Consider the following 54914-nt stretch of genomic DNA (forward strand, 5'->3'; position numbering starts at 1 on the left):
CTCGGAGCAAGTCTCGCTCAAGGGCGGACAAGTCTTCGACACGCTGGAGCTGGGCATGATCGCCGCCGCGCGAGGCTATGGTGTCTCCATGGGCGACTTGCTGATGGTCGCCGAAGACGTGGCCCAGGGACGGCTGAGCCTGCCCTGGCCGACAGCGGTGGCCAGCGGCCTGGACTACTATCTGGTCTGGCCCAGAACGCGCCCCGGTGGTGAGCGCCTGCGGCGCTTGAGTGTTTTTCTGCAGGGCGAAGTCCAGGCCATGCAACTGCCGCAGGTTGAAACCTTGCGCTGAGCCGGCAGCCCGGCTAGCTCAGTGCCGGCAGCGCCAGTGCCGTTGCACAGGCTTGCAGCGAACGGCGTTCGGTCTCGGCATACAGCGCAAGCTCATCCAATACCGGTCGCTCGAGCGCCTGTTCGAAGGCCTGTTGGTTGGCATTGCTGCCATAGTGGCTCTGCGCGCCATCGCCCAGGTTTGACTGGAAGATCCCGGCCGCGCTGACGGGCAGAAAATCTTCGTAGACCAGCGCTTCGAAGTGCACATGGCCGGCCTCGATCAGGGCGTGCAGCGATGCAGGTCGTGCGTTGTCGTTGCGCGCGGCCAAGCCTTTCTCGGTGGCGAAGTAGCGGAAAAAGGCCAGCCCCTGTTCGCGCATTTGTGCGAGGTCGTCGGGAAATGCCTTGAACGTGTTGGCGAGGAGCGCCATGTAGTGTTCGGCATTGTCCTCGGCAGGCAGGCCGCCCAGCGCATGGCGCGCTTCGTTGAGGAGTTGGTCGTACCGTGCACGCCCCTTGGGCGTCAGGGCTGCGCCGCGTTGTTCGATCTCGCCGAATCGTGCGGTGTGGCTGCCACTGGCTTGGTGATGTTGATCGGTAAAGGCAACTCTTTCCTGCAGCGCCTTGAAGCTGGTCTGGCGCAGCAGGATCGGGTATTTGCGCGGTGGCGGCCCTTCGATCACGGCCTTGGGTGGTATGCCTTTTTTCGGCATGCCGGCCTGGATGGCGTCAATGTCGAGGGTGCGCGGGGTCAGGTGATTGATGTGCGGGCCTTTGAAAGCCACCACATCGGCGATCAGCCGATGCTGGTCATGCAGTTGCCGATATTCCGCGGCGGTGACCGTCGCCTCACGATGCCAGCGGAAGGTTTCCAGGGCCTGCTCTACAAAGTCGGCAGCGTCCCCGGCATTCAGGCCACCTTGTTGCTCGCACTGTTCGATCAGCAGCAGCGCGCGTGGGGTGAAGATCTGGCGCTTGGCCAGAATCGACTGGGCCAGTTCGCGCAGTGGCAGGTTGTCGATCAGCTCCAGGCGCAGTAACGAGGTAAACACGCGAAATGGGCTGACCTGCAGAAATTGCTCATGAATGGCGCGAAACGCCGTCGAATGCACCGGCACACCGGCGGGGGTCAGGTCGTAGTAACCCACCGGCTGCATGCCCATGACCGCGAACAGGCGGGCGATGGTCGCCAGTTCCTGGGCCGTGCCAACACGGATGGCGCCATGGCGCTCCTGGTCCAGGCGCTGGATTTCGCCGGTCCAGCGCAAGGTCTCGGCAATGTTCGGGTTGTTTTCCATCACGGCCTGATTGATCTCGCCGACCAGCTCCAGCAGGGTTCCGTACAACGGCACTTCCAGCTTGTACATCGCCGACATGGCCGCCGAGAACTGCGCGCGAATGCTGTCGGGGCTGACGAAATCTTGGGTGGGCATCGAGAAAACTCCAGGCGAATGAGCGCCACTATGAAAGCGAGGAATCCTGGGGCCGTGCAAGCGAAAAAAAGTCGACCTGTTATTCCATATTTTCTGAATGTACCGCGTTTGTCTGGGAGGCCAGCGTGACTTCCTTGCGTATCCAGTCGACCAGGCTGCGAACCTTGGGGACTTCCGCCGAGTGTTCGGAAAAGGCCAGAAAATGCGAGCCGGCGCTGCGCATGGCGTGATCCCAGGGAATGATCAGCTTGCCCTCGGCCAGTTCGTTCTCGACCAGGTAGCGCGGCACCAGGGCCACGCCGCAGCCGGCCTGGGCTGCACTCAGGCACATGTAAAAGGTATCGAAGCGCGGGCCGTGGTAGCTGTGTTGCGAGTGCAACCCCTGCTCGAGAAACCATTCATGCCAGGCCTCTGGCCGTGAGGTGCTTTGCAGCAATACCTGGTCGGCCAGGTCCTGCGCGCTTTTCAGGGGCTGGCCTTGCAGCAGTTCCGGTGCGCAGACAGGAATCACATCTTCGCCAAACAGTTCTATGCAGGTCGCCCCCGGCCACGTGCCCTGGCCGAAGAAAAACACCACATCCGCCTTGGCTTGCAGCAGGGCGAACGGCTCCAGTTCATTGCGGATATCCAGGTGGATGTTCGGGTGTTTCTTGCCGAAGCCCTTGAGGTGAGGGATCAGCCAGCGCACGCCAAAGCTCGGCTGGGTCGCGACCTTGAGCACTTCGGTTTCTTCGCCGTAGGACATGATGTAGCGACTGGACATGTCTACCTGGGTGAGGATTTTGTTCACCTCGGTGAGGTAGAGCGAACCGGCCGGCGTCAGCTGCAAGCGCCGACGAATGCGCAGGAACAGGTGATGGCGCAGCATCTCCTCCAGTTGCGCGACCTGTTTGCTCACTGCGCTTTGGGTCAGGTGCAGCTCTTCGGCGGCACGGGTGAAGCTCAAATGCCGGGCGGCGGCTTCGAAGCACTGCAAGGCGGCCATCGACGGCACCAGGCGTTTGGACATGTCGGTCTCGGTATGCAGACGCACATCATTACCTGACGGAATGATGTGCTGAATAAAGGTCGTTTGTTGCGCCAGAGTAATCGGATTAATACTGATCCTTATCACTGATTTCAACCACTCATCAGATGCAGGAGAAGAAAATGGTTGATGGACTGCTTAAAAGCCTGGGCGTACCGGCAAGTGCCTATACCCAAGGCAACCATCCCGTTCACACCCCCATCGATGGCAGCGCGATTGCCGCGGTCACCCTCGAGGGCAAGGCCGAAGTACTGGGCAAGATCGATGTTGCCGAGCATGCCTTCCAGGCCTGGCGCAATGTGCCGGCGCCGCGTCGCGGTGAGCTGATTCGTTTGTTCGGTGAAGTCCTGCGTCAGCACAAGGCTCAACTGGGCGAGCTGGTTTCCATCGAAGCCGGCAAGATCACCCAGGAAGGCTTGGGTGAAGTGCAGGAAATGATCGATATCTGCGACTTCGCCGTCGGCCTGTCACGCCAGCTCTACGGCTTGACCATCGCTTCGGAACGCCCGGGCCACCACATGCGTGAAACCTGGCACCCACTGGGTATCGTCGGGGTGATCAGTGCGTTCAACTTCCCGGTCGCGGTCTGGGCCTGGAACACCACCCTGGCGCTGGTCTGCGGTAACGCCGTGCTGTGGAAGCCTTCGGAGAAAACCCCGCTGACTGCATTGGCTTGCCAGGCGTTGTTCGAGAAAGCCCTGCAAGCCTTCGGCGATGCGCCGCAAGGCTTGAGCCAACTGATCATCGGCGACCGTGACGCCGGCCAGGCACTGGTCGATGACCCGCGCGTGCCTCTGGTCAGTGCCACCGGCAGCACCCGCATGGGCCGCGAAGTCGGCCCACGGGTTGCCGCGCGTTTCGGTCGCAGCATCCTGGAGCTGGGCGGCAACAACGCCATGATCCTGGCCCCTAGCGCCGACCTGGACCTGGCCGTGCGCGGCATTTTGTTCAGCGCCGTCGGGACTGCCGGCCAGCGGTGCACCACACTGCGTCGGTTGATCGTGCATCGCTCGGTCAAGGATGAAGTGCTGGCACGAATCAAGGCGGCCTATGCCAAGGTCCGTATCGGTGACCCGCGTCAGGACAACCTGGTCGGTCCGTTGATCGACAGGCAGGCCTTCCAGGCGATGCAGGACGCACTGACCCGCGCCCGCGATGAAGGCGGCAGCGTGTTCGGTGGCGAGCGTCAGCTGCAAGAGCAGTATCCGAACGCTTATTACGTGGCGCCGGCCATCGTTGAAATGCCTGGCCAGACCGATGTGGTCCGCCATGAAACCTTTGCACCGATTCTGTACGTACTGACCTACGATTCGTTCGAGGACGCCTTGCGCCTGAACAACGAAGTCCCGCAGGGCTTGTCCTCGTGCATCTTCACTACCGACCTGCGCGAGGCCGAACGCTTCCAGAGCGCGGCGGGCAGCGACTGTGGCATTGCCAACGTCAACATCGGCACCAGCGGTGCGGAAATCGGCGGCGCCTTCGGTGGCGAGAAAGAAACCGGTGGGGGCCGTGAATCGGGCTCCGACTCCTGGAAAGCGTACATGCGTCGGCAGACCAACACCGTCAACTATTCCCGTGAGTTGCCGTTGGCGCAGGGGATTGTGTTCGACTGAAATCATGTAAGAACGAGCGCTTTGCGCTCGATCGCTGGCAAGCCACACATGGTGCAGAGTGCTCTCTGTGGCTTGCCAGCGATAAAGGCCGAAGGCCTTTCAACCCGCAGTTTGCACAGCCTGCGGCGACATCCCCACCATCAGAAAATCCAACAGCTGCTCCAGCGGCAATGGCCTGCTGATCAGGTAACCCTGAACCTGATCGCAGCCAAAGCTACGCAACAACGCCAATTGCTCCTGCGTTTCCACACCTTCGGCAACCACTTCCAGGTTGAGGTTATGCGCCAGGTTGATCATGGCGTGGACCAGCTTGCGATTCTCTTCGCGCTGTTCCATCCCGCCGACAAAGCTCCTGTCGACCTTGAGCAAGGTAATCGGCAGGCTGTTGAGGTGCACGAATGACGAGAACCCGGTACCGAAATCGTCCAGCGAGAAGCGCACGCCCAAGCGCCCGAGGGCGTCCATGGTCTGCTTGACCAGATCGTTGCGCCGCATCACCGCGGTTTCGGTCAGTTCGAATTCCAGCCACTGGGAATCGACGCCATGTTCGACGATCAATCGGCTCAAGGTCGCCAGCAACTGGCTGTCCTGGAACTGCCGGAATGAAAGGTTCACCGCCATGTGCAAGGCCGGCAGCCCCTGCTCACGCAGCACCTGCATATCGCGCAGGGCTCGCGAGATCACCCAATAACCCAGCGGCACGATCAGCCCGCTCTGTTCAGCCAGTGGCACGAACTCACTCGGAGGCAGCAAACCGCGTTCGTCGTGGCGCCAGCGCACCAGCGCCTCAAGCCCGACGATCTGGCCGTCCTCAAGGTTCATTCGCGGCTGGTAATGCAACTCCAGCTCATCACGGCGCAAGGCCCGGCGCAGTTCGCTTTCAAGGTCCGCGAGGCTACGCGCATTGCGATTGATGCTTTCGTTGAAGATATGGAAGGTACAGCCCTGCGTGCTCTTGGCCTGCTGCATGGCGATATGCGCGTGCCACATCAAGGGGTCGGCGCCACCCTCGGCCCGGGCATGGGCCACACCCAGGCTGCAGCCGATCAACAGGCTGTCGCCGTCGATCCAGTAGGGCTCGGCCATGGTTTCGGTAATCCGCTCGGCCAGCCACTCTGCACGGCGCGGCTCGCGCCGGGTGTCGATCAGCAGGGCGAACTCGTCGCTGCCCAGGCGTGCCAGTTGGTCGCCTGCTTCGAGCTGGCTCTTCAACCGCCCCACCACTTGCAGGATCAGACGATCGCCCGCCTGATGCCCCAATGCGTCGTTGGCATGCCGGAAGTTGTCCAGGTCCAGATGACCGAGGGCCACGCCACGGCCCTCATGCTCGGCCAGGCGTGCCGCGAGCAGCGTCTGGAAACCCTGGCGATTGGCAATGCCCGTCAACGGGTCCTGCTCGGCAAGGCGTTGCAGGGTCATTTCCAGTACCCCACGCTCGCGGACATGCCGCAGGCAACGGCGCAAGGTATCCGGGCTCAAGGCTTTGCGCACCAACCAGTCACTGACACCGAGCGGCGCCTGGGCCGGTTCCTGTTCGAGCAACATCACCATCGGCAAATCGCAGCGCCCCGATGCCGGCTGCAGCTCAGGGGTGCACAGCAGCACAGCCATACGGTCCTCGGCGAACAGGCTGCTGACAGACTCCCAGGTCGGAGCACTGATCAGCACTGCCGTACCCGCCAACGGAACCAGACACTCGCGCAACACCGTCGACCACTCGGGCTCATCGGCCAAAAGCAGCAAACGCAATGGTTCGACAGGCGTAGACAAGCTTGCTCCTTAGGACAGTTTTACAGTCAGTGGCAGTTTGGCATCGGTCGGATCATGATAAATCATCAATGTGAATGATTTTCAATAATTCCCCATGCCACTCTAATCTCGATCAGCCATTGCGATTTTGCCAAGCATCCTGCGTGAAAGTATCAAAACCGGCAAATTTAGATAGAGGGATGCGTCACAGTGTCAGACGGTCGCGGCAGAATCTCTCGACCCTGTTAAAATGCCCGGCCATTTTTCAAGTGACCCTTTTCCCGCCATGTCCCGACTCAATCCCCGGCAACAAGAAGCCGTGAACTACGTCGGCGGCCCTCTTTTGGTGCTCGCCGGTGCTGGCTCCGGCAAGACCAGCGTGATCACCCGTAAAATCGCGCACCTGATCCAGAATTGCGGCATTCGTGCGCAGTACATCGTCGCCATGACCTTTACCAACAAGGCCGCGAGGGAGATGAAGGAACGGGTCGGCACCCTGCTGCGCGGTGGCGAAGGGCGTGGCCTGACGGTGTCGACCTTTCACAACCTGGGCCTGAACATCATTCGCAAGGAACACGTGCGACTGGGCTACAAGCCGGGCTTTTCGATCTTCGACGAAACCGATGTCAAAGCCCTGATGACCGACATCATGCAGAAGGAATACTCGGGCGACGACGGCGTCGACGAGATCAAGAACATGATCGGTGCCTGGAAAAACGACCTGGTCCTGCCGCCCGAAGCCCTGGAAAACGCCCGCAATCCCAAGGAACAGACCGCCGCGATCGTCTACACGCACTACCAACGCACGCTCAAGGCGTTCAATGCGGTGGATTTCGACGACTTGATCCTGCTGCCGGTGAAGCTGTTCCAGGAACACGCCGACATCCTGGAAAAGTGGCAGAACAAGGTCCGCTACCTGCTGGTGGACGAATACCAGGACACCAACGCCAGTCAGTATCTGCTGGTGAAATTGCTGATCGGCACGCGCAACCAGTTCACCGTGGTCGGCGACGATGACCAGTCGATCTACGCCTGGCGTGGCGCCCGTCCGGAAAACCTGATGCTGCTCAAGGACGATTACCCCGCCTTGAAGGTGGTGATGCTCGAACAGAACTATCGCTCCACCAGCCGCATCCTGCGCTGCGCCAACGTACTGATTTCGAACAACCCGCACGCTTTCGAAAAGCAGCTGTGGAGTGAAATGGGCCACGGTGACGAGATCCGCGTGATCCGCTGCCGCAACGAAGATGCCGAAGCCGAGCGCGTGGCCGTGGAAATCCTCAGCCTGCACCTGCGCACCGACCGCCCGTACAGCGATTTTGCGATTCTCTACCGCGGCAACTACCAGGCCAAGCTGATCGAGCTGAAGCTGCAGCATCACCAGGTGCCTTATCGCCTCTCCGGCGGCAACAGCTTTTTCGGGCGCCAGGAGGTCAAGGACCTGATGGCCTACTTCCGCCTGCTGGTGAACCCGGATGACGACAACGCCTTTCTGCGGGTCATCAACGTGCCGCGCCGGGAAATCGGCTCGACCACCCTGGAGAAGCTCGGCAATTATGCCACCGAACGCAAGGTGTCGATGTATGCCGCCACCGATGAGCTGGGCCTGGGCGAGCACCTGGACAGCCGCTTCACTGACCGCCTGCAGCGTTTCAAGCGCTGGATGGACGGGGTACGCCAACAAGTCGCCCAGGAAGATCCGATCGGCGCCCTGCGCAGCATGGTCATGGACATCGACTACGAGAACTGGATTCGTACCAACAGTTCCAGCGACAAGGCCGCCGACTACCGCATGGGCAACGTCTGGTTCTTGATCGAGGCGCTGAAGAACACCCTGGAAAAAGACGAAGATGGCAATATGACCATCGAAGAAGCCATCGGCAAGCTGGTCTTGCGCGACATGCTCGAACGTCAACAGGAAGAGGAAGATGGCGCCGAAGGCGTGCAGATGATGACCCTGCACGCCTCCAAGGGCCTGGAATTCCCTTACGTGTTCATCATGGGCATGGAGGAGGAGATCCTTCCGCACCGCTCCAGCATCGAGGCCGACACCATCGAAGAGGAGCGCCGGCTGGCCTATGTCGGGATCACTCGGGCCCGCCAGACCCTGGCATTCACCTTCGCCGGCAAGCGCAAGCAATACGGCGAGATCATCGATTGTGCGCCGAGCCGCTTCCTCGATGAGCTGCCACCGGACGACCTGGCCTGGGAAGGCAACGACGATACACCGACGGAAGTCAAAGCCGTGCGCGGCAACAACGCACTGGCAGACATCCGCGCCATGCTCAAGCGTTAATAAATCAACCCGGCCTCGACCCTTGCGTCGGGGCCCTTTGGCTACATTGAGGAACCGCCGTGGAAGCACTGCACAAAAAGATTCGCGAAGAAGGCATCGTGCTTTCCAGTCAAGTCCTGAAGGTTGACGCCTTTCTCAACCACCAGATCGACCCCGCGCTGATGCAACTGATCGGTGACGAATTCGCCCGCCTGTTCGCCGACGCCGGTGTCACCAAGATCGTCACCATCGAAGCCTCAGGCATCGCTCCGGCGATCATGACCGGCCTGAAACTGGGTGTACCGGTGATTTTCGCGCGCAAGCATCAGTCCCTGACCCTGACTGAAAACCTGCTGACCGCGTCGGTCTACTCCTTCACCAAGCAGACCGAGAGCACCGTGGCGATCTCCCCACGGCATCTGAACAGCAGCGACCGCGTGCTGGTCATCGATGACTTCCTGGCCAATGGCAAGGCTTCGCAAGCGCTCATCTCGATCATCAAGCAAGCCGGCGCCAGTGTCGCGGGCCTGGGCATCGTCATCGAGAAGTCGTTCCAGGGCGGTCGTGCCGAGCTGGATTCGCAGGGCTACCGGGTTGAATCGCTGGCGCGAGTCAAATCGCTGGCCGGTGGTGTGGTTACCTTCATCGAGTGAGGCTTTCGGGCCTCATCGCTGGCAAGCCAGCTCCCACAGAGATTTGCAGGGTATCCACTATCCTATGTGGGAGCTGGCTTGCCAGCGATAGGGCGTCACGCGGTAGCTTGCAGGCCTGCCAATAGCAGTCTCTGATACAGCTCCTCACGCAACCCCTGCGGTTGCTCCAGCTGCATGCGCGCAAGCTGCGCCGGGAACGCCGAAGGCCCCGGTGCATCGAGCGTCGCCTTGCCCAATTCGAGAATCTCGCTGAGCTTGAACTTGCTCTTGAGCCAGTTCAACGCACGCAACAGGTCCTGCTCTTCACTGCTGAAATCACACCCCAACGGGTACTGCGCAAAAAGCTGTGGGTGTCGCGCCTCAATCGCCTGCAAACGCTGCGGCGTATTATCGGTAAAGCGCGGATCAAGGCTAAAGCCCTCGGGTAACTTGCCGGCCTTTTGCGCCTGTTCGATCAGCCCCGGCTGGAAGCGTGAATCGCTGATATTGAGCAGCGCTTCGATCACTTTGGCATCGGTTTTCCCGCGTAGATCGGCAATGCCGTACTCGGTAACCACCACGTCACGCAGGTGTCGTGGGATGGTGCAGTGCCCGTACTCCCAGACCACATTGGAACTGATCACGCCACCGGACTCGCGCCAGCTGCGCAGCAGCAGAACCGACCGCGCGCCCTCCAGCGCATGCCCCTGTACGACGAAGTTGTACTGCCCACCAACGCCACTGAGCACCCTGCCGTCTTCCAGTTGGTCGGCCACCCCGGCACCAAGCAGGGTCACGGTAAACGCGCTGTTGATAAAGCGCGCATCGCGCCGTTGCAGACGCTTCAGGGTTTCCTGCCCATAGAGTTCGTTGATGTAGCTGATGGCTGTCATATTGACCGCATCGAGCGTACTGGCCGGCAGCTCGCGCAGGCGCTGGTAGAAGCTTTGCGGGCCAAGGAAGAATCCGCCGTGAATCAACACCCCGTCCGGCTGCGCGGCTTCGTCGAGCAGGCCGGCATTGGCCTGGCGTTGCCGCGCCTCATCAGGGTAGACCTTGCGTCGCACCACACCGGCTTCGGCGAGCGCCAGCAGACCGTTGACGAACATTTCGCTGCAACCATAGAGCCCCTGGGCAAAAGGCGCGCTCCCACCTTCACGGTCGATCAGCGGCTGCCAGGGTGTCAGGTCGAAATCACCCAGCAGTGCCTGGTAGGCCGGGTTGTCCGCTTGCCGGGCGAGCAGCGCTGCGGTCAAGGCATCGCCCATCGAACCAATACCGATCTGCAAGGTACCGCCATCGCGCACCAGGGTACTGGCATGCAGGCCAATGCAATGATCCTGCAAGCCCACCGGCATGTTCGGCGTGGAAAACAGCCGCTTGTGCTCCACCTCATCGATGAGCAGGTCGAACATTGAGTTGTCGACCTCGGCATCACCGGGCATCGCCGGCAGTTCGGCATGAACTTGCCCAAGTATCAGGATGGTTTCACCCGCCGCGCGCCGCTTGGCGATCATCGGCAACAGATCGAGGGTGATGTCCGGGTTACAGCTCAAACTGAGGCGATCGGCCTGTTGTGGAACCTGGGCGACCAGTTGCGCCACCAGGTTCAAACCATTGGCGTTGATGTCCCGGGCGGCGTGGCTGTAGTTGCTGCTGACATAATCCTGCTGGGCGCAGCGGCTATTGAGCAGGCTGCCTGGCTGCAGGTAAAACTGCTCGATGCGGATATTCTCCGGCAGGCTGTCGCCTTGCACATCCGCCAGGTAGTCAAGCTCTTCGTAGTCACCGAAGACCCGCTCGACAAAAGGTTCGAGAAAGCGCCGCTGCAACCCATCGCCCAATGGCGGACGCCCCAGGCTCAAGGCGGTGTAGATCGTCAATTGGCGTTCAGGCAGTTGCCTGATCCGGGCATACAACGCGTTGACGAAGCGATTCGGCTTGCCCAGACCCAGCGGCAGGCCCATATGGATATGTGCAGGCAGACGTGTCAGCACCTGGTCGACCGCGCGTTCAACGGAACAGATTTGCAACATATCCATCTCCCCTTCAGCCCCCTGAGCCTCTCCGGCCCGGATGGAATGATTTTAGCTGCACTTCAATAATATAACTGACATCAGTTTTGCGAAGAGGCATTTAAGACTAAAAAAGTTTCTTTAAATTCACATAGTTAAACACCGAGAAACTTTCGATACCACGCTCCGAGGAAATCTCTGACGGACAGTCCTCTCAGCATTCCAAGCCGTTTCTGATTGACCTCAATTTCCGCCTCAACAACACTTCGATCAAGCAACATAAATCCAATCCATGCACTCTCAAAAACAAACACAATGAGGAAGAGCCAGATGAACAACACCTAAATCAATTCGCAATACAAATAACAACTTCATCTCAGGGAGAAAACGATGAATATCGACTATACCGCCTTACAAAGTCAACGCGCTAAAATTTAAGATCATCCACGCCAATAGCAGAACTAGTTCTGCAGGCTTACAGCAACCTAACATCCGCCAGCAGTGGAACAAGGCCATGTACCACTTGCTGCACACAGTGCTGGAATAGATGCTACCTTGCTACCTATGCGCACTATTTTCAACGGCATGTTGCCAATCAATAGAGTCAACTCTGACATTGATAGGCATTAACCAATCAGTAAAGCGTATATTCGATGGAGCCTGTTAATGAACAGCCTTTACATTCGGGAAATTCGTCTAAAACCCAGCAACATACCACATCCTTGGAGAGACATTTTTCCAATAAAACTCTCAAATGCCATCACTATAATCATGGGCGAAAATGGGTGTGGTAAGTCAACACTACTCGAAAGCATTGCTATAAAGCTCGGATGCAATCCTGAAGGCGGCAGCAAGAATTTTATGTTTCAAACTCAAAATACCCATTCCGACCTGCACAATCACCTCCAGATTTCTAAAGGCCACCTCAAAGAAAAGGACTTATATTTCTACAGAGCGGAGACCTTTTACAACCTAAATACTGAAATCAGAAGACTCGACGAGGAGAAAGGATATGGTCCTGAAATAAAGTCTTATTATGGAGGGCGCGATCTTCATACTGTGTCGCATGGAGAAGCAATGGAGGCGCTATTCAAGCATCGCTTCAGAAGCCAAGGTCTTTACATTCTGGACGAGCCAGAAGCCTCTTTATCACCGCTTCGCCAATTAAGTTTTATTCAGCGAATAACAGATCTGGCGCAATCAGGCTCTCAATTTTTAATCGCCACTCACTCGCCGATCTTGATGTTTACGCCAGGCTCTGAGCTGCTTCAAATTTTAGACGGCGAGCTGGTTCCTGTTGTTGCTCAAGAAACAGAAGCATTCAGCATCTATAAAGCTGTGCTAAATACGCATGGGGCGTATCTGAAAAAAATGCTAGGTTCTCCCTGAAATGTGTCCGTCATTCACCACACCGAATAAAAACCCCGAAAAGTCGGGGTTTTTATTCGGTTACCGCCAGATTAGCTGCTCAGCCCGCGAGATGCGTCTGTAGAGCCTGTCCAAGCTTATTTCAGACCGGACATCTCCTGAATCGCACCTTTGAGCTCGTCATCCGAGCAATCGGCACAGGTGCCTTTTGGCGGCATCGAGTTGATACCGGTGATGGCCTTGGCCAGGATGCCATTCAGACCACCTTCCTTATCGGCACGTGCTTTCCACGCAGCCGCGTCACCGATTTTCGGCGCGCCCAGCAGACCAGTGCCGTGGCAAGCGTTGCAATGTTTTGCAATAACATCCTTCGGGGCCTTGGCAGCGCCACCGCCAGCAGAGGCAGCAACTTCCATCCCTTTGCATTCCTGACCCTGCACGCACACCTGGCCTACCGGCTCCAGGCGCTTGGCAATGTCATCGTTGGTCGCAGCCTGAGCGCTGACTGCCCAAAGGGCCAATACGACAGCTGGTGCGGCCAGCATTTTCTTAATTAGATTCACGCGTACACCCTCATCGTGGCTAGTCACGCCCGCGGCCACGGTTTCGCGGGCGGGCGCAAGTATAACGAGAACCCTGCCACTCTGAAACAACCCTAAAGTCGCAGGGGTATTAGTAGTGGTAAAAGAGTCCCATGGACGCCTGCATGCACGGCATGCCTGGGCGCCCCTGAATCAGAAGTTTGCTGGCGTCGCCGCACTGATCAGGCGTGCCGGTACATCATAGGGATTGCGAAACCGGTGCGGCTTGGTGCTTTCGAAATAGTAGCTGTCACCCACTTCAAGCACAAAGGTTTCCAGGCCGACGACCAGTTCCAGGCGGCCTTCGACCAGAATGCCGGTCTCTTCGCCTTCGTGCGTGAGCATTTCTTCGCCGGTATCGGCACCTGGCGGGTAAATCTCGTTGAGAAAGGCAATCGCCCGGCTCGGGTGCGCCTTGCCCACCAGTTTCATGGTGACGGCACCGTCGGAAATGTCGATCAGCTCATTGGCCTTGTAGACGATCTGAGTCGGGTTTTCGGGTTGCAGCTCTTCAGAAAAGAACTCGACCATGGACATCGGAATACCGCCCAGCACCTTCCTCAATGAGCTGATCGAAGGGCTGACGCTATTCTTCTCGATCATCGAAATGGTGCTATTGGTGACGCCCGCACGCTTGGCGAGCTCACGCTGGGAAAGACCTTTGAGTTTGCGAATGGCTTGCAGTCGTTCACCGACGTCCAATGCGGGAGTCCTCCTAATGTACAGGTGAGGTCGAAATTGAACGTTATCATCGCAACAGCGTTCAGTATTTACAACACTTCGACCACAACCTGATCGATCAGGCGACTTGCGGCAACCCCAGGCCCGGCGCTAGCTCCCGCTGTAGAGCAGTGGCACCCGGCGCAGGTTGCAAAAGATCTGGTAGGGAATGGTACCGGCCTGGATCGCGACGTCGCTGGCCAGGATGTTTTTACCCCAAAGTTCGACCGGGCTGCCCAGGCCTGCCTGCGGTACGTCGGTCAGGTCGATGCACAGCATGTCCATCGAAACCCGCCCAAGCAGTTGGCTGCGCTGCCCTGCCACCAGCACCGGCGTTCCGGTCGGGGCCAGGCGCGGGTAACCATCGGCATAACCCATGGCAACCACGCCGATCCGACTCGGGCGCTGGGTAACGAATTTCGCGCCATACCCCACCGCCTCGCCCACCGGCAGTTCGCGCACGCTGATGACCTTCGACTCGAGGGTCATCACCGGTTGCAGCCGGGCTGCCTGGCTTTGCGCCACTTCAAAAGGCGTTGCACCGTAAAGCATGATGCCGGGGCGAACCCAATCGCTGGGGATGTCTGGCCAACCCAGTACCGCCGGCGAGTTGCGCAGGCTCACCTGTGCCGAAAGGCCCTTGCGGGCGGCTTCGAACACCGCGACCTGATCGGCGCTGCTCGGGCAGTCCAGTTCGTCGGCGCGCGCGAAGTGGCTCATCAGGACGATCTTGGCGACTTTGCCGCTGGCCAGCAGGCGCTGATAGGCAGCCTGGTAATCTTTCGGATGCAGGCCAACCCGGTGCATGCCCGAGTCCAGCTTGAGCCAGACCGTCAACGGCTTGCTCAGCCTGGCCTGTTCGATGGCCTCCAGCTGCCAGAGCGAATGCACCACGCACCAGAAGTCGTGCTGCACGATCAAATCAAGCTCATCGGCCTCGAAAAAACCTTCCAGCAACAGCACCGGGGCGCTGATGCCGGCCGCTCGCAGTTCCAGCGCTTCCTCGATGCAGGCCACTGCAAAACCATCGGCCTCGGCCTCCAGGGCCTGGGCACAGCGCACGGCGCCATGGCCATAGGCATCGGCCTTGATCACGGCAAGGGCCTTGGCCCCTGAGAGTTCGCGGGCAAGTTGATAGTTATGGCGTAACGCTTGGAGGTCGATCAGGGCACGGGCAGGACGCATGACGGCAGCCTTCTGGGCAGTCTTGTGGAGGAATAAAAACCCGGCACCGACACGTGGCTGTTGGGCCGCGAGCGGCGCCGGGTGAGGGATCTTGCTTAAGGCAGAGCGGCGACAACCGACAGCTCGACGAGAATTTCCGGCTCGCAAAGCTTGGCTTCCACCGTAGCGCGGGCACAGGCAGTGCCTTTTGGCAGCCAAGTGTCCCAGACGCTGTTCATGCCCTGGAAATCGGCATCGATGTCCTTGAGGTAAATGGTCACGGACAGCAAACGCGACTTGTCGGTACCCGCCAGATCCAGCAGACGCTCGATGTTGGCCAACGTCTCGCGGGTCTGCTGTTCAATCCCGGCGTTCATGTCGTCGCCCACTTGGCCGGCAAGGTATACAGTGCCGTTGTGAACAACGATCTGACTCATCCGCTCGTTAGTGCGCTGGCGCTGGATTGACATGTTTTTCAGCCTCCGGGAGTTTACCGTAGCGATAGATATCGAGGCCTTCGGCGCTGATCTGCGGTTTTTTACGCGCGATCAGATCGGCCAGGAAGCGACCGGAGCCACAGGCCATGGTCCAACCGAGGGTGCCGTGGCCAGTATTGAGGAACAGGTTACGGAATGGCGTGGCACCCACGATAGGTGTGCCATCTGGAGTGGTCGGGCGCAGGCCGGTCCAGAAACTGGCCTGGCTCAGATCACCACCCTGAGGATAGAGATCGCCGACGATCATCTCCAGCGTTTCGCGCCGACGCGGGTTGAGCGACAGGTCAAAACCGGCGATTTCAGCCATGCCACCGACGCGGATCCGATTGTCGAAACGGGTGATCGCAACCTTGTAGGTCTCGTCGAGAATGGTCGAAGTCGGGGCCATGGCCGGGTTGGTGATCGGCACGGTCAGCGAGTAACCCTTGAGCGGATACACCGGAGCCCTGATGCCCAGCGGCTTGAGCAATTGCGGTGAGTAGCTGCCCAGTGCCAGCACGTAGCGGTCGGCGGTTTCCAGCTTGCCGTCGATCCACACGCCATTGATGCGGTCACCGGCAAAGTCCAGACGCTCGATGGCCTGGCCGAAGCGGAATTCCACGCCCAGTTTGATGGCCATTTCGGCCAGGCGGGTGGTGAACATCTGGCAGTCGCCGGTCTGGTCGTTCGGCAGCCGCAGGGCGCCGGCGAGAATATCGGTGACGCTGCCCAGGGCCGGTTCGACCCGGGCGATACCTTCGCGGTCGAGTACTTCGTAAGGCACGCCAGACTGCTCCAGGACTGCAATGTCCTTGGCCGCGTTGTCCAATTGTGCCTGGGTACGGAACAGCTGGGTGGTGCCCAGGGTGCGGCCTTCATAGGCGATACCGGTCTCGGCACGCAGTTCGTCGAGGCAGTCGCGGCTGTACTCGGACAAGCGGACCATGCGCTCCTTGTTCACCGCATAACGGCTGGCGGTGCAGTTGCGCAGCATTTGCGCCATCCACAGGTACTGGTCGATGTCGGCAGTCGCCTTGATCGCCAGAGGGGCGTGACGCTGCAGCAGCCACTTGATGGCCTTGAGCGGAACACCTGGCGCGGCCCAGGGCGAAGCGTAGCCCGGCGAGACTTGCCCGGCGTTGGCAAAGCTGGTTTCCATGGCAACGGCTGGTTGACGGTCGACCACCACGACTTCGTAACCTTCCCGCGCCAGATAATAGGCACTGGCCGTACCAATGACACCGCTACCAAGCACCAGAACTCGCATGATCTATCCCTCAACGCGGCTGACCGCGGACATTTGTTGTTGATTGCCAAGATGTGCGCAGTATAAAAATCTTAAGCCAGTGCTTCTCACTATATAAACAGCTATATTTGGCGACAATTCTCGGCAAAACTGGCTTTTACGGAGGGGCATCCCCTATGCGCACCCAACATCAGAGCAAGCGTGAACTGGACAAGATCGATCGCAATATCCTCCGGATTCTCCAGGCGGATGGGCGTATCTCGTTCACTGAGCTGGGCGAGAAGGTCGGCCTGTCGACCACGCCCTGTACCGAACGGGTCCGCCGGCTGGAGCGCGAAGGGATCATCATGGGCTACAACGCCCGGCTCAACCCGCAGCACCTCAAGGGCAGCCTGCTGGTGTTCGTCGAGATCAGCCTCGATTACAAATCCGGCGATACGTTCGAGGAGTTCCGCCGTGCCGTGCTGAAACTGCCGCACGTGCTGGAATGCCACCTGGTTTCAGGCGATTTCGACTACCTGGTCAAGGCGCGGATTTCGGAGATGGCGTCCTACCGCAAGCTGCTTGGCGATATCCTGCTCAAGCTGCCGCATGTACGCGAGTCCAAAAGCTATATCGTGATGGAAGAGGTGAAGGAGAGCCTGAGCCTGCCGATTCCCGATTGAGGCTCAGACCAGCACCTGGCGGGTAGTGGCGATGTAGTGATGGATCTGTTTTTCCGCCAGCGGGTCGATCATTTCTGCCGGCCCTCGCCCGTTCGGGCATGGCAGGCGCGGCGTGGTACCGAACAGCCGGCAGATCAGCGGACGCTCCTCATACACCGTGCAGCCATTGGGCCCCAGGTGCACGCAGTTCAACTCGGCCAGGGCTGCTTCCTGTTCGGCAGCGGTCTTGCGCGGCAGGCGCGCCATCTCTTGCGACGAAGTGGTGACCGGCCCGCAGCAATCATGGCAACCGGGAGCACACTCGAAAGACGGGATCTGCTCGCGCAGGAAGCGGATCTTGTGGCTATTGCAGCTCATGACGGCCTGTATCGAAAATATCCGGGGGTGGATTTTGCCTCAATTGCGTACCGGCAGACAGGACCTTCGGGCCAACGGTTGCCTGGCTGCGGAACGGCGGCCTATGCTGCGTAAAATTTTCCAAACACTCCCTATAGGATCCCGCCCATGAACGTTCGCGTTCAGAAGTCCGCCTCCAACATCTTGCATACCTCCTCCTATTACGCCGCCAACAGCGCCCTACAGCCTGACTACCCGGTGTTGCAAGGCGAGCTGAATGCTGACGTATGCGTGGTGGGCGGTGGCTTCTCGGGGCTCAATACCGCCATAGAGCTGGCCGAGCGCGGTCTGAGCGTGGTTCTGCTGGAAGCCCGCAAGATCGCTTGGGGCGCCAGCGGACGCAATGGCGGTCAATTGATTCGCGGGGTAGGCCATGGCGTCGAACAGTTTGCCCCGGTAATCGGCCAGGAAGGTGTGCGCGCGCTCAAGCTGATGGGCCTGGAAGCCGTGGAAATCGTCCGACAACGTATCGAACAACACGCCATCGACTGCGATTTGACCTGGGGTTACTGCGACCTGGCGAACAAACCTGCCGACCTTCAAGGTTTTGCCGAAGATGCCGAAGAGCTTCGCAGCCTGGGTTACCGCTATGAGGTGCGCCTGGTCCAACCCAACGACATGCACACTGTGGTCGGTTCTGATCGCTACGTGGGCGGCTTGATCGACATGGGCTCGGGGCACCTGCATCCGCTTAACCTTGCCCTCGGCGAAGCGGCGCTGGCCCAGCAGATGGGCGTGCAACTGTTCGAACAATCGGCCGTCACCCGTATCGACTATGGCCCGCAAGTGCGAGTGCATACCGCGCAAGGCTCGGTCAGGGCCAAAACGCTGGTGCTGGGGTGCAATGCTTACCTCAATGGTCTCAACCCCGAGCTCAGCGGAAAAGTCTTGCCCGCCGGCAGCTACATCATCGCAACCGAGCCCCTCGGCCAAGCCCGGGCGCACCAGCTGCTGCCGCAAAACATGGCGGTCTGCGACCAGCGTGTGGCGCTGGACTATTACCGGCTTTCGGCCGACCGGCGCCTGCTGTTCGGCGGTGCCTGCCACTATTCCGGGCGCGATCCGCAGGACATCGCCGCCTATATGCGGCCGAAGATGCTCAAGGTGTTCCCGCAATTGGCCGACGTGCGAATCGATTACCAGTGGGGCGGCATGATCGGCATCGGCGCCAACCGCCTGCCGCAGATCGGGCGCCTCAAGGATCAGCCCAATGTGTATTACGCCCAGGCCTACTCCGGCCATGGCGTGAATGCCACCCACCTGGCCGGCAGGTTGCTGGCCGAAGCCATCAGCGGCCAGCACAGCAGCGGTTTCGATCTGTTTGCCAGTGTCGGGCATATCACCTTCCCTGGCGGCAAGTACCTGCGTTCACCCCTGCTGGCGCTGGGCATGCTCTGGCATCGACTCAAGGAACTGGCCTAGCGAGAGCGCCAGAAAGGTATATTCCCCTCTTTGCGCGCCTGCTCGGGGCTCAGGCCGATATCGCGCAATTGATCGCTGTCGAGTTCCAGCAACGCCCTGCGGGTAGTCAACCGATGCCACATCAGGCCCAATCGGGAAAGGCCGGGTATCGGGCTGATAACCTTGGCCCTCTGCCCTTCCAGCAATTCCTCGCTGTGTAATTCCAGACGTACATCGCTCAAGCCATTCATTTTTTCTGCTCCTGCGGGTGAGAAGACCACGAAAAAATGATGCGCGCCCTGCCTGAACCATTACAGATCCAAAGCATCGGAATTATTTCCATACAGAACACCCGCCAGGGGCCCTGAATCCTGTATTTTTAGCTGATCTGTACTGGTCCATGCTCAAAGCCAAACCTGGAGTACGCCATGACCCTTTACGTCAACCTCGCCGAGTTGCTCGGCTCGCGCATCGAGCAGGGCTTTTATCGACCCGGCGACCGCCTGCCTTCGGTGCGCGCCCTGAGTGCCGAGCACGGGGTCAGCCTGAGCACCGTACAACAGGCGTATCGCCTGCTCGAGGACAATGGCCTGGCGGCACCCAGACCCAAATCCGGGTACTTCGTATCCAGTGGCCGGACACTCCCGGCGCTTCCAGCCGTCGGCCGCCCCACCCAGCGACCGGTAGAAATCTCGCAGTGGGATCACGTGGTCGAACTGTTGCGCAGTGTCCCGCGCAAGGACGTAGTGCAACTGGGCCGTGGCATGCCCGATATCGACAGCCCGACGCTCAAGCCCTTGCTGCGCAGCCTGGCCCGCCTGAGCCGCCGCCAGGACATGCCGGGGCTGTATTACGACACCATCTACGGCACCGAAGCCCTGCGCGAACAAGTGGCGCGCCTGCTGCTGGACTCCGGCTGCCAGTTGACGGCGAGCGACCTGGTGATCACTACCGGCTGTCATGAAGCGTTGTCGGCCAGCATTCGCGCGGTCTGCGAGCCGGGAGACATCGTCGCGGTGGACTCCCCGAGCTTTCACGGGGCCATGCAGACGCTCAAGGGTCTGGGCATGAAAGCCCTGGAAATCCCCACCGACCCGATTACCGGCATCAGCCTGGAAGCCCTTGAGCTGGCGCTGGAGCAGTGGCCGATCAAGGCCATCCAGCTGACCCCCAACTGCAACAACCCGCTGGGCTACATCATGCCCGAAGCACGCAAGCGCGCCCTGCTGACCCTGGCCCAACGCTTCGACGTGGCAATCATCGAAGACGATGTGTATGGCGACCTGGCCTACACCTACCCGCGACCGCGCACCATCAAGTCCTTCGATGAAGACGGGCGCGTCCTGCTCTGCAGTTCCTTCTCGAAGACGATCGCCCCCGGCCTGCGTATCGGCTGGGTAGCCCCCGGGCGCTACCTGGAGCGCGTGCTGCACATGAAATACATCAGCACCGGCTGCACTGCGACCCAGCCGCAGTTGGCAATCGCCGACTTTATCAAGGGCGGCCACTATGAGCCCCACCTGCGCCGCATGCGCAGCCAATACCAGCGCAACCGCGACCTAATGATCGACTGGGTAACCCGCTACTTTCCGGCCGGAACCCGCGCCAGCCGCCCCCAGGGCGGCTTCATGCTCTGGGTCGAACTACCGGAAAGTTTCGACACGCTGCGCTTGAACCGGGCTTTACTGGGTCAGGGCGTGCAGATTGCCGTGGGCTGCATTTTCTCGGCATCGGGCAAGTACCGTAACTGCCTGCGCATGAACTTTGCCTCCAGAACGACAGATGAAATCGAGCGAGCGGTGCGCAAGGTTGGCGCCACCGCCATTCGCTTGCTGGCCGAACTGGAGAACTGAGCCGTAACTTTTAACCGGCCCTCGGGGTCAAAAAACTACACCCGTAGCGACATCGACAACACCGAACCCGGCGACCTGTGGCGCCGCTTCAATGCCTGGATCACCAAAGCCGTGGGCCCGGAGAAAATGCACTAGACCGCGGCCGGTGCTTCAAACGCGTTGTGTCGCCGAGCCAGCAACACCAGTCCGAGCGCGCCGGCCGCCATGAACAACGGCAAGGCATGGCCGCTGACCCACTGGCTACCCGCGCCGGCCGCCAACGGCCCGATAAGGCAACCAATACCCCAGAGTTGCGCGACATGGGCATTGGCGCGCACCAACGCGTCATCGCGATAGCGTTCGCCGATCAGCACCAGAGACAAGGTAAACAGACCACCGGCACTGGCCCCGAACAGCACCCACAATGGCCAGATCAACGGGTTATGCAGCAGCAATGGAATCGCCAGGCTGGACAGCAACAATGCCAGCGCACAGCCAGAGAACAGCGTGCGCCGGGACATGCGGTCGGCCAGTGCGCCAATCGGCAGCTGCAGCAAGGCATCGCCGATCACCACGGTACTGACCATGTAAAGCGCCACTTCGGTGCTGAAACCCTGGCGCAGGCAATAAATCGGCAACAAAGTCAGGATCATCGCTTCGAACGCTGCGAACAGTGCGATGGCCCATGCAATCACCGGGAGCTTGCGGCAAAAACCAGCCAGGTCGCCCAATGTGACGCTGCAGGCTTCGGCGCTCGGTGCCCCGTCGCGCCCCAGCAGCAGGAAGGGCGAGAGCACCAGCAAACCGGCGCCGACCCAGAAGCCGAAGTCATCCTCGGCGCCCAAGGCCCCCAGCAACAAGGGCCCCGCCAACTGGCTCAAGGCGTAAGAGCTGCCATAAAGTGCCACCAGTCGCCCACGCCAGTGTTCGACCACGAGTTGGTTGATCCAGCTCTCACCGAGGATGAATACGATGGTGAGGATCACGCCAATCAGCAATCGCAGCACCAGCCACAAGGGGTAACTGGGCAGCAGCGCCAGCAGACCAATGGAGAGCGCCCCGGCCCAGAGACACAGGCGCATCAGCCCTGGCGTGCCAAAATGCGCGGCCAGCCGACTGGAAACATGGGCGCCGATCAGGACACCAAAGGCCGGCATGGCCGCCATCACACCGATGGCAAAGGACCCATGGCCCCAGCTTTCCAGCCGCAACGAGACCAGCGGCATGCTCACGCCCAGCGCCAGGCCGACGCTCAGGACAGCAGTGAGCACGGCGAAATAGGTACCCCAACGCATGTCCACGCTCCTGTGGAAAACCCTGCCCAAAACAACACAGCCGGACTTGCGCTAAGGCAAGCCCGGCCGTGCGTCAGGATCAATAGCCGGACGCTGCCCTGGCGGCAACGCCCGAAAGGCTTACAGCTTGATCCAGGTAGCTTTGAGCTCGGTGTACTTGTCGAACGCATGCAGCGACTTGTCGCGACCGTTGCCCGATTGCTTGAAGCCGCCGAACGGTGCGGTCATGTCGCCGCCGTCGTACTGGTTGATCCAGACGCTGCCGGCCCGCAGGGCCTTGGCGGTCAGGTGGCCCTTGGAGAGGTCGGCGGTCCACACGGCCGCAGCCAGCCCGTAGGGGGTGTCGTTGGCGATGGCGATGGCTTCTTCCACGGTGTCGAAGGTGATCACCGACAGCACCGGGCCAAAAATCTCTTCCTGGGCGATCTTCATGGCATTGCTGACACCGTCGAAAATCGTTGGTTCGACATAGGTGCCACCGGTTTCCTGCAGGGTGCGCTTGCCGCCTACCAGCAGCTTGGCGCCATCGTTTTGACCGGCCTCGATGTACGACAGCACGCTGTTCATCTGCTGGGTATCGACCAGCGCACCGACGTTGGTTGCCGGGTCCAGCGGGTTGCCCGGCTTCCAGCCCTTGAGTGCCTCGAGCACCATCGGCAGGAACTTGTCCTTGATCGAACGTTCCACCAGCAGACGCGAGCCGGCGGTGCAGACTTCGCCCTGGTTGAAGGCAATCGCGCCGGCCGCCGACTCGGCCGCCACCTGCAGATCCGCCGCATCGGCGAAGACGATGTTCGGGCTCTTGCCGCCGGCTTCCAGCCAGACGCGCTTCATGTTCGACTCACCGGCATAGATCATCAGCTGCTTGGCGATTTTGGTCGAGCCGGTGAACACCAGGGTATCGACGTCCATGTGCAGGGCCAGGGCCTTGCCGACGGTGTGGCCATAGCCTGGCAGCACGTTCAGCACGCCCGCCGGAATGCCGGCCTCGACGGCCAGCTGGGCAATGCGGATGGCGGTCAGCGGGGATTTTTCCGAAGGCTTGAGGATCACCGAGTTACCGGTCGACAGCGCCGGGCCCAGCTTCCAGCAGGCCATCATCAGCGGGAAGTTCCACGGCACGATGGCGGCGACCACGCCGACCGGCTCGCGCGTGACCAGGCCGAGCTGGTCATGCGGGGTGGCGGCGACTTCGTCGTAAATCTTGTCGATGGCCTCGCCGCTCCAGCTCAGCGCTTGCGCGGCGCCCGGGACGTCGATGGTCAGCGAGTCGCTGATGGGCTTGCCCATGTCCAGGGTTTCCAGCAGCGCCAGTTCCTCGGCGTTCTGCTTGAGCAGGCCGGCAAAACGGATCATGGTCGCCTTGCGCTTGGCTGGCGCCAGGCGCGACCAGACGCCGGCGTTGAAAGTAGAGCGGGCATTTTCCACGGCGCGCTGGGCGTCGGCAGCATCGCAACTGGCGATATGCGCCAGGAGGCGCCCGTCGACCGGGCTGATGCACTCGAACGTCGCATTCGACACTGCAGCGGTATATTCGCCGTTGATGAAGGCGCGGCCTTCGATCTTCAGGTCCTGGGCACGTTGTTCCCAGTCAGCACGAGTCAGGGTGGCCATACGAATCTCCTCCTCTTGTTGATTTACAAGGCCGCACGAAAGGTTCATGGGTCTTGTCGAAAATTCTGCCGGGCCGAACATGGGCCTACGGTACTCACCACCCTAAACCACCGGCACCCGAATTTTCAATATATTTGACACAACACCAACAAAAGCCTAGTCATGTGTGTTTTATTCAACAAAAACCGGGGACCAGCATATGAGCATCAAACAGATCGTCGACTTCAGCCAGGCCACGACCAAGGCCGAGCACTACCGCCCTGCTCCCGAAAGGCTAATCAAAGGCAACCCCGAACATACGCTGTACAACCACTACGAAAGCCCATGCGGCCAGTTTGGGGCCGGCGTCTGGGAAGGCGCGGTGGGTCATTGGAAGGTGGAATACACCGAGCATGAGTATTGCGAGATCATCCACGGTGTATCGGTGCTACGCGACAGTGAAGGTCAGGCCAAGACACTGCGCGCCGGGGACCGTTTCGTGATCCCTGCAGGCTTCAAGGGCACCTGGGAAGTGCTGGAGCCTTGCCGCAAGATTTACGTGATGTTCGAACAGAAGCGATAAATATATACCGCAAGGGGCGGGCAGACGGACTGCAGGATGAGGCTGTCCTTCAGGACACTTCAATCAATGAAAGGAATCCAAACCATGACAAATGATGACGTCCTCCAGAAAATCCAGCATCTGATCGGCAGCCCCTACGTATTCAGCGTCAAAGCCTACATTACCGAACTGACCGGTCGTACCCGCGTGGTCGGCCCGAATGAGGTTTCGACCAAAGAGCTCGACCTCAATCGAATCCACATCATTGCAAATGATGAGAGCACCATAAAGTCGTTCAATTTCGGATGAACGCGGGGGTCATTGAGACTGTTGACTTCGTTTGAAGCCTTTGCCGAACGATAAATCTCCACGCGAAAAAAAGCCCGTATCCTGAGATACGGGCCTTTTTTTCGTCAGCCGATCAATTACTTGATCTTGGCTTCCTTGTAGATCACGTGCTTGCGAACAACCGGATCGAATTTTTTGATTTCGATTTTGTCCGGAGTGGTGCGCTTGTTCTTATCGGTGGTGTAGAAGTGGCCAGTATTGGCGGTCGACACCAGACGGATCAATTCACGCATGATTCTCTCCCTTAAACCTTAGCGCCATTTTGGCGAATTTCGGCCAGCACGACATCAATGCCGCGCTTGTCGATGATACGCATGCCTTTGGCAGATACGCGCAGACGCACAAAACGCTTCTCGGACTCGACCCAGAAGCGGTGATGCTGCAGGTTCGGCAGGAAACGACGACGGGTTTTGTTGTTTGCGTGGGAAATGTTATTCCCAGTCACCGGACCCTTACCGGTAACTTGACAGACTCTCGACATGCCTCAGCCCTCTAAAACCACATGCCCAACCCGGCATGGGTTGGCCGCTTAATCTCTCAGTCATTTGGCGCCAGGCGCCGCGTTTCTTTAGGGTCTTACCAGCTACACCTGCAAATGCAAGGAACCGGGCCCCTAGAAAAGAGCGCTGCTTTATACCAGAAAGACCACAATGCAACAACAGCAGATGCATTTTCAATTGCCGCCAAGGCCTGAAATCAGACCGTAAGCATAGCTGCTACGGGCTGGCAGGCCGGACAACCGCTCGTCGCAATGGCCAGCAAAAATTGAATGGCCATTTCCGGTTCAGCCCACTAGGGTAGGACTTTTCCAGACTGCACTGGCAGATGGTAATCGATCAGCCAAGGAACATAACTATGCGTCTTGCGATTTTGCCGCTGTTGCTCGCCCCACTTTTCAGCCCTTTGCTGGCCCAGGCCGCGGCATTGAGTATCTGCACCGAGGCAAGCCCGGAAGGCTTCGACGTGGTCCAGTATAACTCGCTGACAACCACTAACGCCTCGGCCGACGTGCTGATGAACCGCCTGCTCGATTTCGATGCACGCCAGGGCAAGCTCACACCCAGCCTGGCGGACAGCTGGGAGGTTTCCGCCGATGGCCTGACCTACCAGTTCAAACTGCACCCGGGGGTCAAGTTCCATACCACCGACTACTTCAAGCCAACCCGTACCCTCAATGCCGAGGACGTCGTGTTCAGCTTCCAGCGCATGCTCTACCCGGCCAACCCCTGGCACAAGATTGCCCAAAGCGGCTTCCCGCATGCCCAGTCGATGCAATTGCCCAGCCTGATCAAACAGATCGACGCGCCGGACCCACTGACTGTGCGCTTTTTACTGGATCACCCGGATTCGACCTTCCTCGCCACCCTGAGCATGGGCTTTGCCTCGATCTATTCGGCCGAATACGCCGACAAGTTATTTCGGGCCGGCACACCGCAGAAGCTCAACAGCCAGCCGATCGGCACCGGCCCCTTCGTTTTCAACCGCTTCCAGAAGGATGCGAGCATTCGTTATCGCGCCAACCCGGACTACTTTGCCGGAAAGCCCGCTGTCGATCCGCTGATCTTTGCCATCACGCCCGATGCCAACGTTCGCCTGCAGAAGCTTCGGCGCAACGAATGCCAGATCGCACTGTCGCCCAAACCGCTGGATATCACCGCAGCAAGCCAGGATCCGGCGCTCAAAATCGAAAAAGCCGATGCGTTCATGACGGCATTTCTCGCCATCAACACCCAGCATCCGCCACTGGACAAACCCGAAGTCCGCCAGGCCATTAACCTGGCCTTCGACAAAAACAATTACCTCAAGGCCGTATTCGAGGGAACCGCCACATCCGCCAATGGCCCCTACCCGCCCAGCACCTGGAGCTATGCCAAGGACCTGCCGGGCTATGCCCATGACCCGCCCAAGGCCCGCGAGCTGCTGGCCAAGGCAGGCCTGAAGGATGGCTTTGCCACGACGATCTGGACCCGCCCTGCGGGCAGCCTGCTCAATCCGAACCCAAGCCTGGGCGCGCAATTGCTCCAGGCCGACCTGGCCCAGGTCGGCATCAAGGCCGAGATCCGCGTGATCGAATGGGGCGAGCTGATTCGCCGCGCCAAGGCCGGCGAACATGATCTGCTGTTCATGGGCTGGGCCGGCGACAACGGCGACCCGGACAACTTCCTGACCCCGCAATTTTCCTGCCCGGCCGTGCAGTCGGGCACCAATTTCGCCCGTTACTGCGATCAGGGCCTGGACAAGCTGATCAGTGCCGGCAAAACCACCAGTGAGCAAGGTGTTCGCAGCAAGCTGTACCAGCAGGCCCAGGCGCAAATCCAGCAGCAGGCGCTCTGGCTGCCATTGGCGCACCCGACGGCTTTCGCGCTGACCCGCAAGGAAGTCCAGGGCTATCAGGCCAGTCCGTTCGGGCGCCAGGACTTTTCCAGGGTCAGCGTATCGCCCTGAACCTAAAGCCAGCCGTACTCGGCCATCGATAGGGGTTCTCCCTCTCCAATGATGAAGTGATCGAGCACCCTGACGTCGATCAGCGCCAGCGCCTCCTTGAGGCGCCGGGTCAGTACACGGTCGGCCTGACTTGGCTCGGCAACGCCGGAAGGATGGTTGTGACAAAGAATCAGCGCGGCCGCGTTGTGGGCCAGGGCGCGCTTGATCACCTGTCGCGGGTAGACACTGGCACTGTCGATCGAGCCGCGAAACAGGGCCTCGAAGCCCAGCACACGGTGCTTGCTGTCCAGGAACAGGCAGCCAAACACTTCGTGCAGCTCATGGCGCAACTGCGCCTTGAGGTAATCGCGCACAGCCTGAGGGCTTTCCAGGGCAGAGTCACGCCGCAAGCGTTCGGCCAGGTGACGCCGGGCCATTTCCAGCACGGCCTGCAGTTGTGCGTACTTGGCTGGCCCCAGGCCAAGCTCCTGACTGAAGCTGACTTGATCGGCCTCGAGCAGTGCCCGCAGGCTTGCGAACTTGTTCAGCAGATGTCGCGCCAGGTCGACGGCACTACGGCCACTGACGCCGGTACGCAGAAAGATTGCCAGCAACTCGGCATCGGACAGGCTGGCAGGACCCTGCTCCAAAAGTTTCTCCCGCGGGCGTTCCGCGGCAGGCCAATCGCGAATACTCATAACACCTCCGTGTGTGCGTGGGCGCCGCTGTTCCAGTGCGGTCGCTGTGCTATCTTAGCCCATCATTTTTTTGCGGTGATCCGGCCTGGGAGGCGGCGTCGTCGTTGTGCAATCACTGAACAAAAGGCAGGCCTATGCAGCGGCTGTATCGGAAACGCATCGTTCTCGGCGTCGGCGGCGGCATTGCCGCCTACAAGAGCGCCGAACTGGTTCGCCGGCTCCTGGAGCACGGTGCCGAAGTGCGCGTGGTCATGACCCGTGGCGGCAGTGAATTCATCACCCCTCTGACCATGCAGGCCTTGTCCGGACACCCCGTCCATATGGACTTGCTCGACCCGGCCGCCGAGGCCGCAATGGGCCATATCGAACTGGCCAAGTGGGCCGACCTGATACTGATCGCCCCTGCCACCGCCGACCTGATCGCGCGCCTGGCCCAAGGCATCGCCAATGATCTGCTGACCACGCTGGTACTGGCCACCGATGCCACGGTCGCCCTGGCGCCGGCCATGAACCAGGCCATGTGGCGCGACCCCGCGACCCAGGCAAACCTGGAACTGTTGCAAAGCCGCGACCTGAAGATCTTCGGTCCCGCATCCGGAAGCCAGGCCTGTGGCGACGTGGGCCTGGGCCGCATGCTCGAAGCGACCGACCTGGCTCTCTGTGCCGCCGAATGCTTCCAGCGTCAATCGCTGACCGGCAAGCACGTGCTGATCACCGCCGGCCCCACCCAGGAAAACATCGACCCGGTGCGTTACATCACCAACCACAGCTCCGGCAAAATGGGCTTTGCCCTGGCCGAGGCCGCTGTCGAGGCCGGTGCCCGCGTGACACTGATCACCGGCCCCGTGCATTTGGCGACACCCGACCGGGTCACGCGCATCGACGTGGTCAGTGCCCGCGACATGCTCGCTGCCTGTGAAGCAGCGATCCCGTGCGACCTTTTCATCGCCTCGGCAGCCGTTGCTGACTACCGCCCAGAAGTCGTTGCACCACAAAAACTAAAGAAAGACCCTACGAGCGGCGACGGCCTGCTACTGCAGATGGTGCGCAACCCGGACATTCTGGCGACCATCGCCACCCGACCGGATCGTCCCTTCAGCGTCGGTTTTGCCGCCGAAACCGAACATTTGCTCGACTACGCTGCACGCAAGTTGAAAGACAAAAACCTCGACCTGATCGTTGCCAACGATGTGGCCAACCCCAGCATCGGCTTCAACAGCGAGGAAAACGCCTGCAGCGTGATTGACCGGGAGTTGCACGAAACTCTCTTCGCCCAGACCAGCAAGAGCAAGATTGCCCGCCAGCTGATCTCTTTCATCGCCGACCGTCTTAACCAGGTTTAAACACGCATGCATGCTCTACAAGCCAAAATCCTCGACCCACGCATCGGCAACGAATTCCCGCTGCCACAGTACGCCACGCCCGGCTCGGCCGGCCTCGACCTGCGTGCGATGCTCAAGGAAGACACCGTCCTGGAGCCTGGCCAGACCTTGCTGATTCCAACCGGCCTGTCGGTCTATATCGGCGACCCCGGCCTGGCCGCAATGATCCTGCCGCGCTCGGGTCTTGGCCATAAGCACGGCATCGTACTGGGCAACCTGGTCGGCCTGATCGACTCCGACTACCAGGGCGAACTGATGGTCTCGTGCTGGAACCGCGGCCAGACTGCCTTCAACATCGCCGTCGGCGAACGCATTGCGCAATTGGTGCTGGTACCGGTGGTACAGGCCCATTTCGATATCGTCGAAACCTTCGACGAAAGCCAGCGCGGTGTTGGTGGTTTCGGGCACTCTGGCAGCCATTGACTACGCTGGAGTATTGCGCGGCACCGGAGTCGATTTCAGCGTTGCCTGAACGGCAGCGCTGACGACTGGGCCGCCTGATTCACGAACTCTCTGGTGCAATTACCGTCAAAGCGTTCAGTTCCAGCGGTCCAGCGCCTGTGTGACGGCGATGCCTGGCACGATTTGCGCTGCAATTTCGCCCGACCTGCAAGGCCCTCGATATCGAAACCATTGGCTAAGACCAGAAATTCCTGAGATTGGAGCACCCCACAGTTATGACCAGCATGGCACACGCGGTACCCCAGCTTCCCGAGAGCATCTTCCGCGCCTATGACATTCGCGGCATCTTCGGCGACACCCTGCATGCCGAAACCGCCTACTGGATCGGCCGCGCCATTGGTGCACAAAGCTTGTCCCAGGGCGAGCCGAACGTCTCCGTGGGTCGCGATGGCCGCCTGTCCGGGCCGGTGTTGGTAGAGCGGTTGATCCAGGGCCTGGCCGATGCCGGCTGCCACGTCAGCGACGTTGGCCTGGTTCCGACCCCCGCGCTGTACTACGCCGCCAACGTTTTGGCCGGCAAATCCGGGGTCATGCTGACCGGCAGCCACAATCCGTCCAACTACAACGGTTTCAAGATCGTCATTGCCGGCGATACCCTGGCCAACGAACAGATCCAGGCCCTGCACACCCGCCTCAAGAACAACGACCTGAGCAGCGGCCAGGGCAGTATCGAGAAGGTCGAGATCCTCGAGCGTTACTTCGCGCAAATTCGCGATGACATCAAGCTTGCGAAGAAGCTCAAGGTCGTAGTCGACTGCGGCAACGGCGCCGCCGGGGTCATCGCCCCGCAACTGATCGAAGCGCTGGGCTGCGAAGTCTTCCCGCTGTTTTGTGATGTCGATGGCAACTTCCCCAACCACCACCCGGATCCGGGCAAGCCGGAAAACCTGGTAGACCTGATCGCCAAGGTCAAGGAAACCGGTGCCGACCTGGGGCTGGCCTTCGATGGCGACGGCGACCGCGTCGGCGTAGTGACCAATACCGGCAGCATTGTCTACCCGGACCGGCTGTTGATGCTGTTCGCCAGGGACGTGGTAGAGCGCAACCCCGATGCGCAGATCATTTTCGACGTAAAATGCACCCGCCGCCTGACCCCATTGATCAAAGAATACGGTGGCCGTCCACTAATGTGGAAGACCGGTCATTCGTTGATCAAAAAGAAAATGAAGGAAACCGGCGCCCTGCTCGCAGGCGAAATGAGCGGTCATATCTTCATCAAGGAGCGCTGGTACGGTTTCGACGACGGCATTTACAGCGCCGCGCGCCTGCTGGAAATCCTCAGCAAGGAAGAAAGCTGCGCCGAAGAGCTGTTCGCCAGCTTCCCGAACGATATTTCTACGCCGGAAATCAATATTGATGTGACCGACGAGAGCAAATTCAGCATCATTGATGCGTTGCAAAAAGATGCTCAGTGGGGCGAAGCCGAACTGACCACCATCGATGGTGTGCGGGTCGACTATCCCCATGGCTGGGGCCTGGTTCGCGCCTCCAATACCACACCGGTACTGGTACTGCGCTTCGAGGCCGATACCGAGGACGAGCTGCAACGCATCAAGGACGTCTTTCACGCCCAGCTCAAAACTGTTGCCCCTGACCTCGAACTACCGTTCTGATTGATCGACTACCTGTTCCTCTGGAGCCCTGCATGACCCTCGAACGTGATGCCGCCACCAATGTCGCCAAGGTTTTGTCCGAAGCGCTGCCCTACATCCGTCGCTTCGTCGGCAAGACGCTGGTGATCAAATACGGCGGCAACGCTATGGAGAGCGAGGAGCTCAAGACCGGCTTCGCCCGCGATGTCGTGCTGATGAAGGCAGTCGGGATCAACCCCGTGGTCGTCCACGGCGGCGGCCCACAAATCGGCGATCTGCTCAAGCGCCTGTCAATCGAGAGCCACTTCATCGACGGCATGCGCGTGACTGACGCGCAGACCATGGACGTGGTGGAGATGGTCCTCGGCGGCCAGGTGAACAAGGACATCGTCAACCTGATCAACCGTCATGGCGGCAGCGCCATCGGCCTGACCGGCAAGGACGCCGAGCTGATTCGCGCGAAAAAGCTCACTGTCACCCGCCAGACCCCGGAAATGACCACCCCGGAAATCATCGATATCGGCCATGTCGGCGAAGTGGTCGGGATCAACACCGACCTGCTGAACATGCTGGTCAAGGGTGATTTCATTCCGGTGATCGCACCGATCGGAGTCGGCGCCAATGGCGAGTCGTACAACATCAACGCCGACCTGGTGGCGGGCAAGGTTGCCGAAGCACTGAAAGCCGAGAAGCTCATGCTGCTGACCAACATTGCCGGCCTGATGGACAAGACCGGCAAGGTCCTGACCGGCCTGACCACCGAGCAGGTCAACGAGCTGATCGCCGACGGCACCATCTACGGCGGCATGCTGCCCAAGATTCGTTGCGCGCTGGAAGCGGTTCAAGGCGGCGTGACCACCTCGCACATTATCGACGGTCGCGTACCCAATGCGGTACTGCTGGAGATCTTCACCGATACCGGTGTTGGTACACTGATCAGCAATCGCAAGCGTCACTAATCACTGGCAATACAAAAAAGGCCCTGCATATGCAGGGCCTTTTTTATGGCGCTTCACACCTAACCAGACCATTCGCAAGAACATTCGGAACCTGCCTACAGAACGTCTGACCCCCTTGTACCAGACTGCTCACTCTGACGACAAGGAGTGGCACTTATGGCTAACCACGGTTACATGACCATCAAGGGCAAGGCTCAAGGGCTTATTTCAGCGGGCTGCTCAACCCAGGATTCTATTGGCAACAAGTGTCAGCCGGGGCATGCCGACGAAATCATGGTGCTGTCTTACAGCCACAACATGGCCAATATTGGAAATGTTCATAGACCCACACACAACCCGATTATCATCACAAAAAATGTTGATAAATCATCTCCTTTGCTAGCTCAAGCGCTCTCAAATAGAGAAGAAATAAACTGTACGATTAGTTTCTATCGGGTTTCTTCATTTGGCGTTCAAGAGAAGTTTTACACAGTAGAGATTAGTGGCGGGATTATTGCGGACCTGACGGTTGATATGCCCCATGTGATTTTTCAAAATGATGCCGAACCTCAAGAACACGTTGCCATTCGCTATCGCGATATCGCCTGGACACACCACCTGGCAGCAACCAGCGGGTACAGTTCATGGAGAGGTGACGAATGGGACAGTTAAAAAATAATAGCAAACCAAGCAGTTGTGATTTTTGGAAAGTAAGCCATGCTGCGAGTTATTTGGCAAATCAAGCCTGCACATTAGGTGCTCGACACATTAAAGATGGCACGCTGCGCTTACAATTCAACCGTGAGGTTTCTTATTACGCGAGAAGCATTGTAAATGACGTTGAGCAGGGCAAAAAAAGTCCTGAGCAGGGTCTGAAGGAAATAAAGAACGAACAGAACCACCTACTGAGCCAGTCCTGGGAAGTTACTCAAAAAGGCGTTGGCGTAATCGCTGGAGTGCTTCAATTCGGACTAGGTGCAGGTATGTGTTATGGCTCAGCCGGCACGCTGTGTATTTTCCCTGGCTCCCTTCTGATGACTCATGGCGCCAACAATATTTATGAAAATGGACGAAACCTATTGAAAGGCCGATCAGACACACAGGGTCCGGTAAGAAAAGCCTATCACAGTATATCCAAGTGGATGGGGGGCGATGAATTTGAAGGGAATATGGCTTATGGAGCATTTGATTTGGGGATGTCCGCATATGTTGCCGGCAGATTGTTATTAAAACCAGATGCATGGCGTCTATTTAGACATGTCCGAACAGACTATGAAAGAGCATACAAAAAAACTTCTGCAGGGGCCATCCTATTTGACAGAACCGCTGACGCGATCACAGCAAATGGAATGCGCGAAAAATGGGAAAATGAACAATGACAGATGTCTTTTTCTATACGGGTTTTACATTTTTCAGCATCCTGTTTTACCTACCTTCATTTTGGGCTAGATTCGCATTTTCTGGCAGTAGATTTTCTATTGCTAAATTCTGGGGTGTGACGGCATATAATTTTATCTTCATGTTTATCCATATGGACTTTATCAACACAAGAAATATTCCTCTCGTAGGTGAAAAGGATAACTCAGTCATCGGATGGCTTTCTTTTTTTATGCTTTTTGCTTACAGCTTCTCAATTCCTACCCCTTGGGAAAGAAGACGATGGTTTTCACGAAATCAAACCCATCCAGGATCAATATCTGTGCAAATTGAAAAAAACCAAACTATCTCCCTCCCAAAAAAATCATTTTTATTATTGACGATGACAAAATTATTGTCATCCATGCACATATATCTATTGATTATTGCGTGCGCTGGCTTTCATACAGTGATTATGATGTGGATAGCTATCCAATTTATAGATGTAGGAGTTATGGCTGCCAGGATAGCTACAACTTCCTGCTTTATTATCCTTTCGATTTGTGGACTACGTTACTTACCTGAGAAACTTAGAAAAATATAAGCATATGGTGAACACGGGACTTTTTGATCGATGCTGATGCCTTGGAAGAAGCCTCTGAGCAGCAGTAGCTAACGCGTTTCTCGTTCCCACGCTACTTGGGAATGCCGTGCCAGACGCTCCAGCGTCGCCGGGGGTATTCCACGCAGAGCGTGGGAACAAGATAAAAGGCCCTGCAATGCAGGGCCTTTTATGGGGCAGTTATGGCTCAGATACCGTACTGAGCCCGATAAGCCTCAACCGCAGGCAAGTGCTGCTTGAGCTGAGGGTCATCGGCCAGGAACTGCAGCACCTGGGTCAGCGAAACGATGCTGACCACTGGAATACCAAAATCACGCTCCACTTCCTGGATCGCCGACAGTTCGCCATTGCCACGTTCCTGGCGGTTCAGGGCAATCAAAACCCCGGCGGCCTTGGCTTTCTGGCCTTCGATGATCTGCATGACTTCGCGGATCGCGGTACCGGCGGTGATCACGTCGTCGATGATCAGTACGTCACCCGTCAGGGGCGAGCCCACCAGGCTGCCGCCCTCGCCGTGGGCCTTGGCTTCCTTGCGGTTGAAGCACCACGGCACATCGAGCTGATGATGCTCGGCCAGGGCTACCGCCGTTGCGGCCGCCAGGGGGATACCCTTGTAGGCCGGGCCGAACAGCACATCGAAGGAAATACCGCTCTCGACGATGGCCGCCGCGTAGAATCGACCCAGTTGCGCCAGGGCAGAACCGGTGTTGAACAGGCCGGCATTGAAGAAATACGGGCTTGTACGCCCCGATTTCAGAGTGAATTCACCGAAGCGCAGAACCCCACGATCGATGGCAAAACGAATGAAGTCGCGCTGATACGGCTGCATGAAAAAGTCCCGAATACCACGGATTTAGCTAATTGGGTGGAGCTCGGGTATCATACACGCACGAGATTTTTGGGGCCATTTATGCGGATCATCAGTGTGAACGTTAATGGTATTCAGGCTGCAGTCGAGCGTGGTTTGCTCAGTTGGCTGCAAGCCCAGAATGCCGACGTCATCTGCCTGCAGGACACCCGCGCCTCTGCCTTTGAACTGGACGACCCAGCCTTCCAACTGGATGGCTACTTCCTTTATGCCTGCGATGCCGAAGTTCCCGCCCAAGGCGGCGTGGCACTTTACTCGCGGCTGCAACCGAAGGCAGTTATCAGCGGCCTGGGCTTCGAGACAGCCGACCGCTACGGGCGCTACCTGCAGGCCGACTTCGACAAGGTCAGCATCGCGACCTTGCTGCTTCCATCAGGGCAGAACGGCGATGAAGACTTGAATCAAAAGTTCAAGCTAATGGACGACTTCGCCCGTTATCTGGACAAACAACGGCGTAAACGTCGCGAGTACATCTACTGCGGCTCCCTGTATGTGGCGCAGCAGAAGCTCGACATCAAGAACTGGCGCGACAGCCAGCAGTCTCCGGGCTTCCTGGCGCCGGAACGGGCCTGGATGGACGAGATTGTCGGCAACATGGGTTATGTCGATGCCCTGCGCGAAGTCAATCGTGAAGGCGATCAGTACAGCTGGTGGCCGGACAACGAGCAGGCCGAGATGCTCAACCTGGGCTGGCGTTTCGACTACCAGCTGCTGACCCCTGGGCTGCGTCGCTTCGTACGCAGTGCACGCCTGCCGCGTCAGCCACGGTTTTCCCAGCATGCTCCGCTGATCGTGGACTATGACTGGACGCTGACCATCTAGGCTGCAGCCAGACGCAAAAAAGCCGACTCAAGGTCGGCTTTTTTGTAGGTGCAGAGAAGGGCGTTATTTGATCAACCGCCAGGTGAACGGATAGCGGTACGGGTGCCCTTCATTGGCCTTGATGGCCGCAATGATGGTCAATATTGCCGCTGCGATCACCACCAGGCCGAACAGAGCGAACCCGACAAGCACGAACATCAGCACGAAGCAGATCATCGAAACGATGGCTACCGTAATCTGAAAGTTCAGCGCTTCCTTGCCCTGGGCATCGACGAAGAGATCGAGATCCTTCTTCCACTGCCACATGATCAACGGCCCCAGCAAGCTGCCGAAGGGAAACACCAGCCCGCAAAATGCCGCGAGATGGCAAAACATGGCCCACTGGCGCGCTTCGGCGCTCGGCGTGGGCAGCAGTTCGTCAGTCATGGGGCGATCCCTGGCGATGTCGAATCAGTCAGCCAGCGTGGCGTTCTGCATCTCGAAGATGTCGCGCATGCCTTTTTTCGCCAGATCCAGCATGGCATTGAGCTCTTCAGGCTGGAACGGAGCACCTTCGGCGGTACCCTGCACTTCGATGAAACCACCGGTGCTGGTCATGACCACGTTGAGGTCGGTTTCGGCGGCAGAGTCTTCCAGGTAGTCCAGGTCCAGGACCGGCTCGCCCTGGTACATGCCCACCGAAACGGCGGCGATCATTTGCTTGAGCGGGTCGCCGGCCTTCAGGCCACCACGCTTCTTGACCACTTTCAGTGCATCGACCAGCGCGACCATGGCGCCGGTAATCGAAGCGGTGCGAGTACCGCCGTCCGCCTGAATCACGTCGCAGTCAACGTACAGGGTGATGTCGCCAAGCTTGCTCATGTCCAGCGCAGCGCGCAGGGAGCGGCCGATCAGGCGCTGGATTTCGAGGGTGCGACCACCTTGCTTGCCACGGCTGGCTTCGCGCTGGTTGCGCTCGCCAGTGGCGCGCGGCAGCATGCCGTACTCGGCCGTCAGCCAGCCCTGGCCCTGCCCCTTGAGAAACCGCGGCACGCCGTTCTCGACGCTGACCGTGCAAATAACCTTGGTGTCTCCGAACTCGACCAGTACGGATCCCTCGGCATGCTTGGTGTAGTTGCGGGTGATGCGGATCGAGCGGAGCTGATCGGCAGCGCGACCACTTGGACGTTTCATTGGCGAGTACCTGTACTGGGACGAAAAATCTGCCAGCATTATAGAGCCCGCGAGCCGGACTGGGCACATCTAAAAAAAACCCGGTGACCGACCAGCCGTCGGATACCTCCCCACCAGCAGCCGCTTCAAGGCGCCCGTCGGTTTTTTTCAGGCCCCACCCGACTGTTTGTAACATCAGTCCATTGGGTGCATCTGCCGCACTGCGCTACAATCCTGCGCCTCAACGGCCTGTCGGCTCCCTTCACTCATCTGCGAGGTACTTCCCATGGTGCACAGCATGACCGCCTTTGCCCGCGTCGAGCAGGCCGGTACCCAGGGCACCCTCAGCTGGGAGTTGCGCTCGGTCAATCATCGCTACCTCGAGCCGCACCTGCGCCTGCCCGAAGCCCTGCGCGACCTCGAAGGCGCGGTGCGCGAAGCCCTGCGCCAGGGGCTGTCACGCGGCAAGGTAGAGTGCACGCTGCGCTATACCGAGGAAACCGCCGGCAAGCCGCTGCAGGTCGATCGCGAACGTGCTGCGCAACTTGTCGCAGCCGCCGAAACCGTAGCCAGCCTGATCAAACAACCCGCGGCACTCAACCCGCTGGAAGTACTGGCCTGGCCGGGCGTGCTGGTGGCCGACGCAACCGACCCTCAAGCCCTGAACAACGAAGCACTTGTCCTGTTTGGCGAGGCGCTCAAAGAACTCAAGAACGGTCGCGACCGCGAAGGCGCCGAACTGGCTCGCCTGATCAACGAACGACTGGACAGCATGACCGGCGAAGTCGCCACCCTGCGTGTCATGGTCCCGCAGATGCTGGCGACCCAACGGCAAAAGGTCCTCGACCGCTTTGCCGATATGCAGGCCGAGCTGGACCCGCAACGCCTGGAGCAGGAAATGGTCCTGCTGGCGCAAAAGAGCGATGTCGCCGAAGAACTGGACCGGCTGAGCACTCACATCAATGAAGTACGCCGGGTTCTCAAGGCCGGTGGCGCCGCAGGCCGACGCCTGGACTTCCTGATGCAGGAACTCAACCGCGAAGCAAACACCCTGGGCTCCAAAGCCTTCGATCCGCGTAGCACCCAGTCTGCAGTCAACCTCAAGGTGTTGATCGAGCAGATGCGTGAACAAGTGCAAAACATTGAGTAAGAACATGAACCACAGCACCGGCACCCTGTTTATCGTTTCCGCCCCGTCTGGCGCGGGCAAGACCAGCCTGGTCAAGGCTTTGATCGACGCCCAGCCGAACATTCGCGTCTCTGTCTCGCACACCACGCGGGCCATGCGTCCGGGCGAAGCCGATGGGGTGAACTACCACTTCGTCGATCGTGCCGAATTCGTGCGCATGATCGAGCACGGTGATTTTCTGGAGCAGGCCGAAGTCTTCGGCAACCTGTACGGCACTTCGCAAAGCACCCTGCAACAAACGCTCGACGATGGCTACGACCTGATCCTGGAAATCGACTGGCAAGGCGCCGAGCAGGTACGCAAGCTGATGCCCGAGGCGCGTTCGATTTTCATCCTGCCGCCGACCCAGCAGGCACTGCGTCAGCGCCTGACCAACCGCGGCCAGGACAGCGACGAGATCATCGAAGGCCGGATGCGCGAAGCGGTCAGCGAGATGAGCCACTATGCCGAGTACGATTACCTGGTGATCAACGACGATTTCGCTGTTGCCCTGGAAGACCTGAAGGCGATTTTCCGCGCCAATCGGTTACAGCAAAAGCCGCAACAGCAGCGTTTCAACGACCTGCTCAGCCAGTTGCTCGCCTGAAAAAAACTTTCCAAGCTGCAATCAGCGCCCTGAAAGGCCGATTGCAGAGCCTTGGGGAAGTCTCCAACAAAATCAGCGCTTCCCTAAATGCTGGTGTTTTTTTAAACTATCGAGTCCGCTCGCCCATCCGGGCTGCGCGCATACTGCATTTGCTACGAGGAAGACCATGGCCCGCGTAACCGTTGAAGACTGTCTAGAACACGTGGATAACCGCTTTGAGCTGGTCATGCTCTCTACCAAGCGTGCCCGTCAGCTGGCTACCGGCGGCAAAGAGCCGAAAGTAGCATGGGAAAACGACAAGCCTACAGTTGTGGCCTTGCGTGAAATCGCCGAAGGCCTGATCGACTACGCAGCCATCGCCGAAGCTGAAATCGTTGAAGACGAACCGCTCTTCGCCGCGTTCGAGGACGAGGCCAACGAGGCCGTCTGAGTCCATGCCTGGTCGACGTAGTACGGCGCAGGGTCATATCCATCGGCGGGAGGTATTTCCATGCCGAGCATAGACGCCCTCGCCGATCGCCTCTCGACCTACCTCGGCAAAGACCAGGTCAACCTGGTTCGCCGAGCGTACTTCTACGCCGAACAAGCCCACGACGGCCAACGCCGTCGCAGCGGCGAAGCCTACGTCACGCACCCGCTGGCGGTGGCCAATATCCTTGCCGACATGCACATGGATCATCAAAGCCTGATGGCTGCCATGCTGCACGACGTCATCGAAGACACCGGCATCGCCAAGGAAGCGCTATCGGCGCAGTTTGGCGAGACCGTCGCCGAACTGGTCGACGGGGTCAGCAAGCTGACCCAGATGAACTTCGAGACCAAGGCCGAAGCACAAGCCGAAAACTTCCAGAAGATGGCCATGGCCATGGCGCGTGATATCCGCGTGATCCTGGTCAAGCTGGCCGACCGGCTGCACAACATGCGCACCCTGGAAGTGCTCTCCGGCGAAAAACGCCGGCGCATCGCCAAGGAAACCCTGGAAATCTACGCCCCCATCGCCAACCGCCTGGGCATGCACAATGTGCGCGTGGAATTCGAAGACCTGGGTTTCAAGGCCATGTACCCGATGCGCTCGGCACGCATTTACCAGGCGGTCAGACGTGCCCGGGGCAACCGCAAGGAAATCGTCAACAAGATCGAAGAGTCGCTCAGCCACTGTCTGGCGGTCGACGGCATCGAAGGTGAAGTCAGCGGCCGGCAGAAACACATCTACGGCATCTACAAGAAAATGCGCGGCAAGCGTCGGGCCTTCAACGAGATCATGGACGTCTATGCGTTCCGGATCATCGTCGACAAGGTCGACACCTGCTATCGGGTGCTGGGTGCCGTGCACAATCTGTACAAACCGTTGCCGGGACGCTTCAAGGACTACATCGCAATTCCCAAGGCCAACGGCTATCAATCGCTGCATACCACCCTGTTCGGAATGCACGGGGTACCCATCGAAATCCAGATCCGCACCCGCGAAATGGAAGAGATGGCCAACAACGGCATTGCTGCTCACTGGTTGTACAAGTCCAGCGACGACGAACAACCCAAGGGCACCCATGCCCGCGCCCGCCAGTGGGTCAAGGGTGTCCTGGAAATGCAGCAACGTGCCGGCAATTCCCTGGAATTCATCGAAAGCGTGAAGATCGACCTGTTCCCGGACGAGGTCTATGTCTTCACGCCCAAAGGCCGGATCATGGAGCTGCCCAAGGGCTCCACGGCCATCGACTTTGCCTACGCGGTACACACCGACGTCGGCAACAGCTGCATTGCCTGTCGGATCAACCGGCGCCTGGCTCCCCTGTCCGAACCTCTGCAAAGTGGCTCGACGGTCGAGATCGTCAGTGCTCCCGGCGCGAGACCGAACCCGGCATGGCTCAACTTCGTGGTCACCGGCAAGGCGCGCACACACATCCGCCATGCGCTAAAGCTGCAGCGGCGCTCCGAATCCATCAGCCTGGGCGAACGCCTGTTGAACAAGGTGCTCAATGGCTTCGACAGTGCCCTGGACAAGATTCCACCCGAGCGCGTGAACGCCATGCTCGCCGAGTACCGCCTGGAGTTGATCGAAGACCTGCTCGAAGATATCGGCCTGGGCAACCGCATGGCCTATGTGGTCGCCCGGCGCCTGCTTGCCAGCGACGGCGAACATCTACCCAGCCCGGAAGGCCCGCTGGCCATCCGTGGTACCGAAGGCCTGGTGCTCAGCTATGCCAAATGCTGTACGCCGATCCCGGGCGACCCGATCGTCGGGCACCTTTCGGCCGGCAAGGGCATGGTCGTGCATCTGGAAAACTGCCGGAACATCAGTGAAATTCGCCACAATCATGAAAAGTGCATCCAGCTGTCCTGGGCCAAGGATGTCACCGGCGAATTCAATGTCGAATTGCGCGTCGAGCTGGAGCACCAGCGCGGCCTGATTGCCTTGTTGGCCAGCAGCGTCAACGCCGCAGACGGCAATATCGAAAAAATCAGCATGGACGAGCGCGATGGTCGCATCAGCGTGGTCCAACTGGTGGTCAGCGTGCACGACCGCGTGCACCTGGCCCGCGTGATCAAAAAGTTACGCGCCCTGACCGGGGTAATCCGCATCACTCGCATGCGTGCGTAGTCAGCCACTTCCAAGGAGTCATCCATGACCAAGACCGTCATCACCAGCGACAAGGCCCCTGCTGCCATCGGCACCTATTCCCAGGCGATCAAGGCTGGCAATACCGTCTACATGTCCGGTCAAATCCCCCTGGACCCGAAAACCATGGAATTGGTCGAAGGCTTCGAAGCCCAGACCGTCCAGGTCTTCGAAAACCTGAAAGCCGTTGCTGAAGCAGCCGGCGGCTCCTTCAAGGACATCGTCAAGCTGAACATCTTCCTGACCGACCTGAGCCACTTCGCCAAGGTCAACGAAGTCATGGGCCGTTATTTCGAACAGCCATACCCTGCCCGCGCTGCCATTGGCGTGGCTGCCCTGCCACGCGGTTCGCAGGTCGAAATGGACGCGATCCTGGTCCTCGAGTAACGCCCCTGCGGCGAAGCCACTCGCGCTTCGCCGCCTCTGAACCTCCCGGAAGGACCCCCGCTATGCGCTACGCGCTTGCCCTATCGCTGCTGGCCGCACTCTTGAGCGGCTGCGCCAGCCACGCCAACCGAGACGTCAATGGTGTCTGGATCAACCAGAATGCTATCGATGCGGCCGCCAAAGGCGTCAATCTACGCCAGGCTCTGCTCGCCAATGGCCCCAATTTCGAATGGCGAGTCAATGTCCCGGCCGCGCAGGCCACCTTCAGCAACGGCTTCGAGCTGGGCGACGGCACATTGAAAGCCGACGGCGATCAGTGGAAAGTGGACTTCTATGGCAACTATGAAGAATCCCTGACCCTGGACGACGATGAACTGATTCAAGCCGCCACTGAATCCGGGCAGGAGCAAAGCTTCCAGCGCCCGAAAAACCCCGCGCCCGCTGGAGCACCACCTGGCGCCAGCTTCGAACAAGCCCTGTATGCCGCCTACCTGGGGGGTGACTGGAAAATCGCCGAAGGGCCGGGCGAAGGTGCCGTCGTGCGCTTCCAATCCGATGGTCGCATCGAAGGCCTGCCAAACACGGACCGCTATGCCCTGTGCCTGGCAGGTGATTGCGCCGCCATGAGCGGAGAGTTCGACAGCCTCTGGCTGGAACAGAACAAACAAGGCAACCCCTGGATTTTCGTGCGCCAGGGCGACCAGCTGGAAATTCTCCAGGCCGTCAATCAGGCCAAAGCCGATGAAATGCCTGACCTCCATCCCGGCACCCGCCGCTGGCTGCTGGAAAAGGAATAAAGTCGCAATTGCGACCGTTTGCAAACCTGTGGGAGCGGCCCTGGCCGCGACGGGCCGTCAACCGCTCCCGCAGCGCCTACTTCCCCTCGAGAATCGCTGCATAACCTTCCCTGAACGTCGGATAGGCCGGAACCCAACCCAGCGCCCGGGCACGTGCATTGCTGCAGCGCTTGCTGCCGGTACGGCGCACGCTGACCTCAGACGACCATTGGGTGACGCCCATGCGTTCGCGCAGCCAGTCAACCACGTCGGCCAGGGCCGCCGGGTCGTCATCCACGCCTATGTAACAGTCTTCCATGGCTTCGCCGCGTGCATCGGCTTGCAGCAGATATGCCAGCAGGCCAGCGGCATCCTCGACATGGATGCGATTGCCATACAGCGGCGGCTCGACTGCCACCCGATAACCTTGCCGGACGTTGTTCATGAACGACTCACGGCCCGGCCCATAAATACCCGTCAACCGCACCACGCTGGCCGCATGCCCGCAGCCCTTGGCAAGGCGCTCGGCCTCGAGCATTAGCCGTCCGGAAAAGCCGCTTGGCAGCGTGGCCGAGGTTTCGTCGATCCATTCCCCCTGCTGCTGGCCATAAACACTGCTGCTGGAAACGAACAGAACCCGTCGTGGCCGCTGAGCATGCTGCTTGAGCCAAGCAAACACATGGGCCAGGCCATCGATGTAAGCGGCCCGGTAACCTTCCTCGTCGTGGCTGCTGGCTGCAGCGCAATACACCAGATAGTCGATCTGGCCGCTTGGCCAGGCTGCCGGGCACTGCTCGGCGAACAGGTCCCCCGCCACTCCGATCACCCCTTGCGGCAGTCGGGCAGTCGTCCTGCGCAGGCCATGTACCGACCAGTTTTCTTCCAGCAATTGCCTGGCCAGGCGGCTGCCGACGTCACCACAGCCAGCAATCAGAACGGTAGGGGCAGGCATCTTGCGACTCCTCTGACAAAGGCTCAGCCTATCTGGAGAGTTCGATAGGCGGCTAGCTAAAATTAAAAATAAGTAACTGTATTACTTCTGCTAACAAGAATTAATTGCAATAATGCCCTCCCATTTGTTCTCGGCCCCGCCTCGAGGCCTCGAAGGACAACCACCTCATTCTTCTTCTCAGGTCCGGCCAGCATGACACGCAATCAACCCTCCGCTTCGCCAACCAAGCTATCTCGCCAGCCTCGCGCATGGCGCGGTATCGCTGCCCTGTTGCTTGGCCTGATGCTGACCCCGGCCGTGTCTGCGGATGAACCTGTCGCCCCCGCCACCACGCCTGCAGTCGTTGCTCCTGCCGCTGATACTGCACCGGCACCGGCACCGGCAGTAGAAAATGCGTCCGGCACCGAGAATGCCGCAAGCGACGCCACTGAGGCGCTGGTCGAGGACAACAGCCTGGGCATGGCCCACGACCTGTCCCCATGGGGCATGTACCAGAATGCCGACGTCGTGGTGAAGGCCGTCATGATCGGCCTTGCAATCGCCTCGATCATTACCTGGACCATCTGGATCGCCAAGGGCCTGGAGTTGATGGGCGCCAAGCGTCGTCTGCGTGTTGAAATCGCTCACCTGAAAAAAGCCGCCAGCTTGAAAGACGCCAGCGACACTGCGCAAAAAGCCGGCACCCTGGCCCACCTGCTGGTCCATGATGCCCTGGAAGAAATGCACCTGTCGGCCAGCGCTCGCGAAAAAGAAGGTATCAAGGAACGCGTCAGCTTCCGCCTGGAGCGCCTGGTGGCCGCCTGCGGCCGCAACATGAGCAGCGGCACCGGCGTACTGGCCACCATCGGCTCGACAGCACCCTTCGTCGGCCTGTTCGGCACCGTATGGGGCATCATGAACAGCTTCATCGGCATCGCCAAGACCCAGACCACCAACCTCGCCGTGGTTGCCCCCGGTATCGCCGAAGCGCTGCTGGCAACCGCCCTGGGCCTGGTTGCGGCGATCCCTGCGGTCGTCATCTACAACGTCTTCGCACGCTCCATCGCCGGCTACAAGGCACAGGTATCGGATGCATCCGCGCACGTTCTGCTGCTGGTCAGCCGCGACCTCGACCACCAGCCGGGTGAGCGTAATGCCCAGCCGCACATGGTGAAAGTGGGGTAAACCATGGGCCTGCATCTGAACGAAGGCGGCGACGATCTCGCCGAGAACCACGAAATCAACGTGACGCCGTTTATCGACGTGATGCTGGTACTGCTGATCATCTTCATGGTGGCAGCGCCGCTGGCAACCGTCGATATCAAGGTGGACTTGCCCGCCTCGACCGCAAAACCTGCGCCAAGGCCGGAAAAGCCGATCTTCCTGAGCGTCAAGGCGGACCAGAATCTGTTCATCGGCGAAGAGAAGGTCGAACGTGCTCAACTGGGTCCAGCGCTTGATGCCAAGACCAAGGGCGACAAGGACACCACGATCTTCTTCCAGGCCGACAAAGGCGTGGACTACGGCGATCTGATGGACGTCATGAATGCCTTGCGCACGGCCGGCTACCTCAAGGTCGGCCTGGTTGGTCTAGAGACGGCAGCGAAGAAATGATCACGACGCGCCAAAAGCTGACGCGTTATAGCGGTAGTCTGGCGGTCGTGCTGGGCGTCCATGCCATCGCCATGATCGTGGCGCTGAAATGGTCTGTCCCACCGGTGCTCGAATTGCCACCGGCGGCGATGATGGTCGAAATGGCGCCGATGCCGGAGCCCGCACCGCCACCTCCGCCCAAGGTGGTGACGCCGCCCCAGCCGCCAACGCCGATCGAGGAGCCGCCGCTGCCGAAACTGGCCGAAGCCCCCAAGCCGAAGATCGCCATACCCAAGCCGGCCAAGCCAAAAGCCAAGCCGCAGCCACCGGCCCCGGTGAAGAAACCGGAGCCGCCACAGGAAAAACCGGCTGAAGAGGAAACGGTCGATACGCCACCGAGCACTGCGCCTGTGCAGAAATCGGCAGCACCGGCACCCAGCATCGCGTCGCAAAGCAATGCCAGGCCGACCTGGCAGAGCGATCTGCTACGCCACTTGAGCAAGTACAAGAAGTACCCGGAGGACGCCCGCCGTCGCGGCATGCAAGGGGTCAGCCGCTTGCGCTTCGTGGTGGATGCCGAAGGCAAGGTACTGTCGTACTCGCTGGCCGGTGGTTCGGGTAGCGCATCGCTGGACCGGGCGACCCTGGAAATGATCCGCAAGGCGCAGCCGCTGCCCCCGCCACCCAAGGAACTGCTCAACAACGGCAGCCTGGAAGTGGTCGCACCTTTCGTTTATTCGCTGGATAAACGCTGATCCCTTGGTTCTGACATACGGAGCCAAGGCTGATAACGTGCGTCTATCGATTGCAGCCGCTATGCTGGGGCGGCAAATTCATGGACGCCCGTTATGACTCTCACAGAATTGCGCTACATCGTCACCCTCGCCCAGGAACAGCACTTCGGCCATGCGGCCGAGCGTTGCCATGTCAGCCAGCCGACCCTGTCGGTCGGGGTCAAGAAGCTTGAAGACGAACTCGGCGTGCTGATTTTCGAGCGCAGCAAAAGTGCCGTGCGCCTGACGCCGGTTGGCGAGGGAATCGTGGCGCAAGCCCAGAAGGTCCTTGAGCAGGCCCAGGGTATTCGCGAGCTGGCCCAGGCGGGCAAGAACCAGCTGACCGCACCGCTCAAGGTTGGCGCGATCTATACCGTGGGGCCCTACCTGTTCCCGCACCTGATCCCGCAATTGCACCGGGCTGCCCCGCAGATGCCGTTGTACATCGAAGAAAACTTCACCCACGTGCTGCGCGACAAGCTGCGCAATGGGGAACTCGATGCAGTGATCATCGCCCTGCCGTTCAATGAAGCCGACGTGCTGACGCTGCCGCTGTACGACGAACCGTTCTACGTATTGATGCCCAGCGAACATGCCTGGACGAAAAAGGAAACCATCGACGCCAGCCTGCTCAACGACAAGAGCCTGTTGCTGCTCGGCGAAGGCCATTGTTTCCGCGATCAAGTGCTGGAAGCCTGCCCCACCTTGGCCAAGGGCAACGACGGCGCCAAGCACACGACAGTGGAGTCCAGCTCGCTGGAGACAATCCGGCATATGGTCGCCTCCGGCCTGGGCATCTCGATCCTGCCGCTGTCGGCCGTCCACAGCCATCACTATGCTCCCGGGATCATCGAAGTGCGCCCAATGTCACCACCGGTTCCTTTCCGCACCGTTGCGATCGCCTGGCGCGCCAGTTTCCCGCGGCCCAAGGCCATCGAGCTGCTTGCCGACTCGATCCGCCTGTGCTCGGTGGCCAAGCCACCTGTTGCGAAGTAAGTGATCCCATGACCGAGTTGTCGAAAGTGTCGGTCACGGCACTCAAGGGCGTAGGCGAGGCCATGGCCGAGAAGCTCGCCAAGGTCGGCCTGGAGAACCTTCAGGACGTGCTGTTTCACCTGCCCTTGCGTTATCAGGACCGCACCCGCGTGGTGCCGATCGGCGCGCTGCGTCCCGGCCAGGATGCAGTGATCGAAGGCGTGGTCAGCGGCACCGACGTGGTCATGGGCAAGCGCCGCAGCCTGTTGGTGCGCCTTGGCGACGGGACCGGCGTGCTGAGTCTGCGCTTTTACCATTTCAGCAACGCGCAGAAGGATGGCCTCAAGCGCGGCACCCACCTGCGCTGCTATGGCGAGGCTCGCCCCGGTGCCTCGGGCCTGGAAATCTACCACCCGGAATATCGCGCCTTGACCGGCGATGAAGCCATCCCGGTGGAGCAGACCCTGACCCCGATCTACCCGACGACCGAAGGCCTGACCCAGCAGCGGCTGCGGCAATTATGCCAGCAGAGCCTGGCCATGCTTGGCCCGCGCAGCCTGCCGGACTGGCTGCCAGCGGAATTGGCCCGCGACCACCGCCTGGCGCCGCTGGACGACGCCATTCGCTACTTGCACCATCCACCGGCCGATGCCGACGTGGACGAACTCGCCGAAGGCCAGCACTGGGCCCAGCATCGCCTGGCCTTCGAAGAACTCCTGACCCACCAACTGTCGCAACAGCGCTTGCGCGAAAGCCTGCGCTCGCAGCGCGCGCCGGCCTTGCCCAAGGCCAGTCGGTTGCCCGCTCAATACCTGGCCAACCTGGGCTTTGCACCCACTGGCGCCCAACAGCGGGTCGGCAACGAGATTGCCTATGACCTCAGCCAGCCAGAACCCATGCTGCGCCTGATCCAGGGCGACGTCGGCGCGGGCAAGACCGTGGTCGCCGCCCTGGCCGCCTTGCAGGCGCTTGAGGCCGGCTATCAGGTCGCACTGATGGCGCCGACCGAAATCCTCGCCGAACAGCACTACGTTACCTTCAAGCGCTGGCTGGAGCCGCTGGGTGTCGAGGTTGCCTGGCTGGCCGGCAAGCTCAAGGGCAAGAACCGCACCGCGGCCCTTGAACAGATCGCCGGCGGCGCCCCTATGGTGGTGGGTACCCACGCGCTGTTCCAGGACGAAGTGAAGTTCAACAACCTGGCGCTGGTGATTATCGACGAACAGCACCGCTTCGGCGTCCAGCAGCGCCTGGCCTTGCGCCAGAAAGGCGTCGGTGGCCGGCTCTGCCCTCACCAATTGATCATGACCGCCACCCCGATCCCGCGCACGCTGGCAATGAGTGCCTACGCCGATCTGGATACATCGATCCTCGACGAACTACCGCCAGGGCGTACACCCGTCAATACCGTGCTGGTGGCCGATAGCCGGCGCATCGAGGTGGTCGAACGAGTCCGCAACGCCTGTGCCCAGGGGCGCCAGGCGTACTGGGTGTGTACGCTGATCGAAGAATCGGAAGAGCTGACGTGCCAGGCCGCCGAAACCTCCTACGAGGAACTGACCAGTGCCTTGGGTGAACTGCGCGTCGGTCTGATCCACGGGCGCATGAAACCTGCCGAGAAAGCCGCGGTCATGGCCCAATTCAAGCAAGGGGCGCTGCAGTTGCTGGTGGCGACCACGGTGATAGAAGTCGGGGTCGACGTGCCCAATGCCAGCCTGATGATCATCGAGAACCCCGAGCGCCTGGGGCTTGCCCAACTGCACCAGTTGCGCGGTCGGGTCGGTCGAGGCAGCGCTGCCAGCCATTGCGTACTGCTGTATCACCCGCCACTGTCGCAGATCGGCCGAGAGCGCCTGGGCATCATGCGCGAAACCAACGATGGCTTCGTGATTGCCGAGAAAGACCTCGAACTGCGCGGCCCTGGCGAAATGCTCGGTACCCGGCAGACCGGCCTGCTGCAGTTCAAGGTCGCGGACCTGATGCGCGATGCCGATCTGCTGCCTGCCGTACGCGATGCTGCACAAGCATTGCTGTCACGCTGGCCGGAGCATGTGAGCCCGCTGCTGGAGCGCTGGCTGCGGCATGGGCAGCAATATGGCCAGGTGTAAAGACTGTCAGCGGATGGATCCATCTGTACGGTCAAGCTGGTTATACTGCCCCGATTGTAGAATTGTGGATACAGACCATGACTGAAGTTGCCCTGGATACCGCACCCCCGCACGCACCGTCTGTCATTCGGCTGTTGCTCGACAAGCTGGGTGTCAGCTACTGCGAAGTGATAGAGCAGCCGGGCCTGCAAACAGCGCGCAAGGTGCAGTCGGTGCTGCTGGAAGATTCAGTCGGTGCGCTCATGGTGCTGTACCCGCAAACCCAGCTGCTGGACCTGGGCCGCCTCGCCGAGCGCACCGGCCGCAGCCTGACCGCTGTCCCGCTGGAGCGCCTGGAGCGCATGCTCGGCAAGCACAGCCTGAACATTCTGCCCGGATTGCCGGCGCTTACCAGTTCGCCTTGCCTGTATGAAGAGCAACTGATGCGCGAGGCCAGCCTGCTGGTCAATTCGGGCGAGCCCGGCGTAATGTTGGAAATCAGCAGTGAAGACTTCAAGAAAATGCTGACCAAGGCCAGCGCGGCGAACTTCGGCGAGCCACTGGACGAAATCAAGCGAAACCTCGATCGTCCAGACCACGATCACCAGGAAATCAGCAAGGCCGTTCAGGCCTTCACGGCTCGGCGTATCCAGCAACGTCTGGAAGCAACCATCGAGATCCCGCCGCTGGCTGAAACCGCTCAGAAGATCATCAAGCTGCGGGTCGATCCCAATGCCACCATCGACGACATCACTGGCGTGGTCGAGACCGACCCGGCGCTGGCGGCCCAGGTTGTCAGCTGGGCCGCCTCGCCGTATTACGCCTCCCCTGGCAAGATTCGCTCGGTAGAGGATGCAATCGTTCGGGTCCTGGGCTTCGATCTGGTGATCAATCTGGCGCTGGGCCTGGCGCTGGGGAAAACCCTCAGCCTGCCCAAGGATCAACCGCAGCAGACCACGCCGTACTGGCAGCAGTCGATCTATACCGCCGCCGTCATCGAAGGCCTGACCCGTGCCATGCCTCGTGCAGAGCGACCGGAAACCGGCCTCACATACCTGGCCGGGCTACTGCACAACTTCGGCTACCTGGTGCTGGCGCATGTCTTTCCGCCGCACTTCTCATTGATTTGCCGCCATCTGGAAGTCAACCCGCATGCGTGCCACAGCTATGTGGAACAGCACCTGCTGGGTATCAGCCGGGAACAGATCGGTTCCTGGTTGATGCGTTACTGGGATATGCCCGACGAATTGGCTACCGCCTTGCGCTTCCAGAACGATGCTTGCTATGACGGCGAACATGCCGCCTACCCGAACCTGGTTTGCCTGGCCGTGCGCCTGCTGCGCAGCCGCGGCATCGGTTCCGGTCCGGTCGAAAGCATCCCCGACGAGCTGCTTGACCGCTTGAGCCTCAGCCGCACCAAGGCCGAGGATGTGGTCAACAAGGTGCTTGAGGCGGAAGTATTGCTGCGCGAACTGGCTTCGCAGTTCACGCCGGGCTCGAACGCCTGAACCCACGGCAGAACGCCCTATTTGGAGGTCCGGTGGACCTCAGCGTCGCAGCGGCGCACCGAGCCTTCGGCAGCGGCAAAGGTTCGCGCACCACGGTCTTTGTAGCAGCTGCCGTCAGGCTGTCGCAGTAATCAATCAGGCCTTTTTCTTTGGCTTGAGGTATTTGGTCAACCCCTGGAACCAGATCACCAGCGCCGGGTTGCCCTTGATCTGAATGGTCTTGTCCTGAATACCCTGCATGAAAGCCAGCTGCTTGTTCTGGGCCTGCAAAGTCTGGAAACCGAATGCCGCATCCTTGAAGGCAATGGCGAAGGCCGGCTCCGGTACCGTCCCGCTCCTGCTGGTGATGCGCATGTCCTTGACGATGAAATGGCGCGCAACCTTGCCGTCCAGCGTCTGCAGCTGGAACACCAGGTTCTTGTCGGTCAGTTGCTGTTGGAAAGCGGGATTCTTGCGGCTGGCCTTGGCCATCAGCAGCCCCATGGCCCAGAGAAGAAAGCGGAACTTCATGTAGACGCCTCAGCGATAGAAATGACTGGCAGCGCAGTGTAGCGGGTAATACCGATCAGATGCCAACCCGATCTCTCACATTTATGGGAGATCGCCGTTTTTTTCCGTTATTTAACACTTCAACACCCTTTCCGAAAATGGGCATCCGAGGCCGTCGGCATGCCCATTTCCTACTACTGCACTCCCTGATGACCAAGAGTGCGGCGCACTCAAGGATTGACACTATCTTTCAGGAATTTGCCCGGCTTGAAAGCAACGGTATTGCTGGCCTTGATCTTCACTGGCTCACCGGTTTGCGGGTTCTTGCCTGTGCGGGCGCCACGGTGGCGCTGCAGGAAGGTGCCGAAGCCGACCAGGGTCACACTGTCTTTACGGTGCAATGCGCTGGTGATTTCTTCGAGAACGGCGTTGAGGACGCGATTGGCTTGTTCTTTAGTGAGATCCGCTTTTTCAGCGATGGCGGCTGCGAGTTCTGGTTTACGCATGGTGAAGCCTCTTTGACGGTTTTTTGTTGTTATGTCCGTGCTGTTCTTTCAAACAGCGCCCAAGGCGCCGCAGGCTCTACGCTGCGGCAGACGGGAGTGAGAATGGCATGCCGCCAGGGGCTGCGCCAGTCTCAAGTCGACCTTTGTCTGCGCAAAAGCGGGGTGATTCCGACAGAACGGCCTTTATTTACGCCAAAAGGGGTGGGAGCTGCTTGTTGAACGCCAGCTTCTCCATGACTGCGGCGCCCGTGAGGGCATATCCGAGCAGGTTGCCGGCAGTATCGCGGCACAGCGCCTTGATGTCCCCACCCTGACCTTCGACCGTCCAGGCACCCTCCATGCCACGCGGCGGCGGCGACACCACCAGCGGGCAAACCGGCGTTTTGACGGTAATCGGCATCGGGCCATAAACCACGGCGGTCGGGTTGCCGGCCAGGGTCCTGGCCAGTGCCCGGGCGCAACTCATCAGCGGCATGACATAGAGCAGGTTGAGGCCATCGACCTCGGCGCAGTCACCCAGTGCATAAATGTTGGCGTGCGAAGTCTTGAGCTGACGATCGACCACCACCCCGCGATTGACCATCAAGCCGGCAGCCGCGGCCATATCGATACGAGGGCGCAGGCCGATGGCCGAAATCACCAGATCGCATTCGATCAGCTCGCCGTCGGACAGGTGCGCCTCCAGGCCCGTGGCAGAGCGCTGCAGGCGGGTAAGCACCGGCCCCAGGTGGAAACGCGCACCGAGGCTCTCCAGACCTGCCTGGACGGCCGTGGCGGCAGCCGGATGCAACAGCGTCGGCATGACCTGTTCGCACGGCGCCACCACATCGACCTCATAGCCACCAACAATCAGATCGTTGGCGAATTCACAGCCAATAAGACCGGCCCCCAACAGCAGCACCCGGCGCTTGCCCGCTGCCGCCGCGCGAAAGCGGGCATAGTCTTCCAGGTCATTGATGGGGAAAATCGCATCGCTGGCATCACCTTCTACCGCAACCCTCACGGTTTCAGCACCCCAGGCCAATACCAGGTCGCGATAGGGCACCTCTTCCTCACCGATCCAGAGGCGTTTGTGCCCCGGATCGATCCCGCTGATGCGGGTATGGGTGCGCACCTCGGCCTTCAGCTGCTCGGCCATGGCACCGGGTTCGGCCATGCTCAGGCCATCGGCGTCCTTATTCTTGCCAAAGCCGGTCGAAAGCATCGGCTTGGAATAGGAACGACCATCATCTGCGGTGATCAGCAGCAACGGCGTTTCGCCATCGAGCTTGCGAAATTCCCGGGCCAGGTTGTAGCCCGCCAGGCCTGTGCCCACTATCACGACAGGTGCAGTCATTCGTTGTTTCCCTGGAATAGTTGAATGTGGCGCAGTACGCCACAGACTGGAATCAGCCGATTTCGATCATCTCGAAATCCATTTTGCCCACGCCGCAATCCGGGCAGAGCCAGTCAGCGGGGACATCTTCCCAGCGAGTGCCAGGCGCGATGTCGTCATCCGGCCAACCTTCGGCCTCGTTGTAAATCAGGCCACATACCACGCACTGCCACTTCTTCATTACTTCAGACCTCAGCTCTCAGGCTCTTGGCTCGGTCGATCGATGGGTTCAGCGCTGCCGACCGGCTCAGGGCGTTTTTGTACTGATGCAATCGACCGGATGCAAGCAGGATCGATACGTCTACCGCACTATCACCCGCTCAAATGATCGTGGCAAACATGTTAAGCTCGCCGCCTCACTGGCCTGCAACCCTACCCAACGTGCCACTCCAGACTCCGTCCATGACCGCCCCGCATTGGCTCCAGCAGCCATCGCTCAGCGAGCGTCCCGAGGCGACGATCCTCGACTGGTTGTTCGACCAGGGATCGCTGACCCGCCGCTTGACGCAACTATCCGCCGATCATTTCAGCGTGACACCCCTTTACGAGGGCTGGCAACCGCTGCGCGACGACGAATGCCTGGCGCTGGATCTGGCCCCCAACAGCCTTGGCTGGGTGCGCGAAGTGTATCTGCGCGGCCACGGCCAGCCCTGGGTTTTCGCCCGCAGCGTCGCGGCCCGCAGCGCCCTGGAGCAGGGCGGGTTGAACATGGATGAGCTGGGTACTCGTTCGCTCGGCGAGCTGCTGTTCTGCGATCAGGCCTTTGCCCGCCGCGCAATTGAAGCCTGTCATTACCCGACAGCCTGGCTGCCGCTCGAGCATGCCCAGGCCGGTTTGTGGGCACGCCGCTCGCGTTTTGACCGCGACGGCTTGAGCCTGCTGGTTGCCGAAGTCTTTCTGCCCGCTCTATGGCAGATCGTCTGCCCGCTTCAGAAGGACCACTGATGTACCAGAGCCTGCTCAAATCCTTGAACCGCGTGCATCCGCGCGCCTGGGACTTCGTCCAGCTCACGCGCATGGAAAAGCCCATCGGCATCTACCTGCTGCTGTGGCCAACCTTGTGGGCACTGTGGATCGCCGGCGAAGGGTCGCCGTCGCTGGCCAATGTCCTGATTTTCGTCACAGGCGTGGTGCTGATGCGCGCCGCAGGCTGCGTGATCAACGATTTTGCCGACCGCAAGGTCGATGGTCATGTCAAACGCACCGAGCAGCGCCCGCTGGTCAGCGGCAAGGTCACCTCGCGCGAGGCGCTGGTGCTGTTTGCGGTGCTGGTGGCCTTGAGCTTTGTGCTGGTGCTCTGCACCAACGCCACCACCGTCTGGCTGTCGTTCGGCGGACTGGCGCTGGCGGCGAGCTATCCCTTCATGAAGCGCTATACCTACTACCCGCAAGTGGTGCTGGGCGCAGCGTTCTCCTGGGGCATGCCGATGGGCTTTACCGCCGAAACCGGCAACTTGCCGGCTGCCGCCTGGCTGCTGTACATCGCCAACCTGCTGTGGACCGTGGGCTACGATACCTATTACGCAATGACCGACCGCGACGACGACCTGAAGATCGGGGTGAAATCCACCGCGATCCTGTTCGGTGACGCCGATCGGCTGATCATTATCATTCTGCAGGCATCGGCGCTCGGCTGCCTGTTGCTGGCCGGGGCCCGCTTCGAGCTGGGCCTGTGGTTCCACATCGGCCTGCTGGGCGCGGCGCTATGCTTCGTCTGGGAGTACTGGTACACCCGCGAGCGCGAGCGTCAGGCCTGTTTCGAGGCTTTCCTGCACAATCACTGGGCCGGGTTGCTGATTTTTCTCGGTATCGTGGTCGATTACGCCATGCGCTGACCGCCAACCAGGTGGTTGACGGCCAACACGCTCAAGGGCTGGATATCAAGGTTTGGCTAAGTGCCAGACATCCATTTTGCCGTCACCCGTCTTGTCTCCGGCTTTTTTGTCCTTGATAAAGGTGTAGAGCGGCTTGCCATCGTAGGCCCACTGCATCGTTCCATCATCCCGCTTGATCTGCATCCATTTTCCTTCGGCTTTTTCACCCTCTTTGGCCATTAATGGCGGCCAGTTCTTGGCACATTCGCCATTGCACATGGATTTGCCACCGTCGTCCTTGTCGAAGGTGTAAAGCGTCATACCCTGATGA

57 protein-coding genes and 1 pseudogene (2 of these 58 cut by a window edge) are annotated in these 54914 nt (G+C 59.8%); 33 read left to right on the plus strand and 25 right to left on the minus strand.

Annotation, left to right across the window (positions count from 1 at the left end):
- On the plus strand, positions 1 to 292 hold the 3' end of the coding sequence (locus NVV94_RS25895; RefSeq protein WP_258445110.1) for a LysR substrate-binding domain-containing protein. It extends 629 nt beyond the left edge of the window; 292 of the gene's 921 nt are visible here — the last part of the coding sequence; the start codon falls outside the window, past its left edge; the stop codon is at positions 290 to 292.
- Positions 293 to 305: 13 nt separating this feature from the next.
- Here the strand turns inward: NVV94_RS25895 and NVV94_RS25900 are convergent, their stop codons facing one another.
- Together NVV94_RS25900 and NVV94_RS25905 are read right to left on the minus strand one after the other, a co-directional pair.
- Positions 306 to 1706 carry a VOC family protein gene (locus NVV94_RS25900; RefSeq protein WP_258445111.1) on the minus strand — a complete coding sequence of 467 codons (1401 nt, stop codon included), beginning with the start codon at positions 1704 to 1706 and terminating at the stop codon, positions 306 to 308.
- A gap of 79 nt (positions 1707 to 1785) precedes the next feature.
- Positions 1786 to 2715, minus strand: coding sequence for a LysR family transcriptional regulator (locus NVV94_RS25905; RefSeq protein ID WP_258447828.1), 930 nt, complete (start codon positions 2713 to 2715; stop codon positions 1786 to 1788).
- Between the two features lie 140 nt (positions 2716 to 2855).
- On the opposite strand from NVV94_RS25905, the gene NVV94_RS25910 reads away from it, so the two are divergent.
- Positions 2856 to 4346, plus strand: a complete 1491-nt coding sequence (locus NVV94_RS25910; RefSeq protein WP_258445112.1) for an aldehyde dehydrogenase family protein — start codon at positions 2856 to 2858, stop codon at positions 4344 to 4346.
- A 99-nt stretch (positions 4347 to 4445) separates the two neighbouring features.
- Here NVV94_RS25910 and NVV94_RS25915 read toward each other — a convergent pair whose 3' ends face one another.
- Positions 4446 to 6116 carry a bifunctional diguanylate cyclase/phosphodiesterase gene (locus NVV94_RS25915; RefSeq protein WP_258445113.1) on the minus strand — a complete coding sequence of 557 codons (1671 nt, stop codon included), beginning with the start codon at positions 6114 to 6116 and terminating at the stop codon, positions 4446 to 4448.
- A gap of 265 nt (positions 6117 to 6381) precedes the next feature.
- On the opposite strand from NVV94_RS25915, the gene rep reads away from it, so the two are divergent.
- Entirely contained in the window at positions 6382 to 8391 is a 2010-nt protein-coding gene (gene rep, locus NVV94_RS25920; protein ID WP_258445114.1) for a DNA helicase Rep, read from the plus strand.
- 59 nt (positions 8392 to 8450) lie between these two features.
- Positions 8451 to 9023 carry a xanthine phosphoribosyltransferase gene (xpt, locus tag NVV94_RS25925; RefSeq protein ID WP_258445115.1) on the plus strand — a complete coding sequence of 191 codons (573 nt, stop codon included), beginning with the start codon at positions 8451 to 8453 and terminating at the stop codon, positions 9021 to 9023.
- Positions 9024 to 9118: 95 nt separating this feature from the next.
- On the opposite strand, the gene NVV94_RS25930 is transcribed toward xpt, so the two are convergent.
- The gene (locus NVV94_RS25930) at positions 9119 to 11038 is read right to left on the minus strand and encodes an acetyl-CoA hydrolase/transferase C-terminal domain-containing protein (protein WP_258445116.1); all 1920 of its coding nucleotides are present in this window, start codon (positions 11036 to 11038) and stop codon (positions 9119 to 9121) included.
- 645 nt (positions 11039 to 11683) lie between these two features.
- Here NVV94_RS25930 and NVV94_RS25935 point away from each other — a divergent pair.
- Positions 11684 to 12406 carry an AAA family ATPase gene (locus NVV94_RS25935; RefSeq protein ID WP_258445117.1) on the plus strand — a complete coding sequence of 241 codons (723 nt, stop codon included), beginning with the start codon at positions 11684 to 11686 and terminating at the stop codon, positions 12404 to 12406.
- Positions 12407 to 12522: 116 nt separating this feature from the next.
- Here NVV94_RS25935 and NVV94_RS25940 read toward each other — a convergent pair whose 3' ends face one another.
- From NVV94_RS25940 to dadA, 5 genes are all read right to left on the minus strand, one after another.
- A complete protein-coding gene (locus tag NVV94_RS25940; RefSeq protein ID WP_258445118.1) occupies positions 12523 to 12948 on the minus strand; it encodes a cytochrome c5 family protein in 426 nt (141 codons plus the stop codon).
- Positions 12949 to 13119: 171 nt separating this feature from the next.
- Complete coding sequence (locus NVV94_RS25945) at positions 13120 to 13668, minus strand: cupin domain-containing protein (RefSeq protein ID WP_258445119.1); 549 nt, start codon at positions 13666 to 13668, stop codon at positions 13120 to 13122.
- A gap of 129 nt (positions 13669 to 13797) precedes the next feature.
- Positions 13798 to 14871 carry an alanine racemase gene (gene alr / locus NVV94_RS25950; protein ID WP_258445120.1) on the minus strand — a complete coding sequence of 358 codons (1074 nt, stop codon included), beginning with the start codon at positions 14869 to 14871 and terminating at the stop codon, positions 13798 to 13800.
- Positions 14872 to 14966: 95 nt separating this feature from the next.
- A complete protein-coding gene (locus tag NVV94_RS25955; protein WP_258445121.1) occupies positions 14967 to 15320 on the minus strand; it encodes a RidA family protein in 354 nt (117 codons plus the stop codon).
- Positions 15295 to 16593 (minus strand): D-amino acid dehydrogenase, encoded by a 1299-nt coding sequence (dadA, locus tag NVV94_RS25960; RefSeq protein ID WP_258445122.1) that lies wholly within the window; start codon positions 16591 to 16593, stop codon positions 15295 to 15297. The genes NVV94_RS25955 and dadA overlap by 26 nt, the downstream gene beginning before the upstream one ends.
- Positions 16594 to 16748: 155 nt before the next feature.
- On the opposite strand from dadA, the gene dadR reads away from it, so the two are divergent.
- Complete coding sequence (dadR, locus tag NVV94_RS25965; protein ID WP_027980766.1) at positions 16749 to 17237, plus strand: transcriptional regulator DadR; 489 nt, start codon at positions 16749 to 16751, stop codon at positions 17235 to 17237.
- Positions 17238 to 17240: 3 nt separating this feature from the next.
- On the opposite strand, the gene NVV94_RS25970 is transcribed toward dadR, so the two are convergent.
- Positions 17241 to 17594 (minus strand): YkgJ family cysteine cluster protein, encoded by a 354-nt coding sequence (locus NVV94_RS25970; RefSeq protein WP_258445123.1) that lies wholly within the window; start codon positions 17592 to 17594, stop codon positions 17241 to 17243.
- 147 nt (positions 17595 to 17741) lie between these two features.
- On the opposite strand from NVV94_RS25970, the gene NVV94_RS25975 reads away from it, so the two are divergent.
- The gene (locus tag NVV94_RS25975) at positions 17742 to 19055 is read left to right on the plus strand and encodes an FAD-binding oxidoreductase (protein ID WP_258445124.1); all 1314 of its coding nucleotides are present in this window, start codon (positions 17742 to 17744) and stop codon (positions 19053 to 19055) included.
- Here NVV94_RS25975 and NVV94_RS25980 read toward each other — a convergent pair.
- A complete protein-coding gene (locus tag NVV94_RS25980; RefSeq protein WP_258445125.1) occupies positions 19052 to 19285 on the minus strand; it encodes a DUF1127 domain-containing protein in 234 nt (77 codons plus the stop codon). The genes NVV94_RS25975 and NVV94_RS25980 overlap by 4 nt on opposite strands.
- A gap of 177 nt (positions 19286 to 19462) precedes the next feature.
- Between NVV94_RS25980 and NVV94_RS25985 the strand changes: the two genes are divergently transcribed.
- Positions 19463 to 20887 (plus strand): PLP-dependent aminotransferase family protein, encoded by a 1425-nt coding sequence (locus NVV94_RS25985; protein WP_258445126.1) that lies wholly within the window; start codon positions 19463 to 19465, stop codon positions 20885 to 20887.
- 131 nt (positions 20888 to 21018) lie between these two features.
- Here NVV94_RS25985 and NVV94_RS25990 read toward each other — a convergent pair whose 3' ends face one another.
- Both NVV94_RS25990 and NVV94_RS25995 read right to left on the minus strand, forming a co-directional pair.
- The gene (locus tag NVV94_RS25990) at positions 21019 to 22161 is read right to left on the minus strand and encodes an MFS transporter (protein WP_258445127.1); all 1143 of its coding nucleotides are present in this window, start codon (positions 22159 to 22161) and stop codon (positions 21019 to 21021) included.
- A 120-nt stretch (positions 22162 to 22281) separates the two neighbouring features.
- On the minus strand, positions 22282 to 23775 hold the full coding sequence (locus NVV94_RS25995; RefSeq protein WP_258445128.1) for an aldehyde dehydrogenase: 1494 nt from the start codon (positions 23773 to 23775) through the stop codon (positions 22282 to 22284).
- Between the two features lie 199 nt (positions 23776 to 23974).
- Between NVV94_RS25995 and NVV94_RS26000 the strand changes: the two genes are divergently transcribed.
- Positions 23975 to 24337: a cupin domain-containing protein gene (locus NVV94_RS26000; RefSeq protein WP_258445129.1), complete on the plus strand. Its 363-nt coding sequence runs from the start codon at positions 23975 to 23977 to the stop codon at positions 24335 to 24337.
- An 84-nt stretch (positions 24338 to 24421) separates the two neighbouring features.
- Positions 24422 to 24625, plus strand: coding sequence for a hypothetical protein (locus tag NVV94_RS26005; RefSeq protein WP_258445130.1), 204 nt, complete (start codon positions 24422 to 24424; stop codon positions 24623 to 24625).
- Between the two features lie 116 nt (positions 24626 to 24741).
- On the opposite strand, the gene rpmG is transcribed toward NVV94_RS26005, so the two are convergent.
- Entirely contained in the window at positions 24742 to 24897 is a 156-nt protein-coding gene (rpmG, locus tag NVV94_RS26010; protein ID WP_010225867.1) for a 50S ribosomal protein L33, read from the minus strand.
- An 11-nt stretch (positions 24898 to 24908) separates the two neighbouring features.
- Positions 24909 to 25145, minus strand: coding sequence for a 50S ribosomal protein L28 (rpmB, locus tag NVV94_RS26015; RefSeq protein WP_166367116.1), 237 nt, complete (start codon positions 25143 to 25145; stop codon positions 24909 to 24911).
- Between the two features lie 374 nt (positions 25146 to 25519).
- On the opposite strand from rpmB, the gene NVV94_RS26020 reads away from it, so the two are divergent.
- A complete protein-coding gene (locus tag NVV94_RS26020; RefSeq protein ID WP_258445131.1) occupies positions 25520 to 27109 on the plus strand; it encodes an ABC transporter substrate-binding protein in 1590 nt (529 codons plus the stop codon).
- A 2-nt stretch (positions 27110 to 27111) separates the two neighbouring features.
- Here NVV94_RS26020 and radC read toward each other — a convergent pair whose 3' ends face one another.
- Entirely contained in the window at positions 27112 to 27786 is a 675-nt protein-coding gene (gene radC / locus NVV94_RS26025; RefSeq protein ID WP_258445132.1) for a DNA repair protein RadC, read from the minus strand.
- 134 nt (positions 27787 to 27920) lie between these two features.
- Between radC and coaBC the strand changes: the two genes are divergently transcribed.
- The 7 genes and pseudogenes from coaBC (at position 27921) to NVV94_RS26060 (ending at position 34120) form a co-directional block, all read left to right on the plus strand.
- Positions 27921 to 29129, plus strand: a complete 1209-nt coding sequence (gene coaBC, locus NVV94_RS26030; protein WP_258445133.1) for a bifunctional phosphopantothenoylcysteine decarboxylase/phosphopantothenate--cysteine ligase CoaBC — start codon at positions 27921 to 27923, stop codon at positions 29127 to 29129.
- A 6-nt stretch (positions 29130 to 29135) separates the two neighbouring features.
- Positions 29136 to 29591 carry a dUTP diphosphatase gene (gene dut, locus NVV94_RS26035; protein ID WP_258445134.1) on the plus strand — a complete coding sequence of 152 codons (456 nt, stop codon included), beginning with the start codon at positions 29136 to 29138 and terminating at the stop codon, positions 29589 to 29591.
- Between the two features lie 218 nt (positions 29592 to 29809).
- A pseudogene (locus NVV94_RS26040) lies at positions 29810 to 31243 on the plus strand (phosphomannomutase/phosphoglucomutase); the annotation flags it as partial.
- A 32-nt stretch (positions 31244 to 31275) separates the two neighbouring features.
- Positions 31276 to 32181 (plus strand): acetylglutamate kinase, encoded by a 906-nt coding sequence (gene argB, locus NVV94_RS26045; RefSeq protein WP_258445135.1) that lies wholly within the window; start codon positions 31276 to 31278, stop codon positions 32179 to 32181.
- A 156-nt stretch (positions 32182 to 32337) separates the two neighbouring features.
- The gene (locus NVV94_RS26050) at positions 32338 to 32832 is read left to right on the plus strand and encodes an Hcp family type VI secretion system effector (RefSeq protein WP_258445136.1); all 495 of its coding nucleotides are present in this window, start codon (positions 32338 to 32340) and stop codon (positions 32830 to 32832) included.
- Positions 32820 to 33539, plus strand: a complete 720-nt coding sequence (locus tag NVV94_RS26055) for a DUF4225 domain-containing protein (protein WP_258445137.1) — start codon at positions 32820 to 32822, stop codon at positions 33537 to 33539. The genes NVV94_RS26050 and NVV94_RS26055 overlap by 13 nt, the downstream gene beginning before the upstream one ends.
- Entirely contained in the window at positions 33536 to 34120 is a 585-nt protein-coding gene (locus NVV94_RS26060) for a hypothetical protein (protein ID WP_258445138.1), read from the plus strand. Before NVV94_RS26055 ends, NVV94_RS26060 begins: the two co-directional genes overlap by 4 nt.
- Before the next feature lie 205 nt (positions 34121 to 34325).
- Here the strand turns inward: NVV94_RS26060 and pyrE are convergent, their stop codons facing one another.
- Positions 34326 to 34967, minus strand: a complete 642-nt coding sequence (pyrE, locus tag NVV94_RS26065) for an orotate phosphoribosyltransferase (RefSeq protein WP_258445139.1) — start codon at positions 34965 to 34967, stop codon at positions 34326 to 34328.
- Between the two features lie 81 nt (positions 34968 to 35048).
- Between pyrE and NVV94_RS26070 the strand changes: the two genes are divergently transcribed.
- The gene (locus tag NVV94_RS26070; RefSeq protein ID WP_258445140.1) at positions 35049 to 35828 is read left to right on the plus strand and encodes an exodeoxyribonuclease III; all 780 of its coding nucleotides are present in this window, start codon (positions 35049 to 35051) and stop codon (positions 35826 to 35828) included.
- A 63-nt stretch (positions 35829 to 35891) separates the two neighbouring features.
- On the opposite strand, the gene NVV94_RS26075 is transcribed toward NVV94_RS26070, so the two are convergent.
- Both NVV94_RS26075 and rph read right to left on the minus strand, forming a co-directional pair.
- Positions 35892 to 36254 (minus strand): DUF4870 domain-containing protein, encoded by a 363-nt coding sequence (locus NVV94_RS26075; RefSeq protein WP_258445141.1) that lies wholly within the window; start codon positions 36252 to 36254, stop codon positions 35892 to 35894.
- Between the two features lie 24 nt (positions 36255 to 36278).
- The gene (gene rph / locus NVV94_RS26080; RefSeq protein ID WP_258445142.1) at positions 36279 to 37001 is read right to left on the minus strand and encodes a ribonuclease PH; all 723 of its coding nucleotides are present in this window, start codon (positions 36999 to 37001) and stop codon (positions 36279 to 36281) included.
- A gap of 265 nt (positions 37002 to 37266) precedes the next feature.
- Between rph and NVV94_RS26085 the strand changes: the two genes are divergently transcribed.
- The 6 genes from NVV94_RS26085 to NVV94_RS26110 all read left to right on the plus strand — a co-directional run bounded on the left by NVV94_RS26085 (position 37267) and on the right by NVV94_RS26110 (position 42556).
- Positions 37267 to 38130 (plus strand): YicC/YloC family endoribonuclease, encoded by an 864-nt coding sequence (locus tag NVV94_RS26085; RefSeq protein WP_258445143.1) that lies wholly within the window; start codon positions 37267 to 37269, stop codon positions 38128 to 38130.
- A 4-nt stretch (positions 38131 to 38134) separates the two neighbouring features.
- Positions 38135 to 38755 carry a guanylate kinase gene (gene gmk / locus NVV94_RS26090; RefSeq protein WP_258445144.1) on the plus strand — a complete coding sequence of 207 codons (621 nt, stop codon included), beginning with the start codon at positions 38135 to 38137 and terminating at the stop codon, positions 38753 to 38755.
- A gap of 166 nt (positions 38756 to 38921) precedes the next feature.
- Complete coding sequence (gene rpoZ / locus NVV94_RS26095; RefSeq protein WP_043192179.1) at positions 38922 to 39185, plus strand: DNA-directed RNA polymerase subunit omega; 264 nt, start codon at positions 38922 to 38924, stop codon at positions 39183 to 39185.
- 60 nt (positions 39186 to 39245) lie between these two features.
- Positions 39246 to 41354: a bifunctional GTP diphosphokinase/guanosine-3',5'-bis pyrophosphate 3'-pyrophosphohydrolase gene (gene spoT, locus NVV94_RS26100; RefSeq protein ID WP_258445145.1), complete on the plus strand. Its 2109-nt coding sequence runs from the start codon at positions 39246 to 39248 to the stop codon at positions 41352 to 41354.
- Positions 41355 to 41378: 24 nt separating this feature from the next.
- On the plus strand, positions 41379 to 41759 hold the full coding sequence (locus tag NVV94_RS26105) for a RidA family protein (protein WP_043861567.1): 381 nt from the start codon (positions 41379 to 41381) through the stop codon (positions 41757 to 41759).
- A gap of 62 nt (positions 41760 to 41821) precedes the next feature.
- Positions 41822 to 42556, plus strand: a complete 735-nt coding sequence (locus NVV94_RS26110) for a hypothetical protein (protein ID WP_258445146.1) — start codon at positions 41822 to 41824, stop codon at positions 42554 to 42556.
- Positions 42557 to 42632: 76 nt separating this feature from the next.
- Here NVV94_RS26110 and NVV94_RS26115 read toward each other — a convergent pair whose 3' ends face one another.
- Complete coding sequence (locus NVV94_RS26115; protein WP_258445147.1) at positions 42633 to 43487, minus strand: SDR family oxidoreductase; 855 nt, start codon at positions 43485 to 43487, stop codon at positions 42633 to 42635.
- Between the two features lie 192 nt (positions 43488 to 43679).
- Between NVV94_RS26115 and exbB the strand changes: the two genes are divergently transcribed.
- The 6 genes from exbB (at position 43680) to NVV94_RS26145 (ending at position 50399) form a co-directional block, all read left to right on the plus strand.
- A complete protein-coding gene (gene exbB / locus NVV94_RS26120) occupies positions 43680 to 44651 on the plus strand; it encodes a tonB-system energizer ExbB (protein WP_258445148.1) in 972 nt (323 codons plus the stop codon).
- Between the two features lie 3 nt (positions 44652 to 44654).
- Positions 44655 to 45080, plus strand: coding sequence for a TonB system transport protein ExbD (gene exbD, locus NVV94_RS26125; protein WP_258445149.1), 426 nt, complete (start codon positions 44655 to 44657; stop codon positions 45078 to 45080).
- On the plus strand, positions 45077 to 45814 hold the full coding sequence (locus NVV94_RS26130) for an energy transducer TonB (RefSeq protein ID WP_258445150.1): 738 nt from the start codon (positions 45077 to 45079) through the stop codon (positions 45812 to 45814). Before exbD ends, NVV94_RS26130 begins: the two co-directional genes overlap by 4 nt.
- A 93-nt stretch (positions 45815 to 45907) precedes the next feature.
- Entirely contained in the window at positions 45908 to 46828 is a 921-nt protein-coding gene (locus NVV94_RS26135) for a hydrogen peroxide-inducible genes activator (RefSeq protein WP_258445151.1), read from the plus strand.
- A gap of 8 nt (positions 46829 to 46836) precedes the next feature.
- Complete coding sequence (gene recG / locus NVV94_RS26140) at positions 46837 to 48912, plus strand: ATP-dependent DNA helicase RecG (protein ID WP_258445152.1); 2076 nt, start codon at positions 46837 to 46839, stop codon at positions 48910 to 48912.
- Positions 48913 to 48989: 77 nt separating this feature from the next.
- Positions 48990 to 50399, plus strand: coding sequence for an aminoacyl-tRNA deacylase and HDOD domain-containing protein (locus tag NVV94_RS26145; RefSeq protein ID WP_258445153.1), 1410 nt, complete (start codon positions 48990 to 48992; stop codon positions 50397 to 50399).
- A 135-nt stretch (positions 50400 to 50534) separates the two neighbouring features.
- Here the strand turns inward: NVV94_RS26145 and NVV94_RS26150 are convergent, their stop codons facing one another.
- The 4 genes from NVV94_RS26150 to NVV94_RS26165 all read right to left on the minus strand — a co-directional run bounded on the left by NVV94_RS26150 (position 50535) and on the right by NVV94_RS26165 (position 52950).
- Positions 50535 to 50909, minus strand: coding sequence for a helicase (locus NVV94_RS26150; protein WP_258445154.1), 375 nt, complete (start codon positions 50907 to 50909; stop codon positions 50535 to 50537).
- A gap of 209 nt (positions 50910 to 51118) precedes the next feature.
- Entirely contained in the window at positions 51119 to 51394 is a 276-nt protein-coding gene (locus NVV94_RS26155; protein ID WP_065758133.1) for an HU family DNA-binding protein, read from the minus strand.
- Positions 51395 to 51581: 187 nt separating this feature from the next.
- Positions 51582 to 52730: an NAD(P)/FAD-dependent oxidoreductase gene (locus NVV94_RS26160; protein ID WP_258445155.1), complete on the minus strand. Its 1149-nt coding sequence runs from the start codon at positions 52728 to 52730 to the stop codon at positions 51582 to 51584.
- Positions 52731 to 52782: 52 nt separating this feature from the next.
- A complete protein-coding gene (locus tag NVV94_RS26165) occupies positions 52783 to 52950 on the minus strand; it encodes a rubredoxin (protein ID WP_258445156.1) in 168 nt (55 codons plus the stop codon).
- Between the two features lie 221 nt (positions 52951 to 53171).
- Between NVV94_RS26165 and NVV94_RS26170 the strand changes: the two genes are divergently transcribed.
- Together NVV94_RS26170 and ubiA are read left to right on the plus strand one after the other, a co-directional pair.
- Positions 53172 to 53714 (plus strand): chorismate lyase, encoded by a 543-nt coding sequence (locus NVV94_RS26170; protein WP_258445157.1) that lies wholly within the window; start codon positions 53172 to 53174, stop codon positions 53712 to 53714.
- The gene (gene ubiA / locus NVV94_RS26175; protein ID WP_258445158.1) at positions 53714 to 54604 is read left to right on the plus strand and encodes a 4-hydroxybenzoate octaprenyltransferase; all 891 of its coding nucleotides are present in this window, start codon (positions 53714 to 53716) and stop codon (positions 54602 to 54604) included. Before NVV94_RS26170 ends, ubiA begins: the two co-directional genes overlap by 1 nt.
- A 45-nt stretch (positions 54605 to 54649) precedes the next feature.
- Here the strand turns inward: ubiA and NVV94_RS26180 are convergent, their stop codons facing one another.
- A protein-coding gene (locus NVV94_RS26180) for a hypothetical protein (protein WP_258445159.1) crosses the window boundary here: on the minus strand, positions 54650 to 54914 show its 3' portion. It continues 110 nt past the right edge of the window; 265 of the gene's 375 nt are visible here — the last part of the coding sequence; its start codon lies off the right edge, out of view — the gene reads right to left on this strand; it ends in the stop codon at positions 54650 to 54652.

It is taken from the genome of Pseudomonas sp. LS1212 (assembly GCF_024741815.1).
In the GTDB taxonomy this organism is placed as follows: domain Bacteria; phylum Pseudomonadota; class Gammaproteobacteria; order Pseudomonadales; family Pseudomonadaceae; genus Aquipseudomonas.

Excerpts from the sequence above, each read along its gene's own strand:
- NVV94_RS26155 (WP_065758133.1), bottom strand. The coding sequence starts at position 51,394 with ATGCGTAAACCAGAACTCGCAGCCGCCATCGCTGAAAAAGCGGATCTC.
- NVV94_RS25990 (WP_258445127.1), bottom strand. The coding sequence starts at position 22,161 with ATGCGTTGGGGTACCTATTTCGCCGTGCTCACTGCTGTCCTGAGCGTC.
- NVV94_RS26005 (WP_258445130.1), top strand. The coding sequence starts at position 24,422 with ATGACAAATGATGACGTCCTCCAGAAAATCCAGCATCTGATCGGCAGC.
- gmk (WP_258445144.1), top strand. The coding sequence starts at position 38,135 with ATGAACCACAGCACCGGCACCCTGTTTATCGTTTCCGCCCCGTCTGGC.
- ubiA (WP_258445158.1), top strand. The coding sequence starts at position 53,714 with ATGTACCAGAGCCTGCTCAAATCCTTGAACCGCGTGCATCCGCGCGCC.
- recG (WP_258445152.1), top strand. The coding sequence starts at position 46,837 with ATGACCGAGTTGTCGAAAGTGTCGGTCACGGCACTCAAGGGCGTAGGC.
- NVV94_RS25900 (WP_258445111.1), bottom strand. The coding sequence starts at position 1,706 with ATGCCCACCCAAGATTTCGTCAGCCCCGACAGCATTCGCGCGCAGTTC.
- dut (WP_258445134.1), top strand. The coding sequence starts at position 29,136 with ATGCATGCTCTACAAGCCAAAATCCTCGACCCACGCATCGGCAACGAA.
- dadR (WP_027980766.1), top strand. The coding sequence starts at position 16,749 with ATGCGCACCCAACATCAGAGCAAGCGTGAACTGGACAAGATCGATCGC.
- NVV94_RS25955 (WP_258445121.1), bottom strand. The coding sequence starts at position 15,320 with ATGTCAATCCAGCGCCAGCGCACTAACGAGCGGATGAGTCAGATCGTT.
- NVV94_RS26075 (WP_258445141.1), bottom strand. The coding sequence starts at position 36,254 with ATGACTGACGAACTGCTGCCCACGCCGAGCGCCGAAGCGCGCCAGTGG.
- NVV94_RS25985 (WP_258445126.1), top strand. The coding sequence starts at position 19,463 with ATGACCCTTTACGTCAACCTCGCCGAGTTGCTCGGCTCGCGCATCGAG.
- coaBC (WP_258445133.1), top strand. The coding sequence starts at position 27,921 with ATGCAGCGGCTGTATCGGAAACGCATCGTTCTCGGCGTCGGCGGCGGC.
- NVV94_RS26055 (WP_258445137.1), top strand. The coding sequence starts at position 32,820 with ATGGGACAGTTAAAAAATAATAGCAAACCAAGCAGTTGTGATTTTTGG.
- NVV94_RS26165 (WP_258445156.1), bottom strand. The coding sequence starts at position 52,950 with ATGAAGAAGTGGCAGTGCGTGGTATGTGGCCTGATTTACAACGAGGCC.
- NVV94_RS25975 (WP_258445124.1), top strand. The coding sequence starts at position 17,742 with ATGAACGTTCGCGTTCAGAAGTCCGCCTCCAACATCTTGCATACCTCC.
- exbB (WP_258445148.1), top strand. The coding sequence starts at position 43,680 with ATGACACGCAATCAACCCTCCGCTTCGCCAACCAAGCTATCTCGCCAG.
- NVV94_RS25980 (WP_258445125.1), bottom strand. The coding sequence starts at position 19,285 with ATGAATGGCTTGAGCGATGTACGTCTGGAATTACACAGCGAGGAATTG.
- NVV94_RS26020 (WP_258445131.1), top strand. The coding sequence starts at position 25,520 with ATGCGTCTTGCGATTTTGCCGCTGTTGCTCGCCCCACTTTTCAGCCCT.
- NVV94_RS26170 (WP_258445157.1), top strand. The coding sequence starts at position 53,172 with ATGACCGCCCCGCATTGGCTCCAGCAGCCATCGCTCAGCGAGCGTCCC.
- NVV94_RS25935 (WP_258445117.1), top strand. The coding sequence starts at position 11,684 with ATGAACAGCCTTTACATTCGGGAAATTCGTCTAAAACCCAGCAACATA.
- rep (WP_258445114.1), top strand. The coding sequence starts at position 6,382 with ATGTCCCGACTCAATCCCCGGCAACAAGAAGCCGTGAACTACGTCGGC.
- NVV94_RS26145 (WP_258445153.1), top strand. The coding sequence starts at position 48,990 with ATGACTGAAGTTGCCCTGGATACCGCACCCCCGCACGCACCGTCTGTC.
- NVV94_RS26085 (WP_258445143.1), top strand. The coding sequence starts at position 37,267 with ATGGTGCACAGCATGACCGCCTTTGCCCGCGTCGAGCAGGCCGGTACC.
- NVV94_RS26105 (WP_043861567.1), top strand. The coding sequence starts at position 41,379 with ATGACCAAGACCGTCATCACCAGCGACAAGGCCCCTGCTGCCATCGGC.
- NVV94_RS26110 (WP_258445146.1), top strand. The coding sequence starts at position 41,822 with ATGCGCTACGCGCTTGCCCTATCGCTGCTGGCCGCACTCTTGAGCGGC.
- NVV94_RS26130 (WP_258445150.1), top strand. The coding sequence starts at position 45,077 with ATGATCACGACGCGCCAAAAGCTGACGCGTTATAGCGGTAGTCTGGCG.
- rpmB (WP_166367116.1), bottom strand. The coding sequence starts at position 25,145 with ATGTCGAGAGTCTGTCAAGTTACCGGTAAGGGTCCGGTGACTGGGAAT.
- NVV94_RS26060 (WP_258445138.1), top strand. The coding sequence starts at position 33,536 with ATGACAGATGTCTTTTTCTATACGGGTTTTACATTTTTCAGCATCCTG.
- radC (WP_258445132.1), bottom strand. The coding sequence starts at position 27,786 with ATGAGTATTCGCGATTGGCCTGCCGCGGAACGCCCGCGGGAGAAACTT.
- spoT (WP_258445145.1), top strand. The coding sequence starts at position 39,246 with ATGCCGAGCATAGACGCCCTCGCCGATCGCCTCTCGACCTACCTCGGC.
- NVV94_RS26160 (WP_258445155.1), bottom strand. The coding sequence starts at position 52,730 with ATGACTGCACCTGTCGTGATAGTGGGCACAGGCCTGGCGGGCTACAAC.
- rph (WP_258445142.1), bottom strand. The coding sequence starts at position 37,001 with ATGAAACGTCCAAGTGGTCGCGCTGCCGATCAGCTCCGCTCGATCCGC.
- NVV94_RS25970 (WP_258445123.1), bottom strand. The coding sequence starts at position 17,594 with ATGAGCTGCAATAGCCACAAGATCCGCTTCCTGCGCGAGCAGATCCCG.
- NVV94_RS25905 (WP_258447828.1), bottom strand. The coding sequence starts at position 2,715 with ATGTCCAAACGCCTGGTGCCGTCGATGGCCGCCTTGCAGTGCTTCGAA.
- NVV94_RS25995 (WP_258445128.1), bottom strand. The coding sequence starts at position 23,775 with ATGGCCACCCTGACTCGTGCTGACTGGGAACAACGTGCCCAGGACCTG.
- rpmG (WP_010225867.1), bottom strand. The coding sequence starts at position 24,897 with ATGCGTGAATTGATCCGTCTGGTGTCGACCGCCAATACTGGCCACTTC.
- dadA (WP_258445122.1), bottom strand. The coding sequence starts at position 16,593 with ATGCGAGTTCTGGTGCTTGGTAGCGGTGTCATTGGTACGGCCAGTGCC.
- NVV94_RS26135 (WP_258445151.1), top strand. The coding sequence starts at position 45,908 with ATGACTCTCACAGAATTGCGCTACATCGTCACCCTCGCCCAGGAACAG.
- NVV94_RS26150 (WP_258445154.1), bottom strand. The coding sequence starts at position 50,909 with ATGAAGTTCCGCTTTCTTCTCTGGGCCATGGGGCTGCTGATGGCCAAG.
- alr (WP_258445120.1), bottom strand. The coding sequence starts at position 14,871 with ATGCGTCCTGCCCGTGCCCTGATCGACCTCCAAGCGTTACGCCATAAC.
- exbD (WP_258445149.1), top strand. The coding sequence starts at position 44,655 with ATGGGCCTGCATCTGAACGAAGGCGGCGACGATCTCGCCGAGAACCAC.
- NVV94_RS26000 (WP_258445129.1), top strand. The coding sequence starts at position 23,975 with ATGAGCATCAAACAGATCGTCGACTTCAGCCAGGCCACGACCAAGGCC.
- argB (WP_258445135.1), top strand. The coding sequence starts at position 31,276 with ATGACCCTCGAACGTGATGCCGCCACCAATGTCGCCAAGGTTTTGTCC.
- rpoZ (WP_043192179.1), top strand. The coding sequence starts at position 38,922 with ATGGCCCGCGTAACCGTTGAAGACTGTCTAGAACACGTGGATAACCGC.
- NVV94_RS25930 (WP_258445116.1), bottom strand. The coding sequence starts at position 11,038 with ATGTTGCAAATCTGTTCCGTTGAACGCGCGGTCGACCAGGTGCTGACA.
- NVV94_RS26070 (WP_258445140.1), top strand. The coding sequence starts at position 35,049 with ATGCGGATCATCAGTGTGAACGTTAATGGTATTCAGGCTGCAGTCGAG.
- NVV94_RS25910 (WP_258445112.1), top strand. The coding sequence starts at position 2,856 with ATGGTTGATGGACTGCTTAAAAGCCTGGGCGTACCGGCAAGTGCCTAT.
- NVV94_RS26050 (WP_258445136.1), top strand. The coding sequence starts at position 32,338 with ATGGCTAACCACGGTTACATGACCATCAAGGGCAAGGCTCAAGGGCTT.
- NVV94_RS26115 (WP_258445147.1), bottom strand. The coding sequence starts at position 43,487 with ATGCCTGCCCCTACCGTTCTGATTGCTGGCTGTGGTGACGTCGGCAGC.
- pyrE (WP_258445139.1), bottom strand. The coding sequence starts at position 34,967 with ATGCAGCCGTATCAGCGCGACTTCATTCGTTTTGCCATCGATCGTGGG.